We start from the raw sequence: 55,668 nt of genomic DNA on the forward strand, positions 1-55,668 counted from the left end.
GGGGTTGACCTTCCGGTGTAGGAGCTGGTGATGGCGTCGCTGCCGTAGCAATGCCTATCTTCTTTGGCGTCGGTGAAGACGAGGTACTCGCGCTTTCTGGTTGTCACCTTAGGGGCGAAAAGGACGCCGGGGCGCAGTTCCTTGCTCCACAGCAACTCGTGGTCCCACCGGAGCAACTTGCTGTGTGAGTCGGGGTCGCGCTGGCTCGCCGAAGGTGTGTCCGTCTTGTAGTCGAACGAAGTGTCGAAGACGCGTGGCAGATGCTTCTGCGGGTATTTCGGATCCCTCAAGATTCCCCCAAAAACCAGAGTGATGAGACGCGTTCATCGTACGGGAGACAGGATCTCACCGCACTGGTTTGCCAGCCCTTTAGTTTTGGTTGACGACGCCAGGAGCACGGCCCCGACGTACCCGACTGGCGCCCATAGGATGGTGCAGTGACTGATCAAACCTCACAGCGTCGCTTCCTGACAGTCGAGCAGGCAGCCGAAGAACTCAACGTGAAATCGAGCCTCATCCGGGGGCTGATCAGCAGTGGAGAGCTGCGCGCTCTGCAGGTCGGCGGGAGGGGTTATCTTGGGCAGCTTGCCAATGGAGAGCGTTCTTGTGCCGGAATCCCAGGGCGTAGGTCCGGATGATCCCCATTGCTTTCTGTTCGGATTGTGAGGATCAATACGCCGTAGCAGTGCAATTTAAAGGTAGTGATCTGGCAGAGCCTTAATGCGGTCGGACGACTTGCCCGCCATGTCGCGATTTAATGCGCTGAATAGATTTTTAGGGAACTACTCACACCGCAGCTCAGAAGCAAGAGAGAGGAGCGTGGCTAATCCAGGTTGATCTGCGCGCCAGCGTCTTTGCAGGCTTCAACGACAGAGTTCTGGTGCAGGAAGAAGGCCGTGCCGTTGTCTTCCGTTTGAGATGCTTGGTAGGCGGCCGCGTACCGGTACGACTCCTGCATCTCCACTAAAACATCACCGTGAGCCATATCGGCAGCCGCTTTGATTCGTGCGGGCAAGCCTTTGAATTCGGCGCGAACGTCCGCTTGGCTTAGGATTCCTGCCTTTTGGCCTTCAACGGCAGATGCTAGATCGTTGTTCGCGCTTTCGTACAGGGTGCAAGCATCTGCATTCGCTCCCGTCTGAGAGAAAACACTCCCGAGCAACAGGCCGGCGAAGATCAACACTGCCGCCACGCCTCCGATGGCCCACCACCACCGGGCGCTCATACGGCGCCGGCCTGCAGGTGCTTGAAATTGAAGAGGTGCAGGCACTCCGGGATGCCCAGGAAGCAGCGGAGCGGTAGTGCGTTGTAATTCGGGAGGAAGAGTGTAACCGTCCTGTGTGTAAGGCGCTGGAGTCTGCGCGTACGTCCCAGATGCCTGTGCGTAGGGTCCTGAAGAGTAGTAGGGGGATCGGGGCGGGGCTGCCAGGCGCTTTTGTTTGGCGAGTTCCAATCCCAGAAGGAGTCCGATAGGAATGGCTAGGGGCAAACTGACCATGAGCAGCGCAAAGTTGAACAGATCAAGCAGCGGGCCGATGATTCCGAGCATGACAGCCGACGCCGACGTACTCAGCAGGGTCACTGGGGCCCACTTGGCCTGTGCACCAAGCTTCACCAGTATCAGGATGCCGACAGTGATGTTGCCAAGCGCCGTCAGGAAGAGCAGGAGGGCCATGAAGCCTAAGTGGATGTCTTCGAGCATCACCAAGGCTGGAAGGAGAAGCAAAACACCCAATATGATTCCGACAATCCCTGCTGCCTTTCTGCGGCCCGACGCCTTCATCTCGGGCTGGCCGGGGCGGGGGGCGGGTGCGTACTGTGGCGCGTACGGCTGCTTGCCGTAATCGGCCGGCGCGTAAGATCCTGGCTCTGGCGCGACCGGCTGCTGGTGGGGTGCCTGGTACGGCTGCTTGCCGTAATCGGCCGGCGCGTAAGATCCTGGCTCTGGCGCCTGGTTCGAGCTGCCCGCGGGAGCCGGCTGGTTCTGCGGCTGCGGTTCCGGCGAAATCGGCGGAATTTTTTCGGTCAAGGGTCCCCCAGTGAGTGATGACTGATTCCCTGTCAGATTACATGTGCGGTGCGGGGTCCTGGCTTTACGCACATAGGCCTAGAGGCCGTGCCGCAGGCGAGCAGATGCAGCGTTGGCCTTCAACGCAGGATCCCGCTCCGCAGCAGCTTCCCACGCACTGGAACACAACGCCCGGACAACGTCTCGAAAAACGTTCAACCTCACGGTTCCCGAAGAGTGTTAGTTTCAGAGCCGGGGAATGCCATAACGCACGATCCTGACAACGGAAATCGAGTCAAGATAACAGGGGCCTGTGGCGCATTGGCCTTCAGGATATTGAAGACTACATCGCCGAAGCGTACCGACGCACAGCTGCTCAAATCGCCGCCGGCGATCTCCCGGACGATGGGGAACAGGACAGCCGGTAGTGCTCTTCAGCGTCGCTGACACGCCAGTGCGACGGTCAGTCGAGCAGATTGACAGTGAACCGGATGCCGTATTCAAAGAGAGGCTGGCCGCCGCTGACGAGTGATAGTTATAAGCACATAGCCCGGCGGGAGGTAACGTCACGGACATGGGGACGACAGAAACGGGCCATGACCAACGCGACGCCGAATCAAGTGGCCGAAAGTTGAATGCAGGTCTTCTTTCCTTGCTGATCCTGGTGCTCAATACGACAGGAGTCTTCTGGGCTGTGTGGGCCGTCGGGGACGGTGTCGACTCCGGGATTGGCCTGTTCTACTTCCTCTTCAGCGTCACCTTCCCCGCAACCCTTGCCACTATCGCCCTGGGCGTCGTCAGTGTCGTCCGTCGCCGGGGCCGCGTTCCGGGCACCATCGCCCTCACCATCACCGCCGGTGTCCTGATCTGGTTCGTTTACGGCTTCCTGGAGTCTCAGGTGTTCTGAAAGACCCTGTGATAATGGGGAATTCTTCGTATGTCCTGTACGTTGCAGGACCGGTAACACCAGAGCAACAGAGAAGGAGATGCACTTCCGTGGCCACCGATTACGATGAACTGCGCACCGACGTCAAGGAATCCCAGGAAAACTCACTGGAGGCCCTGAAGTCTGCCAAAGCACCGGACGCCCAGTCCGTGGTCCGGGAGCTCGACGAGGCTGACACTCTGGACGGCCTGACTCCCGGCGGCGAGTTCATTGCCGAAGAGCTCGTTGTGCAGGTTATTCCCCAGGCCGACGACGAGTTCACCTGCTGGTCCTGCTTCCTGGTCCGCCACCGCTCGCAGAAGGCACGCGAGAAGGACGGCCATGCCTACTGCGTCGAATGTGAAGGCTGAACGGTTCTGGCCGGCTGTCCCGGAGCATATCTGGGACAGCATCCGCGAAGAGTTCACCCTGCCGACGGCGGCAGATCTGGAGGCGCACTTCCAAGCTCTCGGTCAGCCCGAGGCCATGCGCCGGGCGGTGAGGGTGTTCTTATCCGGACTACGGAGGTGACGTTCCCGCAGCCCGGTGCCAATCTGACGCCGCCCTGGCATCATTCGTCAACGATGACGTGGTGGTCGGGTTGCGGTCGCTCTCGACGTTTCAACTCGGACCCGGCAAGGGTCCCCTGATAGAAGGAGAAGAGTGCGCAAGCGAAGGCCGCTATGGATACCCAGGTCTTCAGCGACATATCCCATTCAAACAGCACAATGCTGAAGAGAACGAGACTTGTGCCAGTGAGAACTCGGCTTAGTCTCAAAGAACTGAGCTGAGCTATGGATGACCGATGCAACTGTTCTCGATACATGGCTAAAGCTAACAAGATTGCATCAGGAACGATAGGTGACTGTTGGTTCAGCCTTGGCCACCGAGTCGATGGCGTCCCGATCAAGGTTCTGTCCCTCTGGCTCGTGGAATCCCGAGTTCGACGGTTCCTTGGCGGTTCTGCAGTTTATACATCTGCGCGAGTTTCATTTCGGCGCTGTTGAGCGTGACCCGCAGTCCTTCGGCATCGCCGAGCCAGCCGTGTTGTTCGGCTTCGGTAATGCGTTCTTCGAGGTTGTCGATGATGTCCTGGAGCCTGTTGATCTGGCTGGGATCCGGACGGAGAAGGGCACAGCGGAGGCAGGCGTGTTCGTGTTGGCAGCCTGTGCCGTAGGCGCGTCCGCAGCTGCCCAAGCTGAGTTTGCGCTGAACGAAGTGGGCTTCGAATTCGTCCCATTCGGCGGCGGTTGGTTCGCGGTATTCTTCGGTGGGCCGAATGACCCGTCGCTTTTCGATGAAGGTGCGGTGGTGCCGGATGACGTCCCTGGGATAAATCGCTGCGTATCCCTGAGTCGTCGCCAGACTGGCGTGCCCCATCAGCACCTGCACGATATGTGGAGGCAGGCCGCTGGCAAGTGCCTCGGTCGCGAAGATGCGACGGAAATCGTGCGGGGTGAACCTGACTTCGGCACCGCTGACCTTGATATGCGCGCGTCGCGCCAAGTCATTGAGTAGCGTGGAGACGGTGGCCGTCGTCATCACGTTCGGGGGTCCGGCGCCACGGCGGCGGACGAACAGGTGCGGAAGAGGTGAGCTCAGCACTTTCTCAGCTGAGTCCCATCGCTGTGTCAGCGGTGCACCACCCGTGTCCTTGGTGATACGAGAAAGCACTCGGTAGAGCACGTGCACGAGCTCGGGGCCTGCCACCATCAGACGCTCTGTGTCGGTCTTGCTCGGAGCGAAGTGCAGCAGCGGTATGGTCTCCCCGGTCCCTGGAACCTTATAGGGCTGGATGCTCATGTGCACCAACTCGAGGACTTCTTCGATCCGTGCACCGGTGTGTCGAAGTGTCTCAACAAGCGCCCAAGTCCAGAAGGCGTTGTCCTCTTCGAACGACAGGTCCCGGCTCTTTCCATTGCGCCGAATCCGGACATGTGCATATTCACTGCTCTGGAAGACTTCCCAAGCCTCGCCGTCCATGTCGATAGTTTGGCCGGCGCCGGCCGTCTTGGCATCCGCCAGGGTTGCTTCTGCTGCGCGGAGGGCCTGTTCGGCAGCCTCCACCAGACGGGGCAACACGGGAGCCAGTTCACGGGTGCGCTGTTGCATCGTTGCGATGGTCGCGCGCCGGTGCTTCACGTAACCACGGGTTTCCGCGAAGGTTACGGGGCTTGGGGCGGCCCATTGCGCCCAGAAGGCATCTTCGAGTGCCCATTGGCTGATGTCGAGATAAAACGCCCGGACGGAGAAGAAGACGCTGTAAACTTCCCGGCGCGGCGAGCCGTCGGCTTTGACTTTGACTCTGGCTTTCCAGCCAGCAGCCTGCTTCGGAGTCAGTGCGAAGTCGCGTTGATCAGGGTAGTGCTTGACGATGTCGGCGAAGAAGAGGCCGGCCAGATACCTGCCCAAAGCACAGAGCGAGGCGTAGTCGAGGCCAGCCGACCGGACCTGAAGATAGCGGATGAGTGGTTCCCGGCAGGGGCCGGTGATGTCGTAGTAGTCGACCATCTCATCCACCGTTTTCGGTCCGACGCGGAGCCGTGTGGGCATGGTCCCGGAATCGTGTCTGATCCATCCCAGCCCGTGCAGCACGGGCCATACGGCGGTCAGCCCGCTGCGGCTGACGTCGATCAGCTTCCCGGGAAGCTGGGTAGTCAGGTCGAGGATGTCTTCGGCTGTGAGCTGGCGGATCGATTTGCCTGTATGGGCCTGAATGCGACCTAAGGTGAGGATCCCGCTAGTGGCCTGGGCCGGTGAAGCCTTCGCATGGAGGAGGGCGTTTTCGAGTTCAGCTGTGTGGGCGGGATCCCGGAACCGGCTGAGTGCTTTCCAGAAGGCAAAGCGCTGACCCGCGAGCCACCGGTGGGACGGGCGCATGACGTCCAGAGCCAGCAGCGGTCCCATCGCCGCATTGAGTCCTTCGACCTCGTAGCGATTCTTCGTGTTCTTGCTTGAACCGCCGGCTATTCTGAGCCGCCACGCCAGAGCGTCATGCCCGACCTGGCCCTCGAACAGCGCCCAGCGGTCCTGCCAGGTTTCACCCGGCAACTGCCTCAAATGACCGAGTAAGCGCCGAATGCGCGCCCTGTGCTCATGCACCTGTGGCCAGTACGGGCTGCAGTCCTCAAGACGGTTGATGATGTCCTCAATGCTGGCGCTGGTCAGCGGTCCAGAAGGGATGGGCGGCAGTGCAGGCGGTTGTTGTTCCTGTGGTGGCGGCGTGTGGTCATTCCAGCTTCGTCGTGCGGTCTGGATCTTATTGATGGGCGGAGTTGTCACTGGTTCCCCCAAAGCACGCGCAACTCATCGAGGTTATAGGGCTGACCGGCCGGTGAACTGTCTGCGGCAGGGGAAGTCCTGCTGCTCAGATGGGTCCGGTAATGCTCGATGACTTCCTCCATATGCGGAACCGCATAGACCGTGGTCGTAGTCAGCGACTGGTGACCCAGTAACTCCTGGACTTCGTGAAGGCCCATCCCGCCCTCGAGCGCTCGGATCGCGAACGTGTGCCGCAGATCGTGCAGCGTCCAGTTCGAACCGAGCAGGTCGTTGCAGCGTCTCAGTACGGCGCGCATGGCTTCGTAGGTCAGAGGACGGGGCTCGCCCCGCAGCGTGAGCCAAACCGGTTCATCCGGGCCGGCGACGCCTCCTTCGAGCTGATAGAGCCGAAGCCACACGAAAGCATCAGGCGCCGCGGGCAACCATTGCAGCTGGCCGCCTTTGCGGTAAACGCCGATTAGCTGGTCACCCACGTTGACCCGGTCGCCCGTGATCCCGAGCAGCTCGCTCGCCCGTGCACCGCTGCTGACATAAAACGCCACCAACGCCCGGTCCCTGTTGGACCGCAAACGCCGGAACAGATCGTTGAACTTTCCGTCCGGGATTGATCTGGGCACCCGGTGCGCCTCGCGCTGACGCAAGGGCTGGCGCCGCACCGGGGCAAACTCCCGCTGAGGATCATGATGCGCATGGGCTCGCCCGCGGCGCAGCTCGAAAGGATTCACGATGGGCCCGTCTCCCATCCGAAGCTGGAAAGCGTAAAACTCCTTACACACCGTCGTCGTGTGGTTGATCGTCGAGGGTGAGTAACGCATTCCGAGATGCTTCTTTCCCGTGACAAGGTTCCGGCTCCCCCGCCGCTGCGGGACGTTACGATTCCCGACGAACTTCTCGGCCTGGCGCGCCCACAACACGAAGTCGCGCGCTTCAAGGGACGTTGCCTGCTCCCAGCTGACCCCGATGGCCCACAAGAATCGAAGGAACCGAAGCAACGACAAGGCGTAGGTTCGTACCGTTTGAGGCGAACGGTCCGTCGCTGCCAGCTCAAGCAGATACTCCGTGGCAGGAGCGAACTCCTCGCCCATCGCGTCGAGGATAACGAACCCAGGAACACCGGAGCGAGGAATCACCCGCCCGACGTTCGCGACAGTCAGTCCCTCCGCCCGATGCCGATCCGAACTGCGATCCGAGAGATCCATGCCCAAAGCATGACGCTGACGGGGCTCGTCCCAGCCGGCGACACGCGCCGTGAACCGTCAACTTAGTCCGGTAAACAGATCATCGACGAGGGGACCTTTTGCCCGGGGTTCCAGCTCAAGGACGGACTCTTTCACGAACCGGTGATGCGCCTTTTTGACCAGGCGATGAGCCTGAAGATTCCGCATAATGTGTTCGCTGCTTGGATGGTCAGCCCACTGCCGGCGGAATCCCGTTCCCGGCCTGTGGACATATTGGGCAGCATGACGCTTCTCCTGAGCTCCCTGGTCGCCTTGGGTGACAGGTACCGGCCGGTCGAAAAGCGCCGTTGACGGCTCGGGGTTTCTGCTCTCCCTAGCCGGCTTGGTCAGTCGGGGTCGCTGCATGCAGACACAAGAGTGCCTGCTCCTGGCACAAAGACGAATTTCGCCGGGGCACTGTGCCTCCGTTGCTGCGAAACGGGATCAGGCCTGTGGGGCACGGGATGCTCATCGTGACAGGATTCAAGCATGTCTCCCAGAACGCCGTTGCCCCAGACCATCCAGATTTACCTTCCCCAGGGTGATCCGGCAGGCATCCGGATGGCTGAGATCACCACACGTACAGTAAGGGTTTTCGAGGTGCCGCGGCCGCTTCTGAGGGACTTCAGGGACATGCCGGAATCCAAACAGGTGGCTGTCTACTTTTTGTTCGGATCATCATCCTCGGGACTGCAATCCTGCTACATCGGACAGACCGGCAACGTCGGTGACAGGCTCAAACAGCACTCGGACAAGAAGGACTTCTGGGACCGCGCTCTTGTTGCTGTGTCACTGACCAACGCCTGGACGAACACCCACACGGGATACATGGAATGGCAGGCGATCCAGAATGCTCGGCAGGCGGGACGGTACGAACTGCACAACGGCAACGAGGCATCGAACCCGCACACGCCGCCGCCACTGGAATCCGACTGCCGCGAGTATCTGGAAACCATCTCGGTTCTCCTGACGACCCTGGGGTACCCGGTGCTGGAGCCGGTGCGCGAGATCAGCATGGCCGGCACCTCCGGGGGAGGGGGCGCTCCCGAAACCATGTTCTTCAGGGAAGGCGGCACCGACGCTCGGGCCAGGCCTACCGCCGAGGGTCTGCTCGTCCTTGCGGGCTCGGTAGGCAAGGCTACAGCCCGGCCCTCCCTCTCGGCCTCATTGGCCCGCCGCCGGGTGGCATTGGTCGAACAGGGCATTGCCGAGGTCCGCGGTGATGAGTACGTCTTCGTCAAAGACCACCTGTTCAGCAGCCCCAGTACAGCAGGGGCTATCGTCATCGGCGGCAACATCAACGGACGGATCACCTGGAAGGCCGCGGACGGGCGCACCTTCCAACAACTCGAAGACCAGGCGCTCGGCACCGAGCCCTGACATCTGGGCGCCTTGCGTGCCGGCGGCGAATAACAATCGACCTAGTTGTCGATCTGGCCCCCGTCCAGGATCTGCCTGACCTCGCGGAATGCTTCGAAGCGGCGGTTGGCCCGGGCTTCTCGCACTGCCGGGTCCGGGTCCCGGAGCGCTGACCTTCCGGGGTGATAGGTCTCCACCGCCACGTACCGGGCAACCACGCTGGGTAGTTTGCGGGCGAACCGTTTCCACAGGGTTTGCGCCTCTCCACCCTGGAGAAGCACCACTTTCAGGTTTGGCATCAGCTCTATCAACCGGGTCAGCGGGTCCAGTCCTTCAGTGATCTGCGGGCTCCTCAGACCACTGGACTGATCGTGGCGGAACCAAGGGGTAGGCGTTCCATGGGGTCAGGTCAGCAGGCGTCAGGGCCACCGAGGAGAGTAGCTGGCATTGGAGCGCAGCGGAATCGTCGTCGTTTTCCACGCACAGCATTCCGGAGCCCTTAGTCTCGTGGGTCATCGGCCCGGGATCACGCAAAATGCTCAGGATCCGGGCCTCCGAGCCGCCATAGAGAGGCTCGACGTACGGCACCCACCCCCGGCCGACCGAAGGCTCAGGCTCCCGGAGGGACTCGACCAGCTGGTTCACGGCGGTGACGTGTGGAAGGTGCACACCGGCGAACTGCTCTGCTTTGAAGGCCGGGTCCCTCATCTGTTTGACCATGGATGGATACTAACTGTCGTCCGGTTCCGTCCCGGGCCTTCGCTTTGTCGTGTTTCCGCTGGTCGTGGCCTCTTCCCCTCACGAGAACGCCAGGGCAAGCAGTCTGGAACAGAGGCTGCACCATTGAGATGGTCAGGCGCGCAGTCCGGCGCTCACGGCACAGCTGTACTTAGCTGGGCACCTCCTCCCCGGTGATGTCAGAGGTATCGGCTATATTCCGCGCATGTGCAGCGAATGGTCTCCGGAACGCCGTGATATCTACGCGGTTCTTGGCTCTCCTGACTCTCGCGTTCCGGTCCAGGCCCCGGCAGACCCAAAGGAAGCCCGGCGGCTGAAGGGCGGGAATTCCTTCTATTGTTCGGGGGCTCTTGGTGGGTGCGGAGGGGAACTGACGTTTGCCATCGGTGATGTCAACGTTCCCCACTTCAGGCACCAGGGAGGAAGCAGATGCTCACTTATTTCGTCCAAATCCCTTGCTGACCGCTACACCCACCTTGCCATGCAGGAAGCATTGAGGATGTGGATCGAAACCATGCCGGGATTCTCCTGCCGCCTTGAGGTCTTCATCGAAAGCGGACGAACGGATGTTCTGGTGACAGGTCCGTCCTTTGAAGTCGCACTTGAAGTTCAACGGTCAGGGCTCTCGGCCCGCGACGCCCTGGAACGGACTGCGATTTACCACCAAAGAGCCAACTCAGTGCAGTGGCTGTACGCGTCCAGGGAGATCGTGGCCTACCAGGCAGAACTTGCTGACCGCGGATGGAGCCTGAGGATCTGGTGGGGCTGGGCCAAGAAGGAATGCAGGATCGGCGTCAGCTACGAAAGCGACAACGAGACCGAGACCGAGGTTGAAATAAAGGAAGTCGGTGGGCCGCTGGGCGACTGGGAGGTAACCGCTCGTGGTTTGGACTCGGCCCATCTCCGGCAGGCCAAAGAGGTAGTGGAACGCCGACGAGCCGCGGAGCGCGAGCGACAGCAGCAGGAGGCTGAGGACGCGCGTTTGCGTGAAGCTGCCAAAAAGGCACGGGAAGCGGCAGCGCGAAAACGGTGGGCCGAAGAACAGAGAGCATCCCAGGAGGCGCTTCTTGAAACCCTGAAGCACACCCCGGAGGGGCTGGAAAACAAATGGCCCTCGTCGTGGCCGCAGATCAAGGGCAGCCCCAGACAGGTCACATGGGCTGAATCAATCCGCGCCCGGATTGTCGGGCTCCTTCGCGAAGAGCTGGTCGAGCAGTGGCTTCCCGAAGCCAGGGGAGTGCCGGTCGCCCGGTGGCTGGCCCTGCAATCAGTTGCCGCCTTTTGGATCCATTGCCGCTTCACGGACACGCTCGCGGTAGTCCAGATGTACGAACGCCGGTTCGGTTCACCGGGGCAACCCTCAAACGGGGAATGACACGCTGTCTGGGACAGACCTTGTAGGCTTGCGTCACCCTCGACGCGCCGTCGCTGCGCCGCTGAGGACCGCGACGCATCAACTAGCATTGCTCCCAATTGACCAGCGCTGGAAGGAAACCCCTAATGCACTATGTCGTCCTGCAGGTGATCCTCAAAGAAAAACTGTGGGGAACGGGTTCGGGCAACCTGACCTCTCTGGAGAAGACCATCAATGACCAGGCCGCGAAGGGCTACCGGCTCCACACCATAACGACTGCGAGCAGCGGGAGCAAAGGTCTCGGCGGCGGTGACCGCATCCAGGCAACGATGGTGTTCGAGAGCCTGGGATAATCGCCTGTCGCAAAACGAGCTGTGAAGAAGACTTCAAGCCTGGTATCAGGATCCAGTACACCTCTGGGCCGATAACGTCTGCTCGGAGCGGAGCACGTGGCAGGTAGGAAGCTATCCGGTCACCAAGAGAAACGGGGGGTTCGTGCCAAGCGGACTTCGCCGAATTCCTGAAATGGATGCTCGGAGGCTCTGATCTCCGATATCTCCTCCTGCGTGAACCGCGGGACGTGGGTATCGAACCGGAGGATCGCACCTTCGATGATGAGCGTGGCGTACCCCTCTTCATTTCTGAAATCCGGATCAATCTCGTCCCTGACGACATCGCTGAACAGGTTTACGTACCGGGTCAACTCCAGAACGGTATCGGCGAGATATTCGCGACGTTCCTTGTATTCGTTGAGAAGTGAGTCATACAGCTCTTTGTCCCAAGCGCGTATCTTATAGAAAGCCTTGAAGCGGAGACGCTCGCCACTACGGTCTGGATCGGTATGTTCGGAAAAGGTGCTTAGTAGCTCATTTATAAAGTGCCCGATAGTCTCAATCACTTTTCGCAGGACGTCATGGCCTTTCGGCCACGGCCGTGTGGCAATCCAATGCAAGCAGGCACGTAGTCGTTCTTCTGTCGAGACAGCCATGCTTGCTTCTCCGCCGCTGAGTACGGAGCTAACGTCGGCATGCCATGTATCCAAGCTCAGCCTGGCCGTCAGATTATCGACCAGGGCTGCCCACTTTTCATCTGCGGGATTGGACGCGGCCCCAAGGGTACTTCTCACCCACGCCTCGTGCTGCGCCTTCATATCCAACAGGAAACCAACGGAGAAGTCCTCCGGGGCCTTGTCTATAAGCGCGTGGTCAGTCGGACAGAGCAGTATGAGATTGCTGTACCCATCACGCTGCTCCGGCGACAAAGGGGAATCCCCGCGGGGCCCATCGGGGCTCTTAGCCACAATGTGAGCCTCTTCGCCTACCAGAACGGCGTCGCCGTTGAAGTCGGACTGATGGGCAAGCGTTCTACGGCATGAGGGCATCGCACAATGGCTCGCCGCGCGGCCCCAAAGCAATTTTCGGGACAAAGTAGATATACCCATCCGGGTGTCCTTTCAGGTGTGGTCTGGTTCGGGCGAAGCTCTGCTAAGACCGTTCTTTCCGGTACGCGCCGGCTCTGGGTGAACGGTTCAAGGGAAAGGTACGGGCGGAAGTTAGTTGTTGGTTCCCCGTTTCCTTACAACCGAGCCTCGGCGAACCGCGGTGCCATCGACTCCATCTGCTCCATGACCAGCTTGATCGCCTCGGGCTGCTTGTCCGGCGGGTACCCGAACCGGACCAGGAGGCGCTTGATTGAGGAGCGGAGCTTAGCCTTGACGTCATCCCGCACGGTCCAGTCCGTCCGAACGTCGCGGCGCATCACGGACACCAGCTCGCGGGCGATGTCCGCGAGCACGCCTTCGCCCTGGACCTCCACGGCGGACTCATTTGAGGCCACGGCATCATAGAACGCCAGCTCGTCAGAGTTCAGTGGGGGAGTGAAGTGCGCCCCGCGGTTGCCCTCGGCCGCCACTTCGCGGGCCAGCTCCACCAACTCCGCGATGACTTCGGCCGACGTCAGCTGCTGGTTGGTGTACTTCCTCATCAGCTCGGTAATGCGCTCTGAGAACGCCCGCTGGCGGATGACGTTGTTTCGGGTCGCCTTCGCTGATTCATCGGAAATAAGCTTCCGCAGCGCCTCGATGGCTAGCTGCGGGTTTCGCGCTTGCTGCGTCTTCGCGATGAATTCCGGCGTCAGGTCATCCAGCGACGGCTTCGGCATGCCGGCAGCCTCGTAGATGTCCAGTACCTCGCCCGAGGACGTCGCGGACGCGATCAAATTGCCCAGCAGTCGCTGGATCTCCTCCGGTACCGGCTCGCCGCTGGCCTGTCGGTCGGCGGCATCGTACTTCGCCATCCAAACGCGGATCTCCTCGTACACCTGGATCTCCGGCCGCAGTTCCGCCAGAGTTTCAGAACCGGAACACAGCGCCCAGGCCCGTGAAAGCTGGCCAGAGAACCTGCGGTATTTCGCGGCCAGTGACTCTTCGCCGTCGGCCGGCTGGTTGCCGGGCGTCCCGGGGCTGCGCAAATAGCTGACCGCGCCGGTGACCGCGTTCAGGAACGCCTTCGGGCCGCCCTTCATCAGCACGGCCTTCCAGTCGTAGCCGGCGAGCAGCCCACGAAGTGAATCAACCAACGAAACCGTCAAGCCAACAGCCTCGTCAATGTTCTTGCCCACCGGCTTGTTCGTGCGGTCGTCCTTCGTGTATTCGCCCAGCGCCTTAGCCAGGTTCTCCGCCAGCGGAGCGTACGCCACCAGCAGCCCGTCCTCCTTGCCGCGGAATGTCCGGTTCACGCGGGCCAGGGTCTGCATCAGCAGGGCGCCCTTGAGCGGCCGGTCCAGGTACAGGGTGTGCAGGGGCGGGGAGTCGTAGCCGGTGAGCATCATGTCCTTGACGATCACCAGTTCCAGCTCGTCGTCGACGTCCTTGAGTCGTTCTTTCACCACAGCGTTCAACGAGTCGCGGCGCACGTGGTCGGAGACCGGGGGAACATCGGATGCAGTGCCGGAGTAGACCACCTTGATTTTGCCCTTGGCGAGGTCATCCGAATGCCAGTCGGGCCGAAGCTCAACAAGTGCCGTGTAGAGCTTCGCGCAGATTTCCCGTGTGCCGCCCACGATCATGGCCTTGCCCGGTGCCTCGATGTACTTGACCATCCTGGCGCTGCGGTTCTCCCAGTGCGTCACGAGGTCCGCGGCCAGCGCCGCGATCCGCTGCGGTGCGCCGTAGACGGCGTTCACGACGGCGACGCTAGCCTCGATGCGTGCCCGCTCGGTATCGTCCAGGCCCAGTGTGGCCTCGTCGGCCGCCTGATCAAGGATCTCCTCAGTCAGCTCCGAGGCCAGGCCCACCTTGATGAGCCGCGGTTCGAAGTACACCGGCACCGTGGCGCCATCCTCGACTGCGCGTGAGAGGTCGTAGATGTCGATGTACTCGCCGAACACGTCCTGGGTGTTGCGGTCATCGAAGGAGATCGGTGTCCCGGTAAACGCGATCAGCGTGGCGTGCGGGAGAGCGTCGCGGAGATGGCGGGCGTAGCCGTCCAGGTCGTCATAGTGGGAGCGGTGCGCCTCGTCCACCACCACGATGATGTTGCGCCGGTCCGAGAGCAGCGGGTGGTCCGAGCCGGCGTCCTTCTCCGACTTGCTGCGGCCGAACTTCTGCAAGGTGGTGAAGTAGATGCCGCCGGTAGTGCGGTTGCTCAGCTCCTCCCGAAGCTCCGACCGCTTACGGATCTGCTTCGGTGACTCCGCCAGCAGCAGGCTGCGGTCGAAGCCCTCGAACAGCTGGCCGTCGAGTTCGTTACGGTCCGTAATGACCACCACGGTGGGGTTCTTCAGCTTGGGGTGCCGTGCCACCAGGTTGGCGTAGAGTTCCATTTCCATGGACTTGCCCGAACCCTGCGTGTGCCAGACGACGCCGGCCTTGCCGTTGCTTTCCACCGCCTGGACGGTGCTGCCGACCGCTTTGGTCACGGCGAAGTACTGGTGGGGCTTGGCGATCCGCTTCATGAGCCCGTCCGAGCCGCCATCAAAGGCAGTGAAATTGCGAGTCAGCTGCAGGAAGCGCTCCTGGTTGTACAGGCCGTTGAGTGCTGTCTCCAGTGCCGTGACGGCCACGCCGTCCTCCATGTAACCGGGAGCGACCGGCAGACCGTCGTCGTCTACATTCCAGGGCGAGAAGTGATTGAGGGGAGTGAACGGCGTGCCGTACTTGGCCTGGATCCCGTCCGAGGCGAGCGTGAACACGCAGAAGCGGAACGCCATGGGGAACTCGCGCAGGTACGTCTGCAGCTGGGCGTGCGCCGAAGCCACGTCAGCGGTGGCGCTGCCGGCCTTCTTCAGCTCGATGACGCTCACCGGCATGCCGTTGCAGTACAGGACGAGGTCGAAGCGGCGCTTGTAGTCACCCTGCACCAGGGTGACCTGGTTGACGGCGAGCCAGTCGTTCTGGTCGGGATCCTGGCTCAGCAGGTGGATGGTGGGGTTGGCCTCATTGCCGTCTGAGTCGACGTAGCTGAGCCGGTAGCCGTCCACGAGGTAGTCGTGGATGCGGTGGTTTTCGGCAATGGCATCGTTGGATTTGGGCGAGGCAATCTCGGCGAGGGCCTGCTGCAGGTACTGGGCCGGAACCGTCGGGTTGAACCGCTGCAGGGCGGCGAGCAGCCGGGGCCGGATCAGCAGTTCATCCCAGGTGTCCCGCTCGCCAATGCCGGGGGCGATGGCCTGCCCGGACACCGGCCCCCAGCCGAGCGGCTCGGCCAAAAGCTCAAGGGCCATGCCCTCCCACTCGGCTTCGGAAAAGGCTACGGCGGGTGCTGATGTCACGGTGGTTCCCCCTGATGGACCGGATGTCATTCTGAAATGTCCTGCGAAAGTTCGGCTTCGAGCTCGCGGATGCTGGGCAGGCTGGCGCTGAATTCCTCGGGCAGCGACTTGACCACGGTGTCGGTCCATTCGGCGACACCGATCGGTGTTTTGTATCCCCGGAGCGCATACTCGGCGACCACGTTGTTCTTTTCCTTGCACAGCAGGAGGCCGATGGTGGGCTTGTCGTCGGCGTGGGCCAACAGGTCGTCGACGGCTGCCATATACATGCCCAGCTGCCCGAGGAAACCGGGTTCAAACCTGGTGGCCTTGAGCTCGATGACCACGTAGCAGCGCAGCCTGAGGTGGTAGAACAGCAGGTCAGCAAAGAACTCCTCCCCGTTGATCTCCAGCAGGACCTGCTCGCCGACAAATGCGAAGCCCTGTCCCAGCTCCAGCAGGAACTTCTCGACGTGCTGGATCAGCTGGTGTTCGAGTTCCCGCTCGTTGCGGCGGTCTGTCAGCGCCAGGAAATCGAAGACGTACGGGTCTTTAAGGGACTGCTGGGCCAGGTCGGAGTCCGACGGCGGCATGGTCGCCGAGAAGTTGGTAACCGCCTGCCCGGAGCGCTCGTGGAGTCTCGACTCGATCTGGTGAACCAGGACATTGCGTGACCAGCCGTGTTCAACAGAGGCATTTGCGTACCAGAGGCGTGTCCCAGGGTCGTCGAGCTTCTGGATCAGTGCCAGATGGTGGTACCACGGCAATTGTGCAAGCGGCGCTTGCACAATTGCCTCAGCCGGCCAGGTTTCGGCAAACGCCCGCATGTACTTCAGGTTTCGCGGCGAGAACCCGGAGGCCCCAGGGAACTGGCTCTTCAGATCAGCCGCAAGCCTGTCGATAATCTTGGCTCCCCAGCCTTCAAGATTCTGCCGGTCCAGGATGTCCTGCCCGATGGCGTAATAGCTGGCCAGCAGCTCCCGGTTCGCCGCAGTTATGGCCTTGGACCGGCCGGTGCTGACTTGCCGGGTGACGGAGGCAAGCAGCTCGGGGTACCACTCCGGCATGGAACTGACCGCCCGAGTGGCCGGAAACGAAGTATCCTCGGAGTACTCCCGCGCTCCCGGCTGAATCTCGCCTCCGCCCCGGTTCATACGCCTGCACCCTCCAAGACCGTTTCGGCGTCTTTGACTTGCAGCTTGCCGGACATGAGCTGAGGCAGCAGTGAGTTACGGATTTGGGTCAGGGAGCTGCTTTCAGTGCGAGCTTGAGACCCCCGACGCCCGAGACTGGTGACTTGATCGCGGAGACTCGCCGGCATGTCCCTGGGATCTAACACAGGAGTGTCCAATAGGTCGGCTGGCTTGACGCGTTGGTGACTGCCTGAGGTACCCGCGACCTTAGACTCCAATGCCAGTCCGAAAGCCGGCTGAGAGAGCATCGCCCACAGGAATGTCGTCGAAGAATAGAGGGGCTCGAGGACTAGAAATTCGGTGGACGCTAAGGCAGGAATGTCCGGAACGTTCGCGACATCCCACACCCGAGGGAACCGCGGGTTGAGTTTGGATATGAGCACAGACGGTTGCTCAATCGAAAATTTTGAACTCTTAATGTCGGTCGGTGGCGTGACCTCTGGTCGCCGACCCGCGTCAAAAGCGGGGAGGCTGAAGTGTGCGGCCTCTGCCGTTCCCATCGATTCAGGATTCTTAGTCTTTTTGTGGTACCTGACCACGACCGACAGAGGAACCGCGGGCTGCAAGGACAAGAGCATGGTGATCGCCAGCTGGTCTGAAACTTCGGCAAGTTTGGTGTTGGCGGTGATTTTGTCGTCGAGCGCCCCCAGAACCTCGGCAATCGCTCGCTGCTGTGGGATGTCAGGAAGGGTCAGAGTCATGGACCGTTGGTCGGTCAAACTCACATAGGGCGCCATATCAGTCTGCCCCTTCAACAGGTCGAGCTGCCGTGCGAAATCCGAGGACACCAGAATGTAACGCAAATAGGCCTGGCTGATGACAGATTCGTCCAGGCTGCGCCAAAAAGTAGTTTGAGGCGAGCAAACAAATTCCGGCGAATCGTCGGGGGCTACGGCAACCTTCCCAACCGTACCTTTGTGAGAGAGGATCACGTCACCCGGAGCTCCAACACCCTTGCGGATGCGGGCCCTTGCCACAGAATTAATGCGGCCAGCGGTCGTAAAGTTCACTACGCCGCTTGTCATGTCTGCTGCACGGATGAACGCAACCCCCGTAGATTCGAATTCGTCCGGCCGAGGTCGATCATTTCCGTGATTACCGTCCTCGACACGAAGCACTCCCTCGGACACGAGATCTATGACTCGAACGCGTCTCACGAAACCCGCCCCAACTGCTGGCGCACTACCTGCGCCAAACGCTCAGACTCCTCGAACTGCTCAAACAGCTCTATTGACAACCGTGCTATCTTCTCCTCGATCGGCTCGCCGTCGTCCTCGACGTCAGCGGCCCCAACGTATCGCCCGGGCGTCAGCGCGTAGTCTGCTGCCTTGATCTCGGCGAGGGTGGCCGAGTAGCAGAAGCCTGCCTCGACGTCGTACGTCAGACCTGCCTCAACCGCCGAAGCTGTCCCGCGCCACGCGTGGTAGGTGTTGGCGATCTTGGCGATGTCCTCATCAGACAGCGCGCGCTCGGCGCGGTCCACCATGTAACCGAGGTTCCGGGCGTCTATGAACAGCACCTGCCCGGTCCGGTCCACCGAGCCGTTCTTGCCGGCAGTCTTGTCCTTGGCGAAGAACCACGTGCACACAGGAATGCCGGTACTGCGGAACAGCTGGGTGGGCAGGGCCACCATGCAGGAGACCAGGTCTGCCTCCACGAGCTGGGCGCGGATCTCGCCCTCGCCGCCGGAGTTGGAGGACATGGAGCCGTTGGCCATGACCACGCCTGCGCTGCCGCCCGGGGCGAGCTTGGAGATGATGTGTTGGATCCAGGCGTAGTTGGCGTTGCCGGCCGGGGGAACGCCGTACTTCCAGCGGGGGTCTGACTCGGAGCGGGCCCAGTCCTTGATGTTAAAGGGCGGGTTGGCCATGATGAAGTCCGCACCGTTGTTGCCGGTCAGCTCGGGGTGCTGGTCGCGTGCGAACGTGTCGCCCCAGCGGGACGCGAGGTTGGCATTCAGCCCATGGATGGCGAGGTTCATCTTGGCCATCCGCCAAGTGCGCTCGTTCAGCTCCTGGCCATAAACGGAGATGTCCGAGCCCTCCATGTTGTGGGCCTCAAGGAACTTCTCGGCCTGTACGAACATGCCGCCCGAACCGCAGCACGGGTCGTAGACGCGGCCGCGGTGGGGTTCCAGCACCTCCACAAGGACGCGGACCACGCCCGCCGGGGTGTAGAACTCGCCGCCGCGCTTGCCCTCGGCCTTGGCAAACTTCTCCAGGAAGTATTCGTAGACTTCGCCGAGCAGGTCGCGGGCCTTGCTGGCCCCCTGGCCCGTAAATTTCGCGGAGTTGAACAGGTCCAGCAGTTCGCCGAGGCGGCGCTGATCCACGTTGTCCCGGTTGTAGATGCGGGGGAGCGTGGCAGACAGTGATTTGTTGTCCGCCATGATGAGATCCATGGCTTCATCGATGAGCTGACCGATCGACTTTGGCTCGGCGCCGTCCATCGCAGGCAGGCCCTTGGCGTTCTCCGCCAGGTAGGTCCAGCGGGCCCGCTCCGAGACCCAGAACACGCCGCGGCCGGTGTATTCGTCCACGTCGTCGATCAGCTGGGCGATCTGATCGTCGTTGAGCCCGTCCGCCTCCAGCTCGGCCTGGATCTGGTCACGGCGTTCGTCGAACGCGTCCGAGACGTACTTGAGGAACACCAGGCCAAGGATGACGTCCTTGTACTGGGAGGCATCCATCGAACCGCGTAGCTTGTCCGCGGCCTTCCAGAGGGTGTCCTTGAGTTCCTTCATGGTGGACGGGGCGAGGTCCACCTTCAATTTCGGGGGCATTAGTGGGTTCCTTCGGTTGGTGCTGCGGCGTGGTTGGAGATTGGGTCTGTCAGGGTAAGGCTTCCGCCCGCTACGCCGTCCGTAATCAGGGTAGCGAGTTCTTCCAGTTGGTCGAGCCTCAGCCGAGCTTCCTGCTGCTCGTGTTGCAACTCGGCGAGAGCGTTCTGTAGTGGCTGGCGCTGCGTATCCGGCGTGCGGCGCAGCTGCCATTTGCGCCAGTCCTTATCTGCCGGAGCTGTTCTGTTGATGTCGGCAGCGACGACGTCGGGCACCAAACCGCCGGGATCGCCGTCGTCGATCCTCAACACCCTGGCCGGGAAGACGACGACGGCGCCGCCTTCGACGTCGACCCTTGCTGCGGGCCGCGGGCTGGTGCAGAACACGACGTCGCCGGGCTCAGTGAGGCGCCCGGAGGGGTACGTGGCCGCAAAATGCAGGAGGTCGATGTGCCGGGGAGGCACGGAGTGCGGCTCGATCAGCTCCGCAGAGCCGATGACCCTGATGCCCGCACTCGCGGCGAAGTCCGCATCCTGCAGACGGTTGCCTTTCACGTAGCTGAGTTGCCCGGCGGCCAGTAAGTTTTTGACCGTGTCGGGCAGGAGGGTGGTGGTCTGTTCGTCGGGCGACGCGGCGACGTGGAGCTGGCCTTGCGGCTTGGCATTGTTCAGGCGCCGAACGAGTTCGTCGATCCGGACGAGGGCGTCAGCAATATCTGGGCGTTGTTTGTCCGCATTGGTACTGGAGGATGGCCGGGGCACAGCAACCAATGAGCCAGGCCCTGCCAACAATTGCCGGGTCCGCACAAGCCGCGCGAACCGGAAGGAATGCGCGCGTACCGTGGGCAGTTCGCTCATGGAAGCCACAATGTCGCTAATGAGATCCTGCGCGACATCTTCAGTGAGCCGTCGAGTGGACAAGTCGGCGACCATGGTCCACTTGTCCGCAATCTCCACGTCCGCAAACGACGGCCCGAGCACCCAGAGCGCCTGGGCTTCCCTCGGCTTGGACCGCAGCAGACCTTGAGGAAGGCGCACGATTGCCCTCACTCGGCCGGACCGCAGGAGCCCTGAACGCAGCTCCGTGGCCAACGGTGGCAGGGGCGCATCGCTGAGGACGCGGGCCGGGGCAATGATGACTGCCCTCTGCTCATCGTCCATCTGGAGGACTATGCGTTCGACGGCGGACAGGATGCCGGCGGCGTCCATGCCAGGTTCGCTGGGGGAGGGGTACTGGGCGACGTGGACCGCAGTGCCTTGAACAATGAATCCATCGCCATCTTCTTCCACGACCTTCGCGTCGTGAACTCCATGCACCCTCAGCCGGCGCCGGACAAGCCGCGCCGCCCCGCCGTCGTCGTTGGCCGTCACAATATTGAGGTGGCCCGAGTCCCCGAACTGCCGGATGACTTCGAGCAGGAGATCGCTGGAGCTGGACGAGTCAACGAACACCGGGTCCGAACCCAGGGCTACGGCTAGCTCAACGGCGGCTGCGGCAACGAGGTCAATCGCGGAGTCAGTCAGGGCTGTATCGGCATGTTCCTTGAGGCCCGACCGGAAACGGTCCGCCAGAAGCCGCTCAAATGCTTCTGCCGGGTTGTAGGCGCTGTCCGCAAGACGGTCTGCGAAGTCGGCCATTGAAGGCAGTGCGGAGCCGAGGGCTGCCAGCTCCGAATAGATGAAAAGGTCGTCCGGATCGCATTCGTCCGCGGCGTCCATCAGGTCGTGGCTGTCCATCCGGCCGAGCGTGGTTCCCGTTATGGCCTTCAGTGTGAGGAGGGCAGTCAAGCCGTCGAAGTTGGGCCGGCCGCCCGGTTGCTGGCCGGCAGTCGGGGACGGCATGCGGGCGAAGGCGGCGACGTCGTCTGCGGCTTCCGGGTTGTTGCCCCGGCCTGTGGCAACGAGCCATCCGGCGACGTGGCCGGCATCGAAAACCTCGAGGCCCTGCTCAACGGCAACAGGCATCGGGAACGGAGAATCCGTGCCGGCGCTTCGTTTCCGCCACATCGACACAACGGGCCGCTGTACCTGCGCCAGGGAAGCGATGTCCGACATTGTCATGCGGAGCGTGTCTGCTGGTGCGTCCATTGTTCCCCCCTTTCCGATGGTGTCCGCCCAGCCTAGCCGGATACCAAGACATTCCTGCGTCGCTGCTGATAACGGGGGTTATCAGTCATTTTCACGGCTGATAGTTGGTTCGGCCGTAACTTCAGTTCTGCAGCTACGAGCCATCTTCCGGAGCTGCGACGGCGGCGGGGAGCCATGCATTGGGGGACCGGTATCCCGCCGCCGCTCAGCAGATATCCACGTGGTCAGCCAGCAGAGGAAAAACATGTTCAACACAGACGCCAGCGACGGCCTCACCCAGGCGCCAGCTGCGACTCAGCCCAAACCCGGACGCAGGAAGCGCGTCTTCGCGGTGATCGCCGCCGTCGTACTCCTGGTTGGCGCAACCGCTGCCGGCACCGCGCTCCCTGACCCCAGGGCCAGCGATGCGTACGCGTCGCTGATGGCGGAGAAGACATCCGCCGAAGGCGAGCGGGATGCCGCCAAGTCCAGTTACTCGGCCTTGAAAACCAAATACGACACCCTCGAGAACGGGATGGCGGCGCGCGAGTCCAAAGTCGCCTCGAAGGAGACCGAGGTGGGGAAGGCTGACGCTGCGGTTAAGACCGCCGAAGCTGCCGTCAAAGCACGGGAAGAAGCGGTAACGGGAGCCGAGAAGGCGAAAGCTGCCAACACGGTCGGGGATGGCACCTGGACCGTCGGTTCCGACGTTGAACCCGGGACTTACCGTGCCGCTGCTGCCGTAGGGTCCACGTGCTATTGGGGGATCTACCGCAGCGGCAGCAACGGCGGCGACATCATCGAGAACGACATTCCCGGCGGTGGGCGCCCCGTAGTGACTCTCTCCGCCGGCCAGGACTTCAATTCAACCCGCTGCGGCAAATGGGAAAAGCAATAGTTTCCCGCCACACGATTTCACTCACCTATGAAAGGCACACCAATGAACCAGCAGTACCCTCAGCCCCCCGCCGTCGAGCCGGCTGCAAGCCCGTCCCGGCCGTTCTTCAAGAAGAAGCGCTTCGTCATCCCCGCCAGTGTCCTGCTGCTGGGCATTGCCCTTGGTTCATGCTCGGGTGGCAGCAAGCAGGCCAGCGACGTGACCCCGGCGCCTGCGGCGTCGTCGGCAATCGCGGAGCCAGTGGCGTCGGCGGCGCCGGAGAGCGCACCAACATCAGCCGCGCCGGCCGCAGCGCCGCCGGCTGCCGCCCCCGCGGGACCTTCCGTGGGTACGCCATTCAGCGTCAAGATGCGGAACGGTGACGTCGCAAGAATCACGATTGTTTCCGCAGTCCGGACGGACACAGTGACCACGACGGCGTTTGCCGCTCCGCCGAAGAACGGAACCTACCTTCTCCTGGACGTTCTCTGGGAGACGGAAGCCGGCAAAACCAGCTCCAACCCGTTCTACTTCAGTGCCAAGGACGCCAATGGGAGGAAGGCTGACCTCAGCATGTTTGCCGACAACCAGCTGGGTTCCGGAGAGGTCCTGCCGGGCGACAGGTCGCGGGGATTCATTGCTTTTGACATTGCAGCGGGACCTGCGACAGTGATGATTTCCGATCCGCTGATGCAGGAAGCGGCACGGGTTCAGATTCCGGGGTAGCCCTCATCCAGGAACACGAAAGGAGCCCTGCCCTTGGGCGGCAGGGCTCCTTGAGGCTGTGGGGGGCGTCATGCCCGGTTCGCGGATCTGCGCACCCCACACGGCGATACGAGAGGTCACGGAACAACCTGCTCAAGTCCGCCGGCTACGACGTCGCACGGGCGCTGGCGTAAACGGGCCGGGGCCCTATCCCGACAACTGCCGCCTCCCCTGGCACAGCAGAAGGCCCCGCCGTCGTTCTGACAGTGGGGCCTTCCAGACGTTTCGCGCTGGTGACTAACTGGTTGGCTGGTCGTACTGCTGACCGGCAGGGTCGGATGGCAGGAGGACAAAGACCAGCAGGATGATTCCACCCACGAACGGAATTACATTGATGAAGTACCACCAACCGCTTTTGTTGCTGTCGTGCAGCCGGCGCACCGTCAGTGCGATGGACGGAATGATGAGCGCCAGGAACCAGAGGAAGAACAGGGAAACGGCGACGGCTGCCCCTGCTCCAAACTCGGGCGTCTGACCGTTCGAGTCGGGGATCCCAGTAAGGGACATGAGGAGGCACAGGACGATGCCGACGCTGACAGACACCAGCGTCCACCACCAGTATTCGCTGCGGCTGGCACGCCCCGAGAACGTCGCGTACTTCTTGAAGAACCGCTTGACCGCCGCCGCGATCGGAGCCCCGTAGTACGGCGCCCAAAGCGGCGGTTCACCGCCTGCTGCGGACGCGTACGGCTGCTGCTGTTGCTGTTGCTGTTGCTGATAGCTCAAAGTTTCCCCCAAAGACCAGAGTGATAAGACCCTGTTCATCGTACGGGAGACGGGTTTGTTCGCTCTGATTTGCCATTGACTGGGAGCTACGGACCTCGTGGGCTGGCCATCGCCAGGGTACCGGCGTACGTCAAGGTGAAACTCAGAGTAGCCGTGTCAGAGAGGATTCTTGGCTCCCAGATCGGTGATGGGGAGCGCGTCTGTGCATCCTGTTGGCAGGAGGTCATCATCCGGATCTTTCATGAAGGCCTCGCCTAGCCATGCAGCGCAGGCGGCAAGGGGACCTTCCCAGGTCCAGCCGTCAGGCAGGTCTCTAAGATGATGCGTCGCCTCCACAGCGAGAGTCTACAGTTCCCGATTTGGCCTGCTCTGGACATCCCACTATTTAGAGAATTAGCTGGTGCCGGACGCTGATGCGTAAGCGGGCTCTTTTGAAGGCGCAACCGGTGGGCCTTCCCCACAGGATCCCTCAGCGAACGCCTTTTGACTGGATAGCTGCGAGGGGCGGGGCACGATGCCAAAGCACTCGATAAGTTCAATTTCATGGCTGATGGTGCACTAACCCTGCAGACTCTTCAGCGATTCTTCGTCGCGAGTTGGACGTTAGGCCCCGTGAAAGATTCAGACTGCTTCCTTGGATTGGATCATGACCTCATATGGTGGTGCCATGACTGAGACGATCGCTTGGAACCTGGCATTTCGTTGTGGCAATGGCGTTGGCAAGGCGCCGGGGCGAACTGCCGATGCTGCCCTTCCCAGCCAGCCGCCGTCCGGCTGGACAGGAAGCCTTGGGCCGGGCGTTCGTTGGGAGCAGTGGCCACGAAGCCTCAACACCGGTTTGCCCATGATGCATGTGCTGACGCTCTGGCTACCCGGTGACTTTCAAAGGCGTGGGCCACAGTTTCCTGGAATCGCCATATTTGCTGGTGAGGGACAATTCGCAGACGACAGCAAACCTCCCATCGCCAGCGCCGAATCAACCGATCCGTTCCTACGCGACCTTGCAGCAACCGAGGACCATCCCGGCCTACTTAGGCGTAGAGACGTGATCGACGGAGAATTCGCGATCCTCTGGCTCACAGATGATGAGTTGGCGGCCGGCCCGACGGCGCCTCGTCCCGATCTTCGTGCCGAGGGTGAGCATGCGGACGAGTCAGAAGGTACGAATGCTTGGGATGTCGTCGAGCCGACCATCGACTTTTGGTTGATTCCGCGCGTCGATCCAAATGCTGGCAAGGCCCCCGTCGAACTCAGGGGAGATGAGGTCGGCGCCGATGGGTATGTCAATCACTCAACAGGTGGGAACAGTCTTGCGGACTGGGCTGAACCGCTTTTCGCCATAAGCCACTTGGGCGGAACGGCCTTCCCCGTCCAGGCGATGCCTGACGGCCTTACTCCGTGGTACCTCGAACTGGAAGAGATCTCGGGGCTCAACTTCGGCGGTGGCGGCAACGCTCAATTCGATCTGGAATCTGATACCTTCGACTGGGCTTGCGGATAGCGCACTAGGGGTAAGTGGCTAGGTTCCTGATCGCCTAGACACAGCCAAGTTCGTCAACCGAACATGTCGCGCAAGCCGCTTGCTCATTGGACGACAATGCGTCCGATGGGGATCGTGAGCCGAACCTATTGCGAGGTTCGAAAGTAGTAGCGTCGGACAGCTTCGATAGCAGTGGAGGACCTCCAGCGCCGGGTGCCGGCGTGGAAGATCATATGATCAGAGGCACCGGGTCTATCCGGATCCGCATGCTTCTCTTCTTTTGTTGTTGTGCCCTACCGCGCCTCAAAAACGACCGTTTCCTTGATGGGCGTAAACCCGGACGTTCCAAAAAGTTTCGGGCGGCAATCAGTCCGGCATACGATGACTCGGTGCTCTTGTCCCGCGACATTTCCAAGTACTGGGTAATTGATCGGTCTCAGCGTAAAATCACGATCCTCTGCCAAGATGGCCGAGAACTGACAGAAGAAATACCAGAGGACTCGGACATCCTCGCATCCCAGATCGATATAACCATCTTCGACTGGGAAAGATGGTGGATCACCAGCCAAACCAATCGTGGCCATCTCATCGTTGCGGAGGCATATAGCCCGAGAACCGAAGACCCTTTGCACGGACGCCCCTCGGTTTACCTCGATCAAAATCACTGGAGCACGCTCGCCCAGGCAATTTTCGATCCATCCCAAATCAAGCATCCGGCAGAGCGGGACGCCGCCGATGAGCTCATTCACCTCGCGCAGGACGGTGGCGTCGTTTTGCCAATGTCCTCTGGGAACGTCCGCGAAACCGCAAACCTGTACGGCGATCATCGGTATAAGGTAGGCGCTTCACTTGCTTCCCTATCTGGAGGCTGGCAGCTTCGCCACCCTCTCGCTGTCTGGAGGGCTGAACTCATGCGAGTTTTGGCCCAGCGGCACGGAGTAGAGGTACCTGCTGTCGCCACCTTGCCGGTCGTGACTCTTGAACCACATGCCCTTCTCGATGATGACGTGCAGGCACACGCTATGGAGCCAGACGATCCCCAGCTCTTCATTCTTGCGATGTCGAATCCGAGCGTACTTTTGGAATTGCTCGTTGAACCAGGCAAGGCAGAACGGATCGATCCTCATGCTTGGGTTAGATCCAATCGAGATTTCGCAGAGCACTTGGCCAGCGGCCCCTATACGAAACCTCAGAAGGAACAAGCAGCCTATGCGCGTGCGTGGACGGAAAACGGAAGCATGGTCACTGCAGCCTTGAGGGAGCTGGGGCTTGCCACGGGGGACAATGCCATGAAGCCCAAGGAGATTCAGAAACTCTTTGCTCACATGCCGGCCCTGGGGGCTTTCACAAAACTCATGGTGATGAGGCAGATCAATGTGTCGCATAAGTGGCGACCGAATGATCTTACCGACCTAATATTTCTTTCATGCGCAGCTGGTTACGTCGATTATGTAGCCGCGGAGAAACACACTGGGACACAGTTGAGGCAGCTGAATCGAAGCATGCCGCATGGAACAGACACGTCAAACGTTCACACTTCACTCGGACCTTTAGTCGAGAAAATACGCAGTGACGGAGTTACGACTGCGAGTGAGGGACCGATCGGAAGGTAGGCCGGGCGGCACAATATCCCTTCTGGTTCCTGACGCTTCATACGCCGAAACGACCTTCTTGAGGTGAGCCGCAGGCTTCCGTGTGAGGCCAGCGAGGCCGGACTGTCAGGCCGGTGGCAGAGCTGTGAACTTTGGTGAATCCAAAAAATCTAGAAGCAGGTTGTCACTCGGCCCCTCGTCCTTCGGCCCCTCATATTGCCCATCATCGAATATCTCCGCCCGAACGATATAAGCAGTTCCAGGCGGAGGCGAAGACGTCCAGCAACGCCAGGTGACTCCATCTTCATTCGCTTTAGGACTTCGAACTTCACACGTGGACAGATCTGCATTGATTTCTTTGAGCGATTCTGCTTCCAGAAGTGTGATTTCTACGGAGTAAAACCGATCGCTGTATCCATAAAGCGATGCGTGGACTAAAACCTCAATTCCATGAGGACTGGGTCCCTGGACAGGAGATGAAGAGTCCGCATCACTCATTTTTCGTTCATAAGCAGCATGATCAACGCTCTGTTCGATGCCTATACGGTCAAGGGCGGCACCAAGCTTATCCCGGGGCTTGAGATCAGGCGCGATCAGATACGTCGCTCCAACCAGTGCTGCTATCAGCGAGGCCACGGCACCCAGCCAAGTGATCATCCATTTGGTGAATCCGCCTAGGTGCTCAAATCGGAAGATGATCCCCTTCCGCTGCTTTTTGGGGCTGCTCTTGCCCCTCCGAGGTATTTCTTCTTCCGGCATTTTTTGAGTCTAAGTGAGTTATGCGGACTTGCTGCCGCGTGAGCAGTTGAGGAGCCAGGCTGCCGCATGCGGTCAAAAACGACATGGGCTGATGTCCGCTGTCAATGGACCTTTCCTGGCTGGGCGTGACGCTCCAACGCGTCCAGAGTCGTCTCGGGCGATGTGTTGAAGCAAAAGGTGATTCCGGGCGATTCCGCATTGCACACGTTGATGATCCGTTCGAAGAGCTCGGTGTACTCCGGGATCATCCTGATGCCGCCCCCGATCATCACGAGGTCGAAACGATCACGACCGAACGCCGAGCGAATCTCTGCTTCGGCCTCGTCCGGGGAGGTGCCGATCAGGCAGTTGACGGCGTCGAAGCCGGCGGCCGTAGTGGCCCCGAACCCCGCTTCGATCCGTTCGGTCATCGTGGCCTCGTCGAGGCCAGGAGGCAGCTTGCTATAGTCGAGGGCTCGTGCGTGGATGCCGATCATGAGGATTCGAGTCATGGGCCTCATTGTGGCATGCACGCCTCACCAACGAATTAGCCAAACCGAACCACGAATCTGGCGGGCCCGCTGGATCCTTGCTCGACCCGCCCCGCCCCAGATGAGCTGTTCCTTGTAGTGCAGAGGACTCCTGACGTTCCGTGTAGACGACTTCGGGAAATGACACCGGGGCCGGCCCCAGGTTGCGAACCGCCCGTTAGGCGGTCCGTGATCCGGGCAGACTGCCGGACCACTTCATGGCCCGGATTTAGGCTCGTTTGCGCGACCGTAGAACTCCCATAGAACCTGTCCGGTTAACCGCCCGGTGCCGGGGCCTTCTCCGGCACTGTAATCCGGCCGCCGTCGTGGGCGCGGTCAGGCCGCGAAGGGCTACCGACTCCACACCATCACCACCGCGAGCAGCGGGAGCAAGGGATTGGTGGCGGTGACCGTATCCAGGCAACGATGGTGTTCGAGAGCCTGGGATAACTGCACATGACGAAACCAGCTGTGGCCTCTGGATAGACCGGCGCCGCGATGAGACAGTTCGCTGTCCCTGGATGTCGCGGGTTGTGCGACGGCGGGGGGCCGAGTACCCCGCGGCTTTGTTCCGGTCCATCGAGTAGGCAAGAAGCTTTCCATCCACGGGACCTTCCGCCGCAAAGACGTGGCCGCGAAATTAAGCGCTTCATCGTTCTGCCCCAAAATCCGGGGCGATATCGCCATGTCCCCTTAGAGTGTCAGCATGGACAGTGGCTTCCTGATCGTTTCAGCTGCAGTTTTAGCGTTGATCCTCGCATTCGTTATCGCAGCAGCCGTGCGGCCTGGCAAACCTGGCCGCCATAAGGGCGCCTATGTTCCTGCAAAGGACCGCCCGACCATTGGGAACGCCACCAACCACAGCGCCACCACGGATGCCGTTGGACCCCGCTCAAAACGGTTCCCTGAGATGGAGCGGTAGGCCGCAGCCCGTGCAGCCGACTTGGCGCCCGCCAGCAACGGCGCTAATCGATCGCCTCAGTAAACATCCGGTCGTGAAACAGGATGATAGGTGACGTAGGCTCGAGCCATGTCAGATCTTGGGGGAGTACGACAGAGGTGGCATTTGTGGTCCATGTGGGCGGCCGTCGCCATTAGCACAGTGGCACTGACGGGTTGCGAGTACCAGGACGGGTCCGCTGTGCCAGTGCCACGCCCGCCATTAGCACTGCGAACCCGCTGCAGGAGCCGGCTACGAAACCCGCCGAGGTGGCCGCGCTGGAGCAGGGCAATCGGGTGAAGCTGGGCGAAGTGCTGGGCGTTCCGACGTCCGACACTTACCTTGATCTCACCGAGATGATCAGCGGAGGCATGAATTCCTTTGTCGTCAGCGCGCAGGTACCGGCTGACGGCACGTACACAATTACAACGGCCTGCATCGGCACGAACGCCAGGTTGGTCCTGAATCAGGAAGCCCCCGCTGCGGAACCAGTGAGATTCACCGAAGCCTTCGCATGCGCCGAACCTTCCAGCAGGGTTGTTGACCTGCGCGCCGGTGGCGTCACTGTTGATGTCATCAATCTCACGCCCGACGGGTCTCGCTGGGGAAACGGCGCCTTCGCCACTGTGCGCATCACGTGAGCAATGCTCTAAGCACACCTAGGATGGTCCGGTGTCCTATCAACCCACGCAACGCCGCTTCCTGACAGCTGAGCAGGCAGCATAAGGTCCAGGACGCCTTGATGCAGCATTGATACTCTGGGTTCGCGCAAGCTCAGAAGGGGGACACAGAAATGGGCCTTAGAAGTCTTTTTCACCGAAAGGCCGCAACTTCGGCGCCCGTGGGTCCTGTTGAGGGAGCCGCTCATGTGCCGGATGCATCTATGTCACCGGAGCTCCTGGAAGAACTGCGCATAGCGTGGGCAGAACTCACTGAGGCTGCCAAAGCTTCGAGGGTGACGAGCTTTCAGGCCTGCACCCGGACAGGCCGGCCCTGGACGGAAGACCCAGCGGCGGTCAGAGACGTAGCGGCCACGCTCCGTGAATTCCCGGAGACGGACAGCCGGCGGACAACATAGAGGCCCGCGTACCTGAGCGCGGCGGACGCTCGAAGATTCCGGATCCGGCGCGCGTGGAAGGATGGACCGGTGACGGCTCCTCCGCGGCGCAGCGCGGGACACGAGTCCCTGGGAGACATGAGGGAGCGACTGCGGACTGCCTTGAGGTAGACCTCGCTCTGAAAGATGCTGACTGGAACTGCGTCCCTGTGCTTATAGTGCTCTCTTGTCCATTATCAGAGAGGATTTGCAATGGCTGCCGAGGACTACTTCGTTCACCGCCACCGGGACACCTTCATCCCCGAGGATCACCTCGATGTGTGGCGGCCAATTCCACGCGGAAACGCGGACGCTTGCATCCAGATTGACCAGGCGGACGGGGTCAGCGCAGCCGTGGGATACCGGGCAGAGCATGCACCGGCTCTGGCCCGCGCAATCCTCGAAGCAGTCGGCCTTGATCCGCGGACTGTCTTCCTGGGCAGCCTGCCCGAACTGAAAGCCTGATAGCTGGGGTCCAGCTCGGCCTTGGATTCCTGGAACTGACGCCTGCCGAAGGAACTGGGTCAATGGAGTCCGCCGTACGCAAATTCAACCGAATTCCAGCCGCGAATCACAAACGCAAGATTGGGTCAAACCCAGTGGCGCAAGCCTATAGTCAAAGGGACGGCACGTGCCAATTGTGCGGATTAACTGTACTCTGGCGACGTCGAATTACACGGAATCGAGCCCGCCATGGTCTCTACTCCCAGAACACCCCATCGCGGTAGCAGCCCCTTGGACAGCGGTCCCCAGCATCCCCCCGGCCAGGACCGTGGAGCGAGATGGTGCATCGGCTGGGTCGTTGCCGGCTCATTGGGCGCAGGGCTGATCGCTGCGCTTCTGCTTGTGGCTGCCCCCTTCATCCGGGCGGGGGAGAGCGAGATTACCGGCGCGGTGCTGTGCGGTTTCGCGGTGGGCTGGGGGCTGCTGGCCCTCCTGTCGGTGCGGGTTACCGACCAGCCACAGAGATGGGCTGTGGCTCCTGCGGTCTTCATGGGCGTGGGTGGTCTTCTTCTCGTGTTGTTCGGCACCCCGATGGATAAGGCGCTCAGCTGGGTGTGGCCGCCCGCTCTGCTGCTATTGGTGATCTGGATGTTCTTCCGTGCGCATCGGCAACTTCATAGCCGGAGCAGGCGGTCGCTTATCTACCCAGTCCTCGCGGTGTTGGTTCTTGCCTCGGTCGGTGGCGCATACCAGACCCTGGGTGCCGCGGCTGATGCGAAAGCCTTCCCGAGACCGGGGCAGCTGGTCGACGTCGGAGGCTACAGCCTGCACCTCAACTGCACCGGCAACGGAAGCCCGACTGTGGTGCTCGAGCCAGGAGCTGGTGAGATGTCATCCAACCACGCCCTGATTTCCCAAGCTGTTTCCTCAACGACACGCGTCTGCGTTTACGACCGTGCGGGCAGGGGCTGGAGCGAGTCCGCCGACACCGTCCAGGACGCCACGCAGATAGCTGCCGACCTGCATGCGCTGCTGCACAACGCGAACGTCCCGGGACCCTACGTAATGGCTGGTCATTCCTTTGGCGGTCTATATGTGCAGACCTTCGCCGCCAACTATCCAGATGAGGTAGTCGGCATGGTCCTCATCGATGCGACAAACCGGGCATCAGCACCGGTAACTCGATCCGTATCCACCCGCGGTGGGTATGACATCCTGAGCCGGCTCTCAGCCCTTATCTCAATCCTGGAGCGTGTCGGTGCAGCCCGTTTGTATGCCCCACTCGAGGACGTCAGCAGCCTGCCGCCACAGTCACGGGACGAAGTCCGCGCCAATATCGCCGGCCCAGGCAACCTCCGAAGCACCGTTGACGAGTACATCCAGGCAAACACGTCAATGGAAGAAGCCGCTGCGCTGCAAGGGTTCGCAGACAAACCGCTCGTCGTCCTGACGGCCGGCATTGGCAACGACAGCAAACATGAGGCGTCGCAGAACGAACTAGCCAAGCTGTCCACCAACAGCGTTCACAAGACCATCGACTTCGCCTCCCACGAAGCACTCATCGTCGAACCTGATGCCGCAGCAATCACAACGCAAGCGATCCTGGACGTCGTCTCCTCGGCGAGGACGGGATCGCCCCTAGCCAAGTGAACTTACGGAAGAGTGGGTAGCTGGATTTCCGTGATCTGGTTGGCGCGGCCTGACGATCAGGGTAACGACCTGGGCTGCGTCCAGGTCCGGGCTGGTGACGTTCAGGAGGTAGTTGTATTCGCCATCTGTTCCTTCCGAGTCGCAGACAGTCGTGGGGCCGATGGCGTTCGAACGCCGCTGGCAGATCTGGCTCGTCTTCATCTCAAAGCCAACATTGGAGACAACCTCTGCCACCTCTGCGGCGCTGAGCTCTTTACCCGAGTTCCATCGCCGGTAGAAGCTGGGGCACGGGTTCGTACTGATGCAAAGGAACCGCTCCGGCCGGACAGTCTCGACTTCCAGCTGCCAGTTCAAGGGAACCGCGAAACGGTCCGTCCGCGAGAGCATGTCGGCAGTGACCCTGTCCTCAGCGGACCGGACCAGAAAATACCCGGTGGCTCCAAGAACCAGGATCAGTGACAGGACCAGCCCGGTTCTGAGCTTCACTGGATCCCCCAATCCGACCTTGTTCCGCCAGCCTAGTCCTGCAGCGCAACCATCTGGAGGACACGCCGTCGGAATTGATAGGCCTGTCGGTACCCGCGAGGACGCCGCGTTGGTCTGCTCGGTCCTGGCGTAATTACGGGCTCATACCGAAGATGTTCCTGTAGACAACTCCTTGGCTCGCCTTTCCCGAAGGCGCAGCACGATTGAAGAGCCCGCACCAGTAATCAGCGCGCAAACAACGCCGGCGAGGGCACCGATCCAGGATCCAATGAAGATGCCCATTCCTCGGAGATCCAGCCCCCGGCCCTCTGACCGGCCGGGGATGTACGGCGGCGGGAACAGTTGGGCGACCAGTTCGCCGGCGAACGTCGCATAGATAAAGCAGCCAAGGATGCCGAGGATCAGGTATCGAGGCATCCATGGTTTGGACAACTTGTTGTGGGCGATGATTCCTATAGTCATCAGGAGAACGCCTGGGGCGCTCGACAGCAGCCAGAACGCGACAAGCTCAAAGTCGTTGTAGTCCACTTCAGTGCCTAATCACGCCGCATCTGAATGGTGACCCAGTAGGAATCTGAGCCTTCTGGAGACTCTTCGATGCAGAGCGACTCTTCGCTCACTCCGTCAAACTCGGTCTTGACGCAGCCCACATACAGTCCCGTTGACGGGTCGTCCAAACTGGATTTCCCGCCGAACCTGTCTGCGGCCTCTTTCAGGCTGACCTTGTGATCCACGGACCACCGAGCGGTCAAACGCAAGCACGATGTGTCGATGGAGAGACATCCGGGATCGACCTTGGGGTCCTTGCGGTAGACCTCAACCCAATCATCCTCCGGTACGGTGTCAGCCCGGGCCATCATTTCACTGGCCTTCTCCTGCTGGGAGCCTCCACCACCGTTGATCTCCTCGGCGAGAGCAGAGCATCCAGCGAAGCCGAGGATGGAGAGCAGAGTCACGACCATCACAATGCTGCCGAATATCCACCAGAACCTGCTCTCATTCTTCTTTTGTGGAGGCGGAGTCACCTGCCACTGAGGCTGAGGTGGACCATAGTGGGGCTGTTGCGGATACTGACCCTGGCGAGAGTGGGGCGGTTGAGGTGGATACGGCGGCTGCTGCTGTTGGTACGGGTCCATTCCGTAGCCTCTCCGGTTGAATTACTTGCCTCACCTGCTGGTCGCAAACCTGCCGGGCTGCCTGCACTCAGCGGCGGTATCTCATGGCAGCGAAGCGAGGATGCCGTGTGGCCATTCTTTAGTGAGCACGTCGTTCAGTTCTTCATTGGGGCTGCCCACACAGTACGGCGTGTGGTTCGTGTCCAGCACGGCGAGGTCAACCGGAACAGCGAACAGGCCCCAAGGCTCAATCCTGTTGGCCAGGTAGCCAGTGAGTTTCAGGTCGCCGTACTCGGGGGCGTTCCAGACCCGACAGGCCAGTTGTAAGTCGTCGGGGTGAATGGCGATCCAGACCCCGAAGCGGAATTCGTGACCGCCTTCGAGCTTCACTGGGAGCAGTGCCCGAACAAACGGGCTGATGTTGGGGATCTGCATGAGAGTGGCCTTGTTGGGATCCGGGTCGCTCAACCAGCTGTCTTCGGCGCGGTGCTGCTCCGGGCTTTCCAGGACCGGGTCCGGGAGGCGGAACCGGACATCCCTGTTATGTGCTGCTGTCTTGAGGCCACACATTTCGCATGTGTGCTTTTTCGCAAAGATCATCCGTCCCCCAGTTCTTTGATCTTTGGGCGATTCTACGCGGGCACAGGGGCGTCGGAGGTTTCAGCAGCAACGGGTACAGATCGGCGCGTCCCGGAAGCCGGCGGTTGACCAAGGCCTGTTTCAGTCGAGGGCAGGCGAGGGTGGCAGGATAATCCCGTGGCTACTGTTCAAAGGATTGCGGCGCCGAAGGCGGAGTGGGTGCTGATGTACCGGGGCGGCCTGACCCGTACCCGGATCGCGGCTTTGACCGGGGCTCCTGCCTCGACCGTCGGCTATCACCTCGCGGTGGCGAGGGCTGAGGATCCGGGTCTTGAGGCCGCGCACGAGGAAGCCGTGGCCGGGAAGACGCCCCGGGTCAGCGCGCACGGGCTGGAGCGGATGCAGGAGCTTGTGGCGGTGGTGCAGGAAACGGGACGGTATCCATCCCCGCGGGCCGGGACGGCGGCCGAGCGGAGCCTGGGGGTCTGGCTGGAGCGGCGACGCCGCGAAGCCGCCGAAGGGACGCTGGCGGCTGAGTATCGCGAGGGGCTGGGTGTGCTGCCGGGCTGGCGTGGTGCACCGCGCGCGGCGACCGACGAAGCCAGGTGGCAGGACAGGCTGGCGGCCCTGGTAACGTACCGGGCGACCGGGCATGACTGGCCCCGACACAAGGCGACCGTGACAGGTGAGGAGCACGAACTGGGCGTGTGGTTGCATACCCAGCGGTACAAGCACCGCCGCGGTGAGCTGGCCCCAGCCAAGGCACAGCTCCTGGATGAATCACTACCGGGCTGGCGGGCCGGACGGCAGCGCGGCCGTAAACCCCGGGCCGATGCCGGGCCACTGGAGGGTTAAGGCGGGAAGGCCCGCACCTAATGGTGCGGGCCTTCCCTGTTTTCCCTCCGCAAAGGAAGCGTTGCGGGGCAGCGTCGTCGCTGCCGATGTCAGTTCTTCTTGAGGTTTACCGTTGTTGTCGTTCCAAGCGCGCTGACTTTGTAGCTGATCGTGCCATTTTCGTACTTGAACTCTTTGGTGGCATCACCGGATGCCAGGAGCGCGGATTTGGTTGCCTCAACATCCTTCTGCGAGGTCCACGTGTACGGTTCGCTGGCGGTGGTCGGGGCGGCAAACGTTCCAACCCAATAGATCGAGGTCGTATTACCACCATCGCTAACCCACTCAATCGTCATTTTGTCGGCGGTGATTGTGGCTTGCTGGTACGACTTCTCACTGTTGGGGTTGCTTTGCTTCCATCCGCCGGTCAGGTCAGGAACCTTTGGCGTCTCCTGGGAGGCTTTGGAGTCGGCGGCACCGGTAGTCGTCGTGCCTGCTCCGCCGCACCCCGTCAAAACAAGGACGGCAGCGAGAGCAATGGATGCGATGGATTTTTTCATGAATTTCCCCCATTGGAAAAAGTGAATGATGCATCGAGAATCATATGCTGGTGCAGGCGCCCCGGCCGCCTCTATCGCCGTATCGGCGCTTCCTGCAGCCTGCAGACGGCGCCGCATCAGTCGTCACGTCGGGTCGCCGGGAAGCGTCCAGTCAAAGTCACGCGGACGAAGGTCCTTGGTGTCGGGATCGAAGGGAAGAATCCTGAAAGTCCCTGCCCCAGGATCCACTATCCCGTCTGGCCTCAATCTCATTCCGGACCAAACCCCCATCATGCAGAGCCCCGGATGCTGGCGGGCATGGTCGACTTCATTGCGCGTCACGATGACCGAGTCACCTCTGCTCTGGGTGCCCTTCGCTTCAAGATAGATCCGCTCACCACCCCTTTCTGCCACAGCGTCGTAGGGACGATTGTGCCGGGTGTCTGTGACGGTCCAGCCGTCGTCCCGGTAGTGGCGCATCAAACGATCCTGTGCAGCGTCCTCAATGGCTCTGCGGACCTCGGCGTCCATTTGCAGGCCCTGCCCGCGTGCACCGGGCTGATCCCACGGCTCAGACAGGTCCAGGCCCGCAGCGGCGGCAGCCTCAGGGTCCGGGCCATACAAAATTGCGGTCCTGCTGCGGGGTGCGTATTCGACCTCCCTGCCGATCAGGGCCTCGTGAATGGAATGTCCGACTGCCAGGACGCGGCCGATGAGAGCTTTCTTTGGTCGCCCTGTGTTGCCTGCCAGGAGCTCATGACCCGGGTCGTCAAGCTCCGCGACCAGCACTACCCGACCCTGGTAGTTGAGCGCTGCCCAGCGCTCACTGGAAATACGCTGCGCGTCCAGGTACCAGTCTCCGCGATTGTGCGCCCAGAGCTGGTCCGGTGTTGCGTCAGGGTCGTAACCGTACCAATCACGTCCAAGCGGATCATCGCTATCGGCGGTCTGTCGGTCGCTGAGCCTGATGTTGATCACCATGAATCGAGTATCGCCCATGGATGCGGCTGAGTGTGCGCATGACGCATGAGGCAAGCATCGAACGAACCCCCGGGGTTCTCGTTCTTCGAGGTAGATGACAGCACCTCCGAATCGATACATCGGGCACTTAATGCGATCGTCATCGTTCGAGAACGGTTCCAGGGCGATAGCGAGCTGACCGCAGATCGGGTGGTTCCGGTCCAGCGCGCGCAGATGATCTTTCAAGTCGCAGTGCCACATCCAAATCTGAGCTTTCACCAGGGGTACGGCTCCGCGTGACCGCGGCGCGGGAAACTACACCAGCCCACCTCCTCTGCCGACCCAGTTGACGGTTCAGTTGGCTGAGAGCGCGAACGTCGCCGAGCTCTTAGCTGTTCGTGCTCAGAGCCATTCGCTCAGCTAGTGAGCTTCCTTGCGCCAATTCTCAACAACGTCGGAACGCAATTGCTCGGTGAATCGCTTTCTCTTCCCCGCGTTGACTTCCGAAGCGAGGTCCTTGAGTTGGACGGCCGCATCGCCGCGCCAATTTCTTGCCAGCGCTCCCGCAAGGAGATCCTCTGGATCAAAGTGATGGCCTGCCTTCCGCAGTTTCGTGAGACCGTCGAGCACCGTTGAGCGATCCCGACTGTCCGAGAGTCGAGTCGAGGAGTTGATGAGGTCCGTGAAAGCATCCACGGCGGCAGCGACGACGGGATCGAGCAGGATGGGTTCTTTGACCTTGATCGTTGGTCCGCCTAGATGAACGAGCTTTAAAGCAGTGACCCACGGCTGGCAACCGACAATGTCTTCAGTCCCAACGCTCCGTTGATAATGCTCAGGGCCTGCGATCTCCAACGCGGCTACGGCCGAAGTAGACCTTTTCGTTTCTACTTCCCACAAATGCGCGGCAAGAGGTCGATACATCAAGACAGGGCCGGAGGGCAGTGCACCGAGCTCCCGCGGAAGTCTGGGTAGACCTTCGCCCCTTCAGCAACGAAAGCAGCCAGGAGAGGTTCGTCGTCGAGATCGTCCTTATGACCCGTCTGTATCCCGACCAGCGTGGCATCGCCATTAGCCTGTGCGAGACACCAGGAAATTGTGGTGGCCAGATCCTTTTCGCGGTTCTCGTAGAGATGGTCATGCGGGAGCGCCACGTAGGCACGAGGGACTGTAGTCCGGTCTTCTTCAAACATCGTGAATGCAGACTTTCACGCCCCTCTGACATTCTCAGTGCTCCTCGTCAAAGTAGCCCCGTCCGGGCCATCCGGGCGGGGCTTCTTTCTTCTTGCTGGGGCAAAGTCTACCGGGAGGTCGAGTGACGTTCCCTGGTCGGGGGTGTCTTCACCGCAATCGTGGTGACCTCGGGGAGCTTCAGGTTGGACAAGCGGATCACGGCTTCCGGAGTTTGGCGGCCGCGTTCGTTGTCCAGAGCGACGCGGAGCTGTGCGGCACGGATACCGCGGCGGATCTTCATCGCTTGGGCCTCACGAACCGAGACTTTGGAATGGGTGGCTCTAGCCATTGTCGGCCTCCTTCGTCTCTTCATTCTCACTTGTTTCCGGACTGTCGTCGATATGCGGCTGATTCGCGAATTCCGCGGCTTCCGCCAGGAATTCCTCGGCGACCTGCTGATTAGCGGCGGCCGTACCGGCGCGCCATGCTATGTCGAGCAGGTCCTTGTCATCATCCGAGGCCATTTCGCTCGTGACCAGCAGCTTGAGCATCTCGGTACCCGCGGCACCGAGCATGTCGTTGTCGGCGGACGATGCGGACTCCAGCCCCCACTGGGCGCGCTTCCACCATTCACTGCGGTCGTCATTTCTTAACGCTGACCGCCAGGGCCTTCTGCTGGTGCTTCAGGGGGAGTGGTGCGTCTTCACTTGGCGGGCTGGTCCGGCTCTGCTGTGTTCGCGATCAGTGGCCATAGCGATTGACCAAGATCTGCACCGTGGCGTTGTCAGCCCCGGGTCCGTAGTCGCGCACCGAGATGCGTACGTTCCAGCCGTCAATATTTCCGACAGCCCGGCAGTCCAGTCCACCTGCGTTGAACCGCGGGTTCCTCTCGCACTTTTCCAGCTCCCGGGGAACCAGGCTGACCTGATGGATGTATTTCTCCAAGTCGCCTTGCTGGTACGCCTGATGGGTGGCCCATCTGTAGGCATATTGGGAACACGGGCCGTCCAGTGGGATGCACACGGCGGCAGCTACCGGGAGCTGGTTTCCAAATTCTCCCATCCCGGACCGGTTTCAAGGCGATCCGCGATCGACTTGATCTCGGCGATGATTTGGTCGCTTTTCTAGGACGCCCAGACGAAGAAGGCTGTGAGAAAGACAGCCAGCGCGGCCAGCACAGCAAGCCAGACCTTGCGGCGGCGGCTCATTCTCTTTGGTATTCCGGTGACCCCCATGAGAACGGGGTAGTCAGGACCAGACCGCTGCACTCCGCGACCGTCAGCAATTCATTGAAAGTTGGCCGCGAGGCGTGGCGGCCGTCACCCTCTATTCTGCGCCTTGCAGATTCGCTCTATGAAGTCGGTGTTCAGTGTGTCCTGCTGGACCGCCCATACATCGGCAGTCTCGGCCTCTTCAAAAAAATCGTTCTCTCGCACCCTGAGAGTCTAGTAAGCCCCGGCAACTTCCACGTTCTTGTCCCGTGCGATATCCTCCGTGCCGTTTACGTAATCAGGGCTCCGGGAGAGCTTCTACAGCGTTTTCCGGCAAGTTCTCCAGCACGAGCGGAAAATTCCGACCCGGCAGGTCAAATGCAACGGTATAGCTGGAAGATGAGAAGAAGCCGCCTAAGTTCACATGGGCAATCGTGCCTCGGGATCCCCGCGGAACCATTTGAAGTCCCTTGAGCTCCACATTCCTCCGGGCCGTGACCAGATCATTGATCTTGTGCATCTGACCTCCTCTTCACGGTTGTCGACCTGGAGTCACTTTACTCCCGTCCACCTGGCTGGGCGAAACCTTTTATGCCGTGTCAGCCGAGCATCGAAGGGTGCAGGACGTCGGCGAGTCGTAGCTCATGTGGGACTGTAGCAGGACTCCACAATCCCTACCAGAGCGACTGGATTGCCGGCGTTGCCTGAAGTAGATCAGTGCTGAATAGCGTCAAACGAGTAAGCCGAGACATGGCCTCTGGAGTCAGGGCGATTCCTGGCTGCCCGCAGTCAAAAGGTCATGTTGGGAGAATTCCACGTAGTGAGGAATAAAAACACGCTTCCCAGAGGTTAGGCGGACCTCACAGAGAATGAGGAAAGGTCCGTGTGCCTCAACTACAACCCCTAGTCGACCGTCGTCGCTCCACGTCGCGTCAAACTTCCGCAAACCCCATTTCCCGCCGAGAAACATCGTCGCTCCCTCGATCGTTTCCGGCGGTTCAGAAGGCGTCGCAGGGTTGGGATGGCGAACAACGAAGATGGCTGCGCGGAAGTGTCCAGGGCGCTTGGGTGCGCTAAGTAGATGCGTGAGGAACAGACCGTGGCGACGCCTGTAAATTTCTACACGGACAGCCTCGAGAGTTTGACCGTCAAGATCGGCGAAGGCAGGGAGGTTCTGTAAATCCGACAAGTCGACCATCGGCGGGGACCCAGGAGGCTTTGGGGCAGGCTCGACCGGCCTCGGGGCATGCTCCCCGATGTCCATCATTTTGTGGGAGATTTCGTCAAATCCGTCCCCAATAACCTGCTCAGCAGCCTTCTCAGCACTCATGGTCCCAACCGATACTTTGGAAAACCGGATTCCCAGGATTGCGACCAGCGATGCAAAAACCCCTAGGGTGGCTAAGGCGGTGGCGAAGGCTGTGACATCAGAGTCGGCGACCACGGAACACATCACAGTCGAACTGGGCGTGCAACTAGTCAAAGCTACGACGTGGGGCGGCGGTTTAAAAATAAGCCATCCCGCTGCGGCGATCAATAAGAAGGCAATGTTTGCGGCGACTACACGCTCCCATTTGGCTAGGAAATTATGAGTAGTCCGTTTGGCGTCCGGGGGCATGGGGTAAGTTTGGACCGGCCTTAGTTAGTAGTCAACGTCCCCAACGCGATAGGGCGGGGTGGCAGCAGGGAACAGGCAAGGTCACCAGTACCGTCATTCTCGTGCATTTACCCCTTAGGGAATTACGGAAGCGGTAGATCGCTTCAAACAGGAACCAGACGCTTGGCAGAATTGCCTACGACTGGCGACTGGTACAGGCGTGGCCGGACTGCGCACTAAACGGGAACTACTGCTCCAAGTGCGGGACGTCTGCGACGATTTAACTCCTCTTGGGCGGGCCGCAAAGCCCGACGACACCGCGCTAGATTGATCTTAGGATGTCACTCGTTGGAGTGGCGCTATCGAGGAATGAGGTCTCATTGGGGGTTTCTGAATTGATGTTTGGCCGTAGAGCACGGGAAATAAGCCGGATTCTTAATAGCCAAGGAATGCGCTCCTTCGTGCTACAAACTGGCAAACGGGGGCTAGAGTCACACGTTGTGCAGGTTGAATTTCCTAGTGACGAGGGCGCTGTCAAGCTTGAGTTCTATGTGAAGGAGACTTATTTCTCTTTCCAATGGCGTTTCAATCGGTGGATTACCCGCCCTTCTGGGCTGACGGAACACGTTGATGAGGATCGGATACTGCCCCAGATGACTGGGAATCGAATGGCGGAGCTCGCAAATGCAAAACCACATACCGTGGTTCAGGACATGCGAGCTATTGATCTTTTGCCTTAACCTCCATGGCTACTGGTGCCGGCTTCTGCATGGCGGAGCGGCCGACCCCGATAGTGAAACCGGCACGAGGAGACAGACCATGCCAGATGTACCTGACAACCTGAGAAGAAGATTCGAGAGGTGGGACGCGGAGGGGCGTCCACCGCAGAAGGCCTTCGCATGGGAGAAACCGAGCTGGCAAAAGTACCTCGGCAACCGCAGCATTCTCGAAACGCTTCCGAATCCTATTGACCGCGCTGGCGTCCTGGAGCCGTTCCAGCTCGTCCATGACCAGGATTCTGCGCTTGATGCATATATCGCCAGCTACCTCTGGGGTTATGCCAAGGCCAACTTCGGCCCCTACCGCGCAGACCGCGTCATCCGCTTGAACAAGGACCTGGGGAACGGGAAGGACTTCGCCGCTGAGTTGGAGGCTCTCGCTGGGATCGCGATGACCGATGGCGGGAACGCTGCATTCCAGCACATCGTGGACAGACGACAAAGCAACAGGAAGTTCTTCGATCAGTGGGGGCCGGCGTTCGCGACCAAGTTCATCAGCTTCGCTACTAAGACCTCCGACCAGGTGCCCACAACCACGATCATGGACAGCGTCGTTGTCGATTGGTTCCGTGAACACTACAAAGCGATCGGTCCCCTCTGGCTCAACTGGAACAGCGCCAGCAGCTACCGCCGGTACACCGAATGCATTGCCGAATGGGCTGAAGACCTCGGCATTGAACCCGAGGAAGTCGAACAGCTCATCTTCGGGAAAGACGTGCCGCCGGTGCGCGGCCTCTAATCGGCGTATCGTCGTTTCCACCCGAACGCTGATCGTCCCGACCCAGGGGCGCTGTTACGCTCCAGAATATGGCCGACACGAAGATGACCAAGAGCGCGGGGGAGCACTGGGTGTGCTCGGTGCTCGCGCGGTACGGCTGGGGCGCGGCGCTCACCCGCGACGGGCTGGAGCGGACCGACATCCTCGCGGTCCAGACCGGAGGACCCGAGCGGAAGGCCATCGAGGTGCAGGTTAAGTCGATCAACCGATCCAAACAGGAAGCTAAATGGTGGTGGCAGCTTGGTGTGAAGTCGCAGCAGGCCGCGCGCTCCGATCACGAGTGGTACGCGCTGGTAATGCTTGATCCTGTTCAGCTGACTGCCGTGCCCCGGACCTTCATCGTCCCGAGAGACCACATTGCAGCTGCGGCATGGATCGGACACAGGAACTGGCAGAACGAGCCGGGCGTACCGGCCGGGAGACGCAATCCCGGGATGGAACACGCTCGTGTCGGTACCGACATCGTCGCGGACTATGAGGACCGCTGGGACCTGCTCGGCACGTCTACGAAAAAAAGTCCCCATCATGCTCCCGCCGTGGTACCGCGAACTCGCTGCCGACCCGAGAGTTGGCCTCCCAGAAGATCACCCTTGGACGACGAAACTTCCGGAGTGGTACTGAGTCGTCAATGAGTCCGTCCGGTCTAACCGTTGGGGGATCCTCTCTGGGACAACGTCGTCTTACAGGAACGGATCTGTGAGCAGCCGATCGAGCGACTTCCTATGGTCCAAGGGGGAATCTTGCACAATCCTCTGTAAATGCTGTGCTTTTGCAGGGAGGATCTTTTGCCGGGGGCAGTAGCCTCACGGATAGGTGCCGCTCCTTGGGGGAAACAATGACCGAATCAACCGTCACGCCGTTCGAAGATTGGCTGCACCGCAGCGTAGTTGAGCGGGATGAAGCACTCGAAGCCATCAACAATAATTTCGCCAAGGCACTGGCAGGACGAGCGGTCGCGAACCCAGCATCATTGCGCCCTTTTCTTGGGGGAAACATGCGCAGTGCCCTACTTGTCGTCCTATGCGCAGCGCTACTGTCGGGGTGCACCTCAGCGAGCCAGACAAGCAATGTCGCTAGCACATCGGGTGCACCTGATTCTACTGATGCACCTGAGCCTGGCGGGATAACCGCCTCGCAGAAGGCGGATAAATTCGTATACTTTGGCGAAGGCGTCGTAGCACGTTGGACCACCCCCGCTGAAGAGGCATCGTCAGAATGTGCGAGCTACGCGGCTTCGTGTTACTCCGTGGCTGTGCAGACAAACCTCTCTTGCCCAGGAGGGGTTTACATCGAACTGGCCCTATTGAACTCGACGGAGAGCATCATCGGCAAGGCGAATGAGATCACGCCCGCCATGTACCCCGAAGACAAGGGAGTCTTCCCCATCTCCACGGCAACAAAGGCTCCCAAAGCAAAGTTCGCCAAGGTCGAATGTCTCGGCTGAGACCGTCTCAGATTGTCCTTGTGTGACCCGTTGAGTGGCCTGACAGGTTCGATGAGAAACTGACAACTACGTCGAGACCGGACAGGGTCGCTTCGCCGAGAGTTGGCGCCCGCCCACGGATGCTGATTGCTCCCTGTAGTAGAGCTCGGTGCGGAAGTTCCTGTCAGGGGGCATATGGGCTCTGGCGCGCCGGGAAGAAAGCGCCTAGGGGCGCCACCAGCCCGATCAACGAGAAGGCGATGAAGACGACCTGGTGGATATGGTCCGTGCCCGGCGGGAGGTTTCCGAGCAGGTGGGCCGCCCAGAACACCGGGTAGAACCAGAGGGCGCACCACGCCCACCGTTCGAGCCGGCGGTACGGAATGAGGACAATCAGTCCGCCGAAGAGGCCAAGGCCTATCGAGGCAAGACCGTTTGCGCGATAAAGCGGCGCATCCCCGCCGATCGGAACCAGGACCTCCACTACACCGAACACGAGGATGCCCAGGCTGACGATCGCCAGGCAGATCCAGCCGAGCTGCACTGTTGTTTCCTTGGGCGCACGAGCCGCTGCTACTTCGCCAGGTCCGGGTTCCAGTCGTCCGGATCGCGTTTGTCCAGGAGTTCAATCAGTGGCTCGAACCCCTTGTCGCCTGTGGCTGCGGCGATGCCACGCAGCTGGTCGGCCACGTCCCGCCACATACCTGCCATCCATGCCTCAGGGTCGGTGCCGTTCTCGCTAAGAAAGGCGTCCAGCGCAGACTTGCGGTAGACGAGCCGGCTGCCGCGCTTCTCCACGACCGGACCCTTGTCTACATACTTGAGCCCGCGTAAGAACTTCGAGCTGAGGGTGTAGCCGACGGGCCCGCTGAGGTAGGCCGCGGCCTCCTTGGATGTCATCTCCATGTCAGCAGCAGGATCGTCTCTGTCTTGTTCCATGCGGCCTTCATCCTCAGGCGGAGCCTCATTGGGATCAACGCGATGATCAGCTGGTCAAGCTCAACTGTAATGAGGTGCGCTCAGAAGGGACAACGTCGGTCCGGACCAGCTGGTCCGGAGGCGGATCTCACGAACTGAACGCGTGGTGCGCCCCCCACGACCAGGCAGGTATGGTCGACCGCGATTGCTTCCGACGGTAAGGGTAAGGGGCCCAATGGGCAAGAAGATGCGGCCGGACCACCACGACGACGCCTATCGGGCCTTTCAGGCTCAGCGGTGGGCCTATGAGGCTGAGCTCGAGGAGCGCACCGGAGAGCGCGGGGCGGTTTCCTCGCGGTCCGGGAAGAGCGAAGGAACCGGGACGGCCATGTCCCAAGCCGACTCGAATCCCCGGCGAACGGCCAAGAAGAGTTCGCGCCGACGTTCCGGCTCCGGGCCGTCCATGAAGGAAAAGAACCGAGCTACATGCCCGGTTTGCGGTGCGAAGGAGGGCGACTCGTGTTTCGTGCTGACGGACAAGGTGTTCCGGGAGCTGTCCAAGACGCACACATCACAGCAGCGGGTCAGGGGGGCCAGGCAGCAGACTGCAAAACCCGTGCCGAAGACGCAGGTCAGGGACCAAGGCCCCATCGAAAAGCGCCAAGACATCGACCAGCGACAGGCCGCCCCCGTCCCGCAGCCCCGCAGCAACCCAGGCGTGTTGTTCGGCGGACCGGCCAAATACATGGATGAGATGCGCCAGAAGCGTCGCACCGACAACGGCGTGTGACGGGCCGCTTCGAACCTTGACCGTCATGATGCCGCCGACATTCAGTCGGTGGCTTCGCCCCGACCTTTCGTTTTTTCTTGGCGGGCGGGTTCGACGTCGTGTTCTGCCTGGTCCCGGCCGACCTGGACGAGGCCGAAAGAAGGGTCCGTGACTGCCTCGCGGCCCGACCGGGTCCAGGTTGCGATGATCGGAGCGGGCCTGCGTATGGCAGAGGAGCACACGTTGCTGTTCGAGCGCGTTCTCAATCTTCTCAACGAGCTCGTCGCCGGTATCGTATTCTGCTTCAACACTTCACCAGAGACCACCCTCGACGCACTGCACAGATTGGCCCGCCCAGCTACTGAAACGTAGAGCTGCCGTTCCCGATCCCGACCTCCAGGGATGTTGGTGCAAGTACTGTCTGACCTGCTAGATAGGATCGAGGGCATGGCAGCCCCCCGAGATCTTGCGCTCCCCGCCGGCTACACCGACCTGCTCGGCGAGCTCAAGAATCGGGTCCGGGTCGCGCGCACCACGGCGCTGCGGACAGTCAACACCCAGCTCATCGAGCTGTACTGGTCCATCGGCCGGACGATCCTGGAACGTCAAAACGTTGAGAGCTGGGGGAGCGGGGTCATCGGACGGCTGGCGGATGATCTCAGGGCGGAGTTCCCCGAGATGAAGGGCCTTTCGCGTTCCAATCTTTTCTATATGCGCGGGTTCGCCGCAGCCTGGCCCGACCCAATTGTCCAACAGGCTGTTGGACAATTGCCCTGGGGCCACATCACCGTGCTGCTGGACAAGCTCGACCGCCCGGATGACCGAGCCTGGTACGCAGCTGCCGCCGTCGAATATGGCTGGTCGCGGAATGTTCTGCTGAACATGATCATGAACAAGACCCTGGAGCGCACCGGCGCTGCACCGTCGAACTTTGTCCAACGGCTTGTTGGACCAGATTCAGAACTCGCGCAGCAAGTCGCCAAAGACCCCTACAACTTTGAGTTCCTGGGCCTGTCCGGCGAAGTGGCTGAGCGCGACCTTGAAAATGCCCTGACGAGCAGAATCCCCGAAACGCTGCGTGAACTCGGTCCGGGCTTCTCCTTCGTCGGCCGGCAGGTGCACTTCGACGTCGACGGCGACGACTTCTATGTCGACATGCTATTTTTCAACATCGACCAGTCCAGATACGTCGTTGTAGAGCTCAAGACTGGCAAGTTTCAGCCGGAGTGGGCCGGCAAACTCAATTTCTACGTTGCGCTTGTCGATGACATGCTCCGCCGGGACCACCACAACGAAACCATCGGCATCCTGATCTGCGGCACCAAGAACGACCGCAGTGTCAGGTACAGCCTGGGACGGTCTACATCGCCAATGGCTGTGGCGGCCTATACCTACGACAAGCTTCCGCCGGCTGAACAGAAGGCCCTTCCCAACGAAGGACGCCTGGTCGCGGCGCTCGAATGGGCTGAACCGGAAGGTCCGCTCGCTGGCGCCTTGTAACCCCGCAGGCCGCTACCTACTGCATTTCTGGTCCTATGATGGGCTTATGGCTCGGTGACGAGCTGGCACAGGTACCGAGTGGGTGCATCAACATGGCACAGCCTCCTGGATGGTATTCAGACCCGAACGTTCCCGGTCAGCAACGTTGGTGGGACGGGCATGCATGGACGCAACAGGTTCGCCCACTACAGATGACTGCAGACCGTCCTGAGTTGCCCGACCACGACCCCTCAACCAGCACAATCAAGCCGGCTGGTCACGGGTTCCTTCGGCGGCTGGGAGCCTCAACTTACGTTGCTGTTGGCTTGCTGGGCCTGCTTCTGATCCCCTTCGCAGCAAGCGGCGGATTTTTTATTTGGTTTGTCTTAGCGGTGTTCGTTGTGCTTTTGACTGGCCTATACACCCTCGTAACCGGGCGCCGGTCTTGGGCCCATATCGCGGGGCGGCGCGTGGGGGCTATTGTCGTCGGAGCTAGTGTGGTGAGCCTCTTTGCGTCGATGGTAGTTGTGGGCGCGACAGCCCCAGTAAGCACTAAGAACCCGGTTGTACCAACGCCGGAGGTTGCCGCCCCGCCGCCCATCACCGCTCCAGCGACTCCAACGGCGACCTCAATCCCGGTAACCCCCACTCCGACCCCAAGTGACTTTCCGTCTCCAACGGCCCAGCCAGAACCAACTTCTGCGGCCCCTGACATCACGGCCACGCCAATTGCCCCTCCGGCCCAGGAGACGCCAACCGCCTCGGTCCAACCCACCACAGCCAGCCCATCTGCTGAGGCAACAAAAGATGCCTCAGACTTCGCCGCAAAATATACTCAGGCCCTGCTGGCTAATATCCACGCCAGCACCTTCGCGGAAACATGCGGCCGCAGTGTCAGTTTGGGTGGTCACGCATGGGCATGCGTGATCGATCATTTGGCGTCCCCTGACAACGAGACTATCGAGATCTACTTGACCTCCAGTGACGTCTTCCTGCGGGAGACGAGACAGCCTCCAACAATCTCCGGCGCAGTGGCAACGATGGTCTCGAATATCTGCGTGTACCACTTTGCTGTTATTGCTCCGGATGGCCAGCGTAAGGACATCTACAGCCAAGACTGTAGAAGGACGCGCGGATGAACCGAACGTTCGGGCTCTACCGGAACTGATCGATCCTCCGGGCCATCTTTGCTGCCCTGCTGCGTGAAGAACAATCCACGCTCTACAACTGACTGGGCCGCTGTTACGCTCCAGAACATGGCCGACACGAAGATGACCAAAAGCGCTGGCGAGCACTGGGTGTGCTCGGTGCTGTCACGGTACGGCTGGGGCGCGGCGCTCACCCGCGACGGGCTGGAGCGGACCGACATTTTGGCGGTCCAGACCGGAGGGCCTGTGCGACAGGCCATCGAGGTGCAGGTCAAGTCGATGACACGACAACGGTTTGGAGGCCAAAAACCGGTGGCAGCTCGGCGTGAAATCGCAGAAGCCAGCGCTCTCGGACCACGAGTGGTACGCGCTGGTCATGCTCGATCCTGATCAGCTGACTGCCGCGCCCCGGACCTTCATCGTCCCGAGAGACCACATTGCAGCTGCAGCATGGATCGGACACAGGAACTGGCAGAACGAGCCGGGCGTACCTGCCGGGAGACGCAATCCCGGGATGGAACAGGCTCGTGTCGGTACCGACATCATCGCGGACTATGAGGACCGCTGGGACCTGCTCGGCACGTCGACGAAAAAAGTCCCCATCATGCTCCCGCCGTGGTACCGCGAACTCGCCGCCGACCCGAGAGTCGGGCTACCGGATGAGCACCCTTGGAAGGAGGAACTTCCGGAGTGGTAGGTTGCGGACAGTGGCTCGACTCAGGTAGATCCGAAGCCGTCATTGACGTTCAACACGAGGTAGTCCCGGAATGCAGACCGGAAGCCGAAGCGCGTCCAGTAGCGGTGCAGCGCGGTCTTAGCCGCTAAATGCTGCGGAGTGTCTTCCTCGGGGGCGTCGTCGCTGAGAAGAGGCGCTGCCTCCAGTATGACCATCGCGGCGGCGCGTCCCACGGTGGAGAGGATCGCGGTCAGGACGGTGTGGCCAGTTTGGTGGCCCCGGAATTTCGGCTCAATCCAAAGGGATGACAGGACAAGCAGGTCCCCGCCCAGGTCCATACCCGCCGCCGGCATCAGGTCCGGTCGTTCAACAGTGAGCATTTCGGCGACATTGGCCAGCTCCTGATCCACGGCATCCAGCGTGAGGAACAGTTCGATGTCCCCTGCGTCCGGAACGATGGTGAAACGCGCGTCACCTACGTGGACTTCCTCGCCGTCCCCATCATCGTCTTCGTCCCACACGGTGGCGTTGACCGAGACCGTCCAGGTCATCGGATAGTCCTCCGGGTCGTGGTCCGGGCCGGGGATGCCCCGATAATGGCAGTGGTAGTCGAAGGTCAGGTATTCGGGATCCAGCGGCGGCATAATATTCCTTCCGGACTGAGCGGTGATGCACTCTCAAAGGGAGTCTATGCTCGACGCGGAAAGGCGACCTTCTCCGGCCACGACAACCTTGGATCTCCTCGATCCAGGAGGCATTTCCGTATTCGTCGTGTCTACTTTTCCGCCTGGCCGGGGTCCCAGCCATCCTGGGGGCCACGCTTGTCCAAGGTCTCAATCATCGGATCAAAACCAGTATCCCCAGTGGCTTCTGCTATCCCACGCAACTGGTCGGCGACCTTTTTCCAGCCGCCCTGTATCCAGACCAGGGGGTCTGTGCCGTTCTCGCTAAGGAAGGCGTCCAGCGCGGACTTGCGGTAGACGAGTCGGCTGCCGCGTTTCTCGACGACCGGACCCCTGTTCAGATAGCGGAGATTCCGGACAAGCTTGGCGCTGAGGGTGAAGCCAACGGGCCCGCTCAGGTAGGCGGCAGCCTCGTTAGTGGTCATTCGGGTCAATGCCGGCATGGTGCGTGACCTGCTCGCCGCACTCCGCGGCAGGGACGTAGCCCACGTTGCCCTGATGACCGGCCTCAAGCATTACCTCGGTCCCTTCGAGGCGTACGCGGCCGGAGAAATGGCAGACACGCCCTTCCACGAGGAGGAGCCGCGCCTGCCGGTGGCAAACTTTTACTACGCGCAGGAGGATGAGCTCTGGGCGGCAGCGGCTGAGCAGGGGTTCACCTGGTCCGTGCACCGTGCGCACACTGTGATCGGGCATGCGGTGGGCAACGCCATGAACATGGGGCTTACGCTTGCTGCCCAGGCCACCCTTTGCAGGGAGAACGGGGAGCCGTTCGTTTTCCCGGGATCCGAGACGCAGTGGAACGGTCTGACCGACATGACCGAAGCAAGCCTGCTCGCCGAGCACATGCTGTGGGCGTCCACCACACGCCGGGCCGCGAACGAGGCCTTCAACATCGTCAACGGCGACATGTTCCGCTGGCGCTGGATGTGGCCGAAGCTTGCAGCCTACTTCGGCGTGGAGTGGGAGGGGTACGAGGGGGAGCCCCGGCCCCTCGAGCATTCCATGGCGCGGCGGGAAGACCAGTGGAGGGAACTTGCCCGGCACCATAACCTTAGCGAGCCGGACTTGGACCAGGTCGCCTCCGGGTGGCACACCGACGGTGACCTGGGGCGCAACATCGAGGTCGTGACAGACATGGGCAAGAGCCGGGATGCCGGGTTTACCGGCTACCGCCGGACACTGGATGCCTTCATCGCACTTTTCGACCGCTACCGGGCGGACAACCTCATTCCCTGATCGCTCACTTGGGTGGCGCCTCTGGTTTGCCTTTCCTCACGTTGCAGAAGCTCTGCAATTTGAAGCCGCATCCAGCTGAAGTTTCGGTGAACCCTAACTGGTCGAACTCGGCACGCAAGCCAAGCTTTCCGGACTGGCCAGCATGGAAGACCTCGGTGTGATCGAGCTGAGGGAGCGTTCAAATTCGGCGAAGGCGCCCATGACGGAGAGCATGAGGTTGGCCATGGGGAGTCTTCGCCGGTGAAGATCAGGTTCCCTTTGACGAACTCCACCCCGACGCCTTTGCGGGTGAGGCCCTAGACGAGAGCACGTAAGTCGTTCAGGTTGCGGGCGAGCCGTTCCATGCCGTGCACAACCACGGTGTCCCCGTCGCGGGCGAACCGCAGCAGCTCCGTAAGTTGTGGCTTGGCGGTGTCCCTACCGGAGGCCTTATCCGTGAAGACCCGGTCCAGGACCTGGCCCTCAAGCTGGCGTTTCTCGTTCTGGTCCAGCGTGCTCACCCGCACGTACCCGATCCGCTGTCCAGCGCCGGCGCCTTCAACCCTTATCGTGTCAGGTTGAGTTCTGGGCCTGTCCCGGAAAAAGTCAAGGCCCGACGGTTCCGCTTGTCAGGTTGAGGTGTGCCCTAACTGGACGAACTCCGGGCCCGTTAGCCAAGCTCGTCGCACTTTTGAGTCTAGGTCCGGCTACACACGAGGTCGCGTTCGACTTCCTCTAACTTTTGAGCAGGCCTGCTCAAACAGCGCTGTTCTCGGCGAAATGCTTGTTCTCGCCGACATAGGAGGCGGTGAATTTGGCCACCTGGCGCGACGCGATGAGCAAGCCCAGGCCCTTGCCATCCACCCCCATGTTGTTGGACGCCACTGTAAGATCCTTCACGCCGGAGTCGCGGACCGCCACGATCAGGTCTGCCGGGATGCCGGACAAGCCGAAGCCGCCCACGGCCAGCGTCATGCCGTTCCGCAGGACGTCCTGCAGCGCCGCGGCTGCTCCGGATTCACCTTTGGCATTGCACTACCTCTTTGAGCTGCGGGCGGGGCTTGGCGACGGGTCTGGGCCGTAAGGATTGGAGAATGTCATGCCGGTGCTACTCCACTTTGAGGGACTATCAGCTGATCTTGGAGTGGTTGGAGCCCCGCGCGGGCGAGGGTTTTGCGGGCGTGCCGCAGGACGGGCTCGTCGACCATCCGTCCTTCGAAGGTGAACACCCCGCCGGAGTGCTCGGCGGCGGCGAGCACCTGTTGTGCCCGCTTTACCTCCGTCTGAGTGGGTATGAAAGATTCACGAATGACCGGCATCTGAGCTGGATGGATGGAGGCTTTCGCGGCGAAGCCGGAGGCGAGGGCATCGTCGGATTCGGCCTTGAGCCCGGTGATGTCGGCGATGTCGAGGTAGACCGAGTCCAGCGCAACCTTCCCGGCCGCGCCTGCGGCGAGGAGCACGTGGGACCGGGCGTGCAGGGCGATGTCCCGGTATTGGCCGTCGGGCCGGCGGCTGGACGTGCCGCCGAGTGAGGCGACCATGTCCTCCGCTCCCCACATGAGGGCCACCACGTTGGGTGCCGCCGCAATGGCCGCTGCATTGATGACGCCCTTGGTCGTTTCGCACAGGGCCACCACGGAGTAGTCCGCCAGCCGCGCCAAGGACTCCGGCTCTTCGGTCTTGGCCAGCATGAGGTAGCGGTATCGGGTCTGCCCGAGTGCGCGAAGGTCCAGTTCGAAGTCGTCGGTATCCGCCGGGTTGATCCTGACGATGGTCCGGTCCGGATGCATGGGGTTCGCTATCAGGGACTGCCGTGCCTGTTCCCGGTCCCGGGGGGCCACGGCGTCCTCGAGGTCCAGGATGATGGCGTCGGCCCTGTCCATCGCTTTGCCGTAGCGGTCCGGACGGTCGGCGGGGCAAAAAAGGAGCGCCGGGCCCATCTCAAACGCTGCCATGGCTACTCCTGTCCCGCGGAAGTGTGCGCTTCGTGGGCCTCCCGGGTCCACATCAGGCAGGTGCGTGTTGCTTCGGCTACGACGACACCGTCTTGGTTGCGTCCGGTGTGCTTCATGCCGGCCACTCCCTGTCCGGGGCGGGAGGCTGAGAGCCGGACCTCCGTCACCTCGGTTTCGGTGTACAGGGTGTCGCCGTGGAACATCGGGTGCGGGAAGCGGACATAGTTCAGGCCAAGCTGGCCAATGATCGTTCCCTCCGTCATCTGGGGCACGGACTGGCCGATCATGGTGCCCAGGGTGAAAAGGGAGTTCATGAGTCTCTGGCCGAAAGGCTGCGTGGCGCTCCACGCAGCATCCAGGTGCAGGCCCTGGTTGTTCATGGTCAGCGACGTGAAAAGGACATTGTCCGTTTCCGTGAGGGTGCGGCCGGGCCGGTGGGCGTAGACCGCGCCCTCCTGGAGTTCATCGAGGTAGAGTCCCCGCTGCTGAATGCGTTTGATGTCGGTGCTGTCCATGGGATTATCCCTTCACTTCTTCGAGTTCTGGTTCCGCCGCCGCTTCGGCGGCCACAAGGTCTGCGTCCCCAGTTTCCTGGGAGAGCGGTTCCACGGTTGCCACGATCTGCGCGGCTTTGACAAGGTCGCCAACTTTAAGGCTGATTCGGACGACGCCGGTGACCGGGGCGGTGAGCTGGTGCTCCATCTTCATCGCCTCGATGGAGAGCAGCGGCTGCCCTTCCTCCACGAGGTCGAGGTCGGCGACGGCGACGGCGATGACGGTGCCCGGCATGGGCGAAAGGACCTCGGGGGAGGCCGTTCCGGCGATGCGCTCCAAGGAGCAGAGCTGGCGCTGGAGCCGCTCCTGGCGGCTGAGCTTTCGGGCAGCGCCGCCCCATCCGGCGATGCCGAGCCACGCGGTGCCGTCCGCGGCGAGGGCGGTGGTCACGCGCCGTCGGGTGCCGTTCACTGAGGCTGAGCCGTCGGTCAGGGCCCTGACGCGGAACGGCACGCCGTCGATGCCGAACGTCTGCCCCTGCGCGTCCTGGTTGACGGTGACGGTGTGTGTCTGGCCGTCGACTTCCAGATGGATGGTGGACGGCGCATTGCCGCCGACCCGCCAACCGTCCCTGGCTCCCCAGGGACCGGGAGCGTCCGCCTGGCTGTTTGCCAGGGCGTGGGCGGCGAGGGCGAGGTCCTCGCCGCTGAAAGTCCGGAACGGCATGGAAGCGATTTTGCGGTCGATCAGGGTCGTGTCCAGGCGCCCTGCGGCGACGTCCTCGTCGGCAATGAGCAGCCGCAGGTATTCGACATTGGTCTTCATCCCCAGCAGAACCGTCTCGGCCAGGGCCCGGTCCAGCGTCTCGAGGGCCTGTCCGCGGTCTGTGTCCCACGCGATGATCTTGGCGATCATGGGGTCATAGTGCGGGGATACCTCCAGGCCCTCGGTGAGGGAGCTGTCCACCCGGACGCCGGGACCTGAGGGTTCCCGGATCTCCAGCAGCCGGCCGATCGACGGCAAAAACCCATGGGACGGGTCCTCTGCGTAGACGCGCGCCTCGATCGCGTGCCCTTCGAGGACGACGTCGGACTGCGCGACGGTGAGGACCTCACCGGCGGCGATTCGCAACTGCCATTCGACCAGGTCCAGCCGCTGGCCATGGACCCGGACAACCTCTTCGGTGACGGGGTGCTCGACCTGCAGGCGGGTGTTCATTTCCATGAAGAAGAACTCGTCCGGGGCCTCGTCGGAGACCAGGAACTCCACGGTGCCGGCGCCCACGTAATTCACGGAACGCGCCGCGTCAACGGCCGCCGCACCGATCCGTGCCCGGATTTCGGCGCCGTTCGGCAGGCTCTGCAGCAACGGGGCGGGTGCCTCCTCGATGACCTTCTGGTGCCGGCGCTGCAGGGAGCATTCACGCTCGCCCAGGTGGATGGTGTTGCCGTGGCGGTCAGCGAGTACCTGGACCTCGATGTGCCGGGGGGAACGGACCAGGCGTTCCAGGAACAGCGTGTCGTCTCCGAAGGAGCTCTTAGCCACACGCCGGGCTGTTTCCAGGATGGCGGGCAGGTCTTCGGCCCGTTCCACCACGTGCATGCCCTTGCCGCCGCCGCCGGCGGAGGGCTTGATGAGGAGCGGGAAGCCGACGCCGTCCGCGGCGTCGGCCAGTTGCTCATTGCTCAGGCCGGGTTCGGCGATGCCCGGGACCACGGGAACGCCGTGGGCGATCACGTGGTTCTTGGAGCGGATCTTGTCTCCCATCATGTTGATGGACTGCACGTCCGGGCCGATGAAGGTGATGCCTGCTGCTTCCAGGGCGCGGGCGAACTCGACGTTCTCGGAGAGGAAGCCGTAGCCGGGATGGACGGCCTGGGCGCCGGTGTCCTGGCAGGCCTGGATGATGGCCTCGATCTTCAGGTAGCTTTCTGCCGCCTGGGCGGGGCCGATCCGGACGGCAATGTCCGCCTCCAGTACGTGGCGGGCGTCGGCGTCGGCGTCCGAGTACACGGCGACGGACGTGATTCCGAGGCGGCGGAGGGTCCGGATGACGCGGCAGGCGATTTCGCCGCGGTTGGCGACCAACACGGTGTCGAAGGTTCTGGTGGTCATGGAGGTGCTTCCTTGAGCTGGTGTGGTCATGGCGGTTACATCCGGAACAGACCGAAGGAGGTCTCCGGCAGTGGGGTGCGGGAGACGACGTCGAGGGCCATGCCGAGGACACGGCGCGTGTCGGCGGGGTCGATGATGCCGTCGTCCCAGAGCCGGGTGGTGGAGTAATATGGGCTGCCCTGGTCCTCGAACTGCTCCTTGATGGGTGCCTTGAAAGCCTCTTCGTC

Annotated in this window: 58 protein-coding genes and 3 pseudogenes (2 of these 61 only partly in view); 24 read left to right on the forward strand and 37 right to left on the reverse strand. The window is 61.4% G+C overall.

The window, feature by feature from the left end; all coding sequences use genetic code 11:
• Nucleotides 1-290: the 5' portion of a hypothetical protein gene (locus AB0N24_RS04340; RefSeq protein WP_364120930.1), read on the reverse strand. 583 nt of this gene lie to the left of the window's left edge; 290 of the gene's 873 nt are visible here — the first part of the coding sequence; it begins with the start codon at nt 288-290; the stop codon falls past the left edge of the window.
• 147 nt (nt 291-437) lie between these two features.
• Between AB0N24_RS04340 and AB0N24_RS04345 the strand changes: the two genes are divergently transcribed.
• Nucleotides 438-638, forward strand: coding sequence for an excisionase family DNA-binding protein (locus tag AB0N24_RS04345; RefSeq protein WP_364120933.1), 201 nt, complete (start codon nt 438-440; stop codon nt 636-638).
• Between the two features lie 185 nt (nt 639-823).
• Here AB0N24_RS04345 and AB0N24_RS04350 read toward each other — a convergent pair whose 3' ends face one another.
• Entirely contained in the window at nt 824-2,029 is a 1,206-nt protein-coding gene (locus tag AB0N24_RS04350) for a hypothetical protein (RefSeq protein WP_364120935.1), read from the reverse strand.
• A 553-nt stretch (nt 2,030-2,582) separates the two neighbouring features.
• Here AB0N24_RS04350 and AB0N24_RS04355 point away from each other — a divergent pair.
• Nucleotides 2,583-2,915, forward strand: coding sequence for a hypothetical protein (locus AB0N24_RS04355; RefSeq protein WP_364120938.1), 333 nt, complete (start codon nt 2,583-2,585; stop codon nt 2,913-2,915).
• 89 nt (nt 2,916-3,004) lie between these two features.
• Nucleotides 3,005-3,304: a DUF4193 domain-containing protein gene (locus AB0N24_RS04360; RefSeq protein WP_364120941.1), complete on the forward strand. Its 300-nt coding sequence runs from the start codon at nt 3,005-3,007 to the stop codon at nt 3,302-3,304.
• Between the two features lie 535 nt (nt 3,305-3,839).
• On the opposite strand, the gene AB0N24_RS04365 is transcribed toward AB0N24_RS04360, so the two are convergent.
• Nucleotides 3,840-6,215 carry a tyrosine-type recombinase/integrase gene (locus AB0N24_RS04365; protein WP_364120944.1) on the reverse strand — a complete coding sequence of 792 codons (2,376 nt, stop codon included), beginning with the start codon at nt 6,213-6,215 and terminating at the stop codon, nt 3,840-3,842.
• Nucleotides 6,212-7,414, reverse strand: a complete 1,203-nt coding sequence (locus AB0N24_RS04370; protein WP_364120947.1) for a tyrosine-type recombinase/integrase — start codon at nt 7,412-7,414, stop codon at nt 6,212-6,214. Before AB0N24_RS04370 ends, AB0N24_RS04365 begins: the two co-directional genes overlap by 4 nt.
• A 507-nt stretch (nt 7,415-7,921) precedes the next feature.
• Here AB0N24_RS04370 and AB0N24_RS04375 point away from each other — a divergent pair.
• On the forward strand, nt 7,922-8,812 hold the full coding sequence (locus AB0N24_RS04375; protein WP_364120949.1) for a GIY-YIG nuclease family protein: 891 nt from the start codon (nt 7,922-7,924) through the stop codon (nt 8,810-8,812).
• Nucleotides 8,813-8,853: 41 nt separating this feature from the next.
• On the opposite strand, the gene AB0N24_RS04380 is transcribed toward AB0N24_RS04375, so the two are convergent.
• Nucleotides 8,854-9,090 carry a hypothetical protein gene (locus AB0N24_RS04380; RefSeq protein WP_364120952.1) on the reverse strand — a complete coding sequence of 79 codons (237 nt, stop codon included), beginning with the start codon at nt 9,088-9,090 and terminating at the stop codon, nt 8,854-8,856.
• Between the two features lie 34 nt (nt 9,091-9,124).
• The gene (locus tag AB0N24_RS04385; RefSeq protein ID WP_364120955.1) at nt 9,125-9,511 is read right to left on the reverse strand and encodes a hypothetical protein; all 387 of its coding nucleotides are present in this window, start codon (nt 9,509-9,511) and stop codon (nt 9,125-9,127) included.
• 223 nt (nt 9,512-9,734) lie between these two features.
• On the opposite strand from AB0N24_RS04385, the gene AB0N24_RS04390 reads away from it, so the two are divergent.
• Entirely contained in the window at nt 9,735-10,904 is a 1,170-nt protein-coding gene (locus AB0N24_RS04390; RefSeq protein ID WP_364120958.1) for a competence protein CoiA family protein, read from the forward strand.
• Nucleotides 10,905-11,029: 125 nt separating this feature from the next.
• Nucleotides 11,030-11,236: a DUF4177 domain-containing protein gene (locus AB0N24_RS04395; RefSeq protein WP_230118302.1), complete on the forward strand. Its 207-nt coding sequence runs from the start codon at nt 11,030-11,032 to the stop codon at nt 11,234-11,236.
• A gap of 119 nt (nt 11,237-11,355) precedes the next feature.
• Here the strand turns inward: AB0N24_RS04395 and AB0N24_RS04400 are convergent, their stop codons facing one another.
• The 6 genes from AB0N24_RS04400 to AB0N24_RS04425 form a co-directional block, all read right to left on the reverse strand.
• A complete protein-coding gene (locus AB0N24_RS04400) occupies nt 11,356-12,144 on the reverse strand; it encodes a hypothetical protein (protein ID WP_364120962.1) in 789 nt (262 codons plus the stop codon).
• Between the two features lie 314 nt (nt 12,145-12,458).
• Nucleotides 12,459-15,683, reverse strand: coding sequence for a type I restriction endonuclease subunit R (locus tag AB0N24_RS04405; RefSeq protein ID WP_364120965.1), 3,225 nt, complete (start codon nt 15,681-15,683; stop codon nt 12,459-12,461).
• Nucleotides 15,680-16,786, reverse strand: coding sequence for a PDDEXK nuclease domain-containing protein (locus AB0N24_RS04410; RefSeq protein WP_364120968.1), 1,107 nt, complete (start codon nt 16,784-16,786; stop codon nt 15,680-15,682). Before AB0N24_RS04410 ends, AB0N24_RS04405 begins: the two co-directional genes overlap by 4 nt.
• Nucleotides 16,783-17,835 carry a restriction endonuclease subunit S gene (locus tag AB0N24_RS04415; RefSeq protein WP_364120971.1) on the reverse strand — a complete coding sequence of 351 codons (1,053 nt, stop codon included), beginning with the start codon at nt 17,833-17,835 and terminating at the stop codon, nt 16,783-16,785. Before AB0N24_RS04415 ends, AB0N24_RS04410 begins: the two co-directional genes overlap by 4 nt.
• A gap of 143 nt (nt 17,836-17,978) precedes the next feature.
• A complete protein-coding gene (locus tag AB0N24_RS04420; RefSeq protein ID WP_364120974.1) occupies nt 17,979-19,607 on the reverse strand; it encodes a class I SAM-dependent DNA methyltransferase in 1,629 nt (542 codons plus the stop codon).
• On the reverse strand, nt 19,607-21,691 hold the full coding sequence (locus tag AB0N24_RS04425) for a hypothetical protein (RefSeq protein WP_364120977.1): 2,085 nt from the start codon (nt 21,689-21,691) through the stop codon (nt 19,607-19,609). Before AB0N24_RS04425 ends, AB0N24_RS04420 begins: the two co-directional genes overlap by 1 nt.
• Nucleotides 21,692-21,935: 244 nt before the next feature.
• On the opposite strand from AB0N24_RS04425, the gene AB0N24_RS04430 reads away from it, so the two are divergent.
• Nucleotides 21,936-22,568, forward strand: coding sequence for a hypothetical protein (locus tag AB0N24_RS04430; RefSeq protein ID WP_364120980.1), 633 nt, complete (start codon nt 21,936-21,938; stop codon nt 22,566-22,568).
• A 42-nt stretch (nt 22,569-22,610) separates the two neighbouring features.
• Nucleotides 22,611-23,273, forward strand: a complete 663-nt coding sequence (locus AB0N24_RS04435; protein ID WP_364120983.1) for a hypothetical protein — start codon at nt 22,611-22,613, stop codon at nt 23,271-23,273.
• 276 nt (nt 23,274-23,549) lie between these two features.
• On the opposite strand, the gene AB0N24_RS04440 is transcribed toward AB0N24_RS04435, so the two are convergent.
• On the reverse strand, nt 23,550-24,038 hold the full coding sequence (locus tag AB0N24_RS04440; protein ID WP_364120986.1) for a DUF805 domain-containing protein: 489 nt from the start codon (nt 24,036-24,038) through the stop codon (nt 23,550-23,552).
• A gap of 667 nt (nt 24,039-24,705) precedes the next feature.
• On the opposite strand from AB0N24_RS04440, the gene AB0N24_RS04445 reads away from it, so the two are divergent.
• Entirely contained in the window at nt 24,706-25,539 is an 834-nt protein-coding gene (locus AB0N24_RS04445; protein ID WP_364120988.1) for a hypothetical protein, read from the forward strand.
• 245 nt (nt 25,540-25,784) lie between these two features.
• Entirely contained in the window at nt 25,785-27,131 is a 1,347-nt protein-coding gene (locus AB0N24_RS04450; protein ID WP_364120991.1) for a hypothetical protein, read from the forward strand.
• 105 nt (nt 27,132-27,236) lie between these two features.
• On the opposite strand, the gene AB0N24_RS04455 is transcribed toward AB0N24_RS04450, so the two are convergent.
• Together AB0N24_RS04455 and AB0N24_RS04460 are read right to left on the reverse strand one after the other, a co-directional pair.
• Nucleotides 27,237-27,869 (reverse strand): hypothetical protein, encoded by a 633-nt coding sequence (locus AB0N24_RS04455; protein WP_364120994.1) that lies wholly within the window; start codon nt 27,867-27,869, stop codon nt 27,237-27,239.
• 101 nt (nt 27,870-27,970) lie between these two features.
• On the reverse strand, nt 27,971-28,360 hold the full coding sequence (locus AB0N24_RS04460) for a hypothetical protein (RefSeq protein WP_364120996.1): 390 nt from the start codon (nt 28,358-28,360) through the stop codon (nt 27,971-27,973).
• 724 nt (nt 28,361-29,084) lie between these two features.
• On the opposite strand from AB0N24_RS04460, the gene AB0N24_RS04465 reads away from it, so the two are divergent.
• The 4 genes from AB0N24_RS04465 (at nt 29,085) to AB0N24_RS04480 (ending at nt 32,508) form a co-directional block, all read left to right on the forward strand.
• Nucleotides 29,085-29,300 carry a hypothetical protein gene (locus tag AB0N24_RS04465; protein ID WP_364120999.1) on the forward strand — a complete coding sequence of 72 codons (216 nt, stop codon included), beginning with the start codon at nt 29,085-29,087 and terminating at the stop codon, nt 29,298-29,300.
• A gap of 287 nt (nt 29,301-29,587) precedes the next feature.
• Complete coding sequence (locus tag AB0N24_RS04470) at nt 29,588-29,959, forward strand: hypothetical protein (protein WP_364121002.1); 372 nt, start codon at nt 29,588-29,590, stop codon at nt 29,957-29,959.
• 668 nt (nt 29,960-30,627) lie between these two features.
• Complete coding sequence (locus AB0N24_RS04475; RefSeq protein WP_364121005.1) at nt 30,628-30,879, forward strand: hypothetical protein; 252 nt, start codon at nt 30,628-30,630, stop codon at nt 30,877-30,879.
• 270 nt (nt 30,880-31,149) lie between these two features.
• A complete protein-coding gene (locus AB0N24_RS04480; protein WP_364121008.1) occupies nt 31,150-32,508 on the forward strand; it encodes an alpha/beta hydrolase in 1,359 nt (452 codons plus the stop codon).
• Here AB0N24_RS04480 and AB0N24_RS04485 read toward each other — a convergent pair.
• The 4 genes from AB0N24_RS04485 to AB0N24_RS04500 all read right to left on the reverse strand — a co-directional run bounded on the left by AB0N24_RS04485 (nt 32,497) and on the right by AB0N24_RS04500 (nt 34,679).
• Entirely contained in the window at nt 32,497-32,994 is a 498-nt protein-coding gene (locus tag AB0N24_RS04485) for a hypothetical protein (RefSeq protein ID WP_364121011.1), read from the reverse strand. The two genes, AB0N24_RS04480 and AB0N24_RS04485, sit on opposite strands and share 12 nt — an antisense overlap.
• A 141-nt stretch (nt 32,995-33,135) precedes the next feature.
• Nucleotides 33,136-33,522, reverse strand: coding sequence for a hypothetical protein (locus AB0N24_RS04490; protein ID WP_364121014.1), 387 nt, complete (start codon nt 33,520-33,522; stop codon nt 33,136-33,138).
• A gap of 8 nt (nt 33,523-33,530) precedes the next feature.
• Nucleotides 33,531-33,950, reverse strand: a complete 420-nt coding sequence (locus AB0N24_RS04495; RefSeq protein WP_364121016.1) for a hypothetical protein — start codon at nt 33,948-33,950, stop codon at nt 33,531-33,533.
• Between the two features lie 261 nt (nt 33,951-34,211).
• Nucleotides 34,212-34,679 (reverse strand): DUF2199 domain-containing protein, encoded by a 468-nt coding sequence (locus AB0N24_RS04500; protein WP_364121019.1) that lies wholly within the window; start codon nt 34,677-34,679, stop codon nt 34,212-34,214.
• A gap of 186 nt (nt 34,680-34,865) precedes the next feature.
• Between AB0N24_RS04500 and AB0N24_RS04505 the strand changes: the two genes are divergently transcribed.
• Nucleotides 34,866-35,543, forward strand: a complete 678-nt coding sequence (locus AB0N24_RS04505; RefSeq protein ID WP_364121022.1) for a helicase associated domain-containing protein — start codon at nt 34,866-34,868, stop codon at nt 35,541-35,543.
• 89 nt (nt 35,544-35,632) lie between these two features.
• On the opposite strand, the gene AB0N24_RS04510 is transcribed toward AB0N24_RS04505, so the two are convergent.
• The 8 genes from AB0N24_RS04510 to AB0N24_RS04545 all read right to left on the reverse strand — a co-directional run bounded on the left by AB0N24_RS04510 (nt 35,633) and on the right by AB0N24_RS04545 (nt 41,023).
• Entirely contained in the window at nt 35,633-36,082 is a 450-nt protein-coding gene (locus AB0N24_RS04510) for a hypothetical protein (protein WP_364121025.1), read from the reverse strand.
• A 123-nt stretch (nt 36,083-36,205) separates the two neighbouring features.
• The gene (locus AB0N24_RS04515) at nt 36,206-37,042 is read right to left on the reverse strand and encodes a DUF3883 domain-containing protein (protein ID WP_364121028.1); all 837 of its coding nucleotides are present in this window, start codon (nt 37,040-37,042) and stop codon (nt 36,206-36,208) included.
• Between the two features lie 399 nt (nt 37,043-37,441).
• Nucleotides 37,442-37,945, reverse strand: a complete 504-nt coding sequence (locus tag AB0N24_RS04520) for a hypothetical protein (protein ID WP_364121030.1) — start codon at nt 37,943-37,945, stop codon at nt 37,442-37,444.
• 376 nt (nt 37,946-38,321) lie between these two features.
• Entirely contained in the window at nt 38,322-38,543 is a 222-nt protein-coding gene (locus AB0N24_RS04525; RefSeq protein ID WP_364121033.1) for a hypothetical protein, read from the reverse strand.
• Nucleotides 38,536-38,745, reverse strand: a complete 210-nt coding sequence (locus AB0N24_RS04530) for a hypothetical protein (RefSeq protein WP_364121036.1) — start codon at nt 38,743-38,745, stop codon at nt 38,536-38,538. The genes AB0N24_RS04525 and AB0N24_RS04530 overlap by 8 nt, the downstream gene beginning before the upstream one ends.
• Nucleotides 38,746-38,935: 190 nt before the next feature.
• Entirely contained in the window at nt 38,936-39,139 is a 204-nt protein-coding gene (locus AB0N24_RS04535; RefSeq protein WP_364121039.1) for a hypothetical protein, read from the reverse strand.
• Between the two features lie 564 nt (nt 39,140-39,703).
• Nucleotides 39,704-39,925: a hypothetical protein gene (locus AB0N24_RS04540; protein ID WP_364121042.1), complete on the reverse strand. Its 222-nt coding sequence runs from the start codon at nt 39,923-39,925 to the stop codon at nt 39,704-39,706.
• Between the two features lie 243 nt (nt 39,926-40,168).
• Nucleotides 40,169-41,023, reverse strand: a complete 855-nt coding sequence (locus tag AB0N24_RS04545; RefSeq protein ID WP_364121045.1) for a hypothetical protein — start codon at nt 41,021-41,023, stop codon at nt 40,169-40,171.
• Nucleotides 41,024-41,821: 798 nt separating this feature from the next.
• On the opposite strand from AB0N24_RS04545, the gene AB0N24_RS04550 reads away from it, so the two are divergent.
• The 3 genes from AB0N24_RS04550 (at nt 41,822) to AB0N24_RS04560 (ending at nt 44,003) form a co-directional block, all read left to right on the forward strand.
• The gene (locus AB0N24_RS04550; protein ID WP_364121048.1) at nt 41,822-42,520 is read left to right on the forward strand and encodes a hypothetical protein; all 699 of its coding nucleotides are present in this window, start codon (nt 41,822-41,824) and stop codon (nt 42,518-42,520) included.
• A gap of 68 nt (nt 42,521-42,588) precedes the next feature.
• Nucleotides 42,589-43,191, forward strand: a complete 603-nt coding sequence (locus tag AB0N24_RS04555) for a hypothetical protein (protein ID WP_364121050.1) — start codon at nt 42,589-42,591, stop codon at nt 43,189-43,191.
• Nucleotides 43,192-43,394: 203 nt separating this feature from the next.
• Nucleotides 43,395-44,003, forward strand: coding sequence for a hypothetical protein (locus tag AB0N24_RS04560; protein ID WP_364121053.1), 609 nt, complete (start codon nt 43,395-43,397; stop codon nt 44,001-44,003).
• 163 nt (nt 44,004-44,166) lie between these two features.
• Here AB0N24_RS04560 and AB0N24_RS04565 read toward each other — a convergent pair whose 3' ends face one another.
• Entirely contained in the window at nt 44,167-44,526 is a 360-nt protein-coding gene (locus AB0N24_RS04565) for a hypothetical protein (RefSeq protein WP_364121056.1), read from the reverse strand.
• 29 nt (nt 44,527-44,555) lie between these two features.
• A complete protein-coding gene (locus tag AB0N24_RS04570) occupies nt 44,556-44,921 on the reverse strand; it encodes a hypothetical protein (protein WP_364121059.1) in 366 nt (121 codons plus the stop codon).
• A 214-nt stretch (nt 44,922-45,135) separates the two neighbouring features.
• Here AB0N24_RS04570 and AB0N24_RS04575 point away from each other — a divergent pair, with 214 nt between their 5' ends.
• The 5 genes from AB0N24_RS04575 to AB0N24_RS04595 all read left to right on the forward strand — a co-directional run bounded on the left by AB0N24_RS04575 (nt 45,136) and on the right by AB0N24_RS04595 (nt 48,993).
• Nucleotides 45,136-45,690, forward strand: coding sequence for a hypothetical protein (locus AB0N24_RS04575; protein ID WP_364121062.1), 555 nt, complete (start codon nt 45,136-45,138; stop codon nt 45,688-45,690).
• Nucleotides 45,691-45,837: 147 nt separating this feature from the next.
• Nucleotides 45,838-46,041, forward strand: a complete 204-nt coding sequence (locus AB0N24_RS04580) for a hypothetical protein (RefSeq protein WP_364121064.1) — start codon at nt 45,838-45,840, stop codon at nt 46,039-46,041.
• 75 nt (nt 46,042-46,116) lie between these two features.
• Nucleotides 46,117-47,169: a PDDEXK nuclease domain-containing protein gene (locus AB0N24_RS04585; RefSeq protein WP_364121066.1), complete on the forward strand. Its 1,053-nt coding sequence runs from the start codon at nt 46,117-46,119 to the stop codon at nt 47,167-47,169.
• Nucleotides 47,170-47,261: 92 nt separating this feature from the next.
• Nucleotides 47,262-48,287 carry a DUF2510 domain-containing protein gene (locus AB0N24_RS04590; RefSeq protein ID WP_364121069.1) on the forward strand — a complete coding sequence of 342 codons (1,026 nt, stop codon included), beginning with the start codon at nt 47,262-47,264 and terminating at the stop codon, nt 48,285-48,287.
• A gap of 334 nt (nt 48,288-48,621) precedes the next feature.
• Nucleotides 48,622-48,993 carry a hypothetical protein gene (locus tag AB0N24_RS04595; protein WP_364121072.1) on the forward strand — a complete coding sequence of 124 codons (372 nt, stop codon included), beginning with the start codon at nt 48,622-48,624 and terminating at the stop codon, nt 48,991-48,993.
• A gap of 20 nt (nt 48,994-49,013) precedes the next feature.
• On the opposite strand, the gene AB0N24_RS04600 is transcribed toward AB0N24_RS04595, so the two are convergent.
• Both AB0N24_RS04600 and AB0N24_RS04605 read right to left on the reverse strand, forming a co-directional pair.
• Entirely contained in the window at nt 49,014-49,616 is a 603-nt protein-coding gene (locus AB0N24_RS04600) for a hypothetical protein (RefSeq protein WP_364121074.1), read from the reverse strand.
• A 131-nt stretch (nt 49,617-49,747) separates the two neighbouring features.
• Complete coding sequence (locus AB0N24_RS04605) at nt 49,748-50,080, reverse strand: helix-turn-helix domain-containing protein (RefSeq protein WP_364121077.1); 333 nt, start codon at nt 50,078-50,080, stop codon at nt 49,748-49,750.
• Between AB0N24_RS04605 and AB0N24_RS04610 the strand changes: the two are divergent.
• Nucleotides 50,079-50,894 (forward strand): annotated as a pseudogene (locus tag AB0N24_RS04610) (NAD-dependent dehydratase); the annotation flags it as partial. The gene AB0N24_RS04605 and the pseudogene AB0N24_RS04610 overlap by 2 nt on opposite strands.
• 168 nt (nt 50,895-51,062) lie before the next feature.
• Here the strand turns inward: AB0N24_RS04610 and AB0N24_RS04615 are convergent.
• From AB0N24_RS04615 to AB0N24_RS04640, 6 genes and pseudogenes are all read right to left on the reverse strand, one after another.
• Nucleotides 51,063-51,442, reverse strand: a pseudogene (locus AB0N24_RS04615) (recombinase family protein); the annotation flags it as partial.
• 202 nt (nt 51,443-51,644) lie between these two features.
• Nucleotides 51,645-51,872: pseudogene (locus tag AB0N24_RS04620) on the reverse strand (CoA-transferase); the annotation flags it as partial.
• A 98-nt stretch (nt 51,873-51,970) separates the two neighbouring features.
• Nucleotides 51,971-52,831, reverse strand: coding sequence for a CoA ester lyase (locus AB0N24_RS04625; protein ID WP_364121080.1), 861 nt, complete (start codon nt 52,829-52,831; stop codon nt 51,971-51,973).
• 2 nt (nt 52,832-52,833) lie between these two features.
• Complete coding sequence (locus tag AB0N24_RS04630) at nt 52,834-53,346, reverse strand: MaoC family dehydratase (RefSeq protein ID WP_364121083.1); 513 nt, start codon at nt 53,344-53,346, stop codon at nt 52,834-52,836.
• A gap of 4 nt (nt 53,347-53,350) precedes the next feature.
• The gene (locus tag AB0N24_RS04635) at nt 53,351-55,441 is read right to left on the reverse strand and encodes a biotin carboxylase N-terminal domain-containing protein (protein ID WP_364121085.1); all 2,091 of its coding nucleotides are present in this window, start codon (nt 55,439-55,441) and stop codon (nt 53,351-53,353) included.
• Nucleotides 55,442-55,476: 35 nt separating this feature from the next.
• Nucleotides 55,477-55,668 carry the end of a carboxyl transferase domain-containing protein gene (locus AB0N24_RS04640; RefSeq protein WP_364121088.1) on the reverse strand. Its footprint extends 1,419 nt past the window's final position, so the window shows 192 of its 1,611 coding nt (coding positions 1,420-1,611); the start codon falls outside the window, past its right edge; it ends in the stop codon at nt 55,477-55,479.

The organism is Arthrobacter sp. NPDC093128 (assembly GCF_040683875.1).
Taxonomy (GTDB): domain Bacteria; phylum Actinomycetota; class Actinomycetes; order Actinomycetales; family Micrococcaceae; genus Arthrobacter.

Bases quoted from the DNA above. Each gene is read 5' to 3' on its own strand.
- AB0N24_RS04355 (WP_364120938.1), top strand. From the start codon at position 2,583: ATGGGGACGACAGAAACGGGCCATGACCAACGCGACGCCGAATCAAGT.
- AB0N24_RS04370 (WP_364120947.1), bottom strand. From the start codon at position 7,414: ATGGATCTCTCGGATCGCAGTTCGGATCGGCATCGGGCGGAGGGACTG.
- AB0N24_RS04375 (WP_364120949.1), top strand. From the start codon at position 7,922: ATGTCTCCCAGAACGCCGTTGCCCCAGACCATCCAGATTTACCTTCCC.
- AB0N24_RS04380 (WP_364120952.1), bottom strand. From the start codon at position 9,090: ATGCCAAACCTGAAAGTGGTGCTTCTCCAGGGTGGAGAGGCGCAAACC.
- AB0N24_RS04385 (WP_364120955.1), bottom strand. From the start codon at position 9,511: ATGGTCAAACAGATGAGGGACCCGGCCTTCAAAGCAGAGCAGTTCGCC.
- AB0N24_RS04390 (WP_364120958.1), top strand. From the start codon at position 9,735: ATGTGCAGCGAATGGTCTCCGGAACGCCGTGATATCTACGCGGTTCTT.
- AB0N24_RS04395 (WP_230118302.1), top strand. From the start codon at position 11,030: ATGCACTATGTCGTCCTGCAGGTGATCCTCAAAGAAAAACTGTGGGGA.
- AB0N24_RS04405 (WP_364120965.1), bottom strand. From the start codon at position 15,683: ATGACATCCGGTCCATCAGGGGGAACCACCGTGACATCAGCACCCGCC.
- AB0N24_RS04410 (WP_364120968.1), bottom strand. From the start codon at position 16,786: ATGAACCGGGGCGGAGGCGAGATTCAGCCGGGAGCGCGGGAGTACTCC.
- AB0N24_RS04420 (WP_364120974.1), bottom strand. From the start codon at position 19,607: ATGCCCCCGAAATTGAAGGTGGACCTCGCCCCGTCCACCATGAAGGAA.
- AB0N24_RS04425 (WP_364120977.1), bottom strand. From the start codon at position 21,691: ATGGACGCACCAGCAGACACGCTCCGCATGACAATGTCGGACATCGCT.
- AB0N24_RS04430 (WP_364120980.1), top strand. From the start codon at position 21,936: ATGTTCAACACAGACGCCAGCGACGGCCTCACCCAGGCGCCAGCTGCG.
- AB0N24_RS04435 (WP_364120983.1), top strand. From the start codon at position 22,611: ATGAACCAGCAGTACCCTCAGCCCCCCGCCGTCGAGCCGGCTGCAAGC.
- AB0N24_RS04445 (WP_364120988.1), top strand. From the start codon at position 24,706: ATGACTGAGACGATCGCTTGGAACCTGGCATTTCGTTGTGGCAATGGC.
- AB0N24_RS04450 (WP_364120991.1), top strand. From the start codon at position 25,785: ATGCTTCTCTTCTTTTGTTGTTGTGCCCTACCGCGCCTCAAAAACGAC.
- AB0N24_RS04455 (WP_364120994.1), bottom strand. From the start codon at position 27,869: ATGCCGGAAGAAGAAATACCTCGGAGGGGCAAGAGCAGCCCCAAAAAG.
- AB0N24_RS04460 (WP_364120996.1), bottom strand. From the start codon at position 28,360: ATGACTCGAATCCTCATGATCGGCATCCACGCACGAGCCCTCGACTAT.
- AB0N24_RS04465 (WP_364120999.1), top strand. From the start codon at position 29,085: ATGGACAGTGGCTTCCTGATCGTTTCAGCTGCAGTTTTAGCGTTGATC.
- AB0N24_RS04475 (WP_364121005.1), top strand. From the start codon at position 30,628: ATGGCTGCCGAGGACTACTTCGTTCACCGCCACCGGGACACCTTCATC.
- AB0N24_RS04500 (WP_364121019.1), bottom strand. From the start codon at position 34,679: ATGTGTGGCCTCAAGACAGCAGCACATAACAGGGATGTCCGGTTCCGC.
- AB0N24_RS04510 (WP_364121025.1), bottom strand. From the start codon at position 36,082: ATGAAAAAATCCATCGCATCCATTGCTCTCGCTGCCGTCCTTGTTTTG.
- AB0N24_RS04515 (WP_364121028.1), bottom strand. From the start codon at position 37,042: ATGGTGATCAACATCAGGCTCAGCGACCGACAGACCGCCGATAGCGAT.
- AB0N24_RS04520 (WP_364121030.1), bottom strand. From the start codon at position 37,945: ATGTATCGACCTCTTGCCGCGCATTTGTGGGAAGTAGAAACGAAAAGG.
- AB0N24_RS04525 (WP_364121033.1), bottom strand. From the start codon at position 38,543: ATGGCTAGAGCCACCCATTCCAAAGTCTCGGTTCGTGAGGCCCAAGCG.
- AB0N24_RS04530 (WP_364121036.1), bottom strand. From the start codon at position 38,745: ATGCTCAAGCTGCTGGTCACGAGCGAAATGGCCTCGGATGATGACAAG.
- AB0N24_RS04540 (WP_364121042.1), bottom strand. From the start codon at position 39,925: ATGCACAAGATCAATGATCTGGTCACGGCCCGGAGGAATGTGGAGCTC.
- AB0N24_RS04545 (WP_364121045.1), bottom strand. From the start codon at position 41,023: ATGCCCCCGGACGCCAAACGGACTACTCATAATTTCCTAGCCAAATGG.
- AB0N24_RS04550 (WP_364121048.1), top strand. From the start codon at position 41,822: ATGCCAGATGTACCTGACAACCTGAGAAGAAGATTCGAGAGGTGGGAC.
- AB0N24_RS04555 (WP_364121050.1), top strand. From the start codon at position 42,589: ATGGCCGACACGAAGATGACCAAGAGCGCGGGGGAGCACTGGGTGTGC.
- AB0N24_RS04560 (WP_364121053.1), top strand. From the start codon at position 43,395: ATGACCGAATCAACCGTCACGCCGTTCGAAGATTGGCTGCACCGCAGC.
- AB0N24_RS04570 (WP_364121059.1), bottom strand. From the start codon at position 44,921: ATGGAACAAGACAGAGACGATCCTGCTGCTGACATGGAGATGACATCC.
- AB0N24_RS04575 (WP_364121062.1), top strand. From the start codon at position 45,136: ATGGGCAAGAAGATGCGGCCGGACCACCACGACGACGCCTATCGGGCC.
- AB0N24_RS04585 (WP_364121066.1), top strand. From the start codon at position 46,117: ATGGCAGCCCCCCGAGATCTTGCGCTCCCCGCCGGCTACACCGACCTG.
- AB0N24_RS04590 (WP_364121069.1), top strand. From the start codon at position 47,262: ATGGCACAGCCTCCTGGATGGTATTCAGACCCGAACGTTCCCGGTCAG.
- AB0N24_RS04600 (WP_364121074.1), bottom strand. From the start codon at position 49,616: ATGCCGCCGCTGGATCCCGAATACCTGACCTTCGACTACCACTGCCAT.
- AB0N24_RS04605 (WP_364121077.1), bottom strand. From the start codon at position 50,080: ATGACCACTAACGAGGCTGCCGCCTACCTGAGCGGGCCCGTTGGCTTC.
- AB0N24_RS04625 (WP_364121080.1), bottom strand. From the start codon at position 52,831: ATGGCAGCGTTTGAGATGGGCCCGGCGCTCCTTTTTTGCCCCGCCGAC.
- AB0N24_RS04630 (WP_364121083.1), bottom strand. From the start codon at position 53,346: ATGGACAGCACCGACATCAAACGCATTCAGCAGCGGGGACTCTACCTC.
- AB0N24_RS04635 (WP_364121085.1), bottom strand. From the start codon at position 55,441: ATGACCACCAGAACCTTCGACACCGTGTTGGTCGCCAACCGCGGCGAA.